The sequence below is a fragment of the Siphonobacter sp. BAB-5405 genome (genome assembly GCF_002872335.1).
Classification (GTDB): Bacteria; Bacteroidota; Bacteroidia; order Cytophagales; family Spirosomataceae; genus Siphonobacter.
The window spans coordinates 288,356-340,633 of sequence record NZ_NJAG01000011.1 but is presented as its reverse complement, the minus strand read 5'-3'; the positions used below and the strand labels follow the sequence as shown (position 1 = coordinate 340,633).

Below are 52,278 nucleotides of genomic sequence, written 5' to 3'. Positions count from 1 at the left end.
ATGAATGGTACGTGTAGAAGCCTGGGAGAACTTGGACAGGCTTGATGACAGCCATTTTTTTTGTAGAGAAGAGCCTTCGCTATTTTAATACTACTGTTTATCAAATCTTTAAAAAAATAAGCGAAGGCTATAGCGACGAACGAACGAATTTTTTTAGAAGTAGTAAAGAGAAAAGCTTCCCTTTTTACGTAAGTACCACAAGTGACTAATCATACACAAGGGAGAGTTGGATTATAAAAAGTAGTTTTTAGATCCTACGGATAATTCTACACATACGTTAAGAAAAAGCTTTTGTACTTGCTAAACGTATGGTAAGTTGTGTATGCTTAGTAGATCCAACCTACCCGCACCACTCAGACGTATGCATTCAGTACTGAAAACCCAAGACCTGGTCTTGAAGAATCGAGTACCGATTGAACGTGTCGCTGCCTCCAATGGCCTTAGGTAGCGATCATTCCACACCATTGATTGTATGATGAATGAGTCGTTCGCCACGACTTGGGCTGCCGCGTACGCTCAGCCATATCTATATCTGTTAGCGTCGATGCCAGCGGCGTCGAAAAGCCAGAAAATCAATGCGGATAAAAGAGCTTTACCTGGGGCTTTGGATTGGAATTACTTTAGGACTTTCAAAGGCAAACCTCGCTTTTGCCCAACAGAGGCCCTATACGCTCAGTGGTTTCGTAACGGATGGAGCCAGTGCTCGTCCCTTGGCGGGGGTTTTGGTATCGGTTCGGAATCAGCACATGCGTACCCGTCCGGACGGGTATTATCGACTGGAGGTACCCGCGGATACGGCTCTGCCAGTTGCGTATACTTTATCGGGTTATCAGAATCAGGAGATCGTGCTGCGATTATTGAGTGATTGCCAACACCATGTAATGCTGAACGTTCAGACCAAAGAACTGAAGGAAGTCGTGGTAAAATCAGCTTCGGTACGGGCTTCGGAGTCGGTGCAGATGTCGGGCCTGTCGGTGCCGATCGAGCAGGTTAAAGCAATGCCGACGCTTCTGGGAGAAAAGGACGTCATCAAGGCGTTGCAACTGCTACCGGGCGTACAGAAGGGCTCGGAAGGATCGACCGGATTATATGTACGCGGCGGTGGGCCGGATCAGAACCTGGTACTACTCGATGACATTCCCGTTTACCACACTTCGCATGTATTCGGCTTTTTCTCGCTCTTTAACGGGGACGCGATTGAATCCGTGGACTTGACCAAGGGTGGTTTCCCGGCCCGATTCGGGGGACGACTGTCTTCCGTAATCGAACTCAAAGCCCGCGATGGCGATCGGGAAAAGTTCCACGGTGAAGGCGGAATTGGCCTCATCTCCAGCCGAATGACGCTGGAGGGACCAATTGCCAAGGGGAAGTCTTCTTTTCTGATTTCAGCCCGTCGGACCTACGCCGATTTATTACTGAATCTAATTCAGTCGGGAGCTTCGGATCAGAATGGGTATTTCTACGATCTGAATCTAAAAACTACCTTCGACATCAGTCTGGTAATACCCTTTCTCTGACGGCTTATACGGGAGAAGATCGCTTTATCTACAACACCAAAGGTACCATCACGAGAGAAAACGGGAAGGCCAACTGGCGAAATGCGGCGGCGGCTCTACGGTGGAATCACCGCTTCAGTAATCGCTTGCAAGCCACAACGGCTCTACTCTACACCCACTATAATTCCACCGTTAATCTGGTGCGTCATGTGGTACGGGATACGGAACGGGCTTCGTATCGCCTGCAAAACAAATCGTACATCGAGGATTTCAGCCTGAAAACGGATTTCAATTGGGCATTGGGTGAAAAACATACGATCCGGACGGGGCTGATTCTAACCGCCCACCATTTCCGACCCAGTACCTACACCAGCGTAGATGAGGCCGTTCAGGGCCCTGAATCCGTACTGATGAACCGGGATACCTGGGAAGCGGCGGCTTATGCGGAAGATACGTACGCTCCCTTTCCAGCTTTGAAAATCAACGCGGGCATTCGGTACAGCGGCTTTCGGACCGGAACCAAAGACTACCTCCAACCGGAACCCAGGCTGGCGATTGCCTATTCGTTGCCCCGGAATTGGGCGATCAAGGCCTCGGCCGCTTCGATGAGTCAGTACGTGCATTTGCTGGCCAACTCCGGCTTCGGCTTACCAACGGATTTATGGATTCCATCCACGCAACGTACCAAACCGCAGCTCTCTAAACAGGCGGCATTCGGCGTAGCGAAGGACTTTCGTTCGGGCGTCACGTTTACGGCGGAAGGCTTTTACAAAACCATGGATCGGATGGTGTCTTACAAGGAAGGGTCTACTTCGCTGGCGTACACGATTTCGGGCGGCGGTAGCTGGGAAGACCAGATTACGCAGGGCAGGGGCTGGAGTTACGGAGCGGAATTTCTACTACAGAAGAAAACTGGCCGATTTACGGGCTGGGCGGGGTATACCCTTTCGTGGACGAAACAACAGTTTGATAAGCTCAATTTTGGTCGCTGGTTTTATGCCCGGTATGACCGCCGCCACGATCTTTCCCTGGTCGGCATTTATCACCTCAACGCCAACGTTACGCTTTCCAGTACCTGGGTGTACGGTACCAGTCCGGCCCTGACCATGCCGCAGGGGCAATACTGGATTTCGAATAATTCCGGACTGGATTTACTGGGGAGCGACAAAGCGTATTACACCGGACGGGTATTTGAAGAGTACGGTCGGCGGAATGGTTTCCGGGCAGCTCCGTATCAGCACCTGGATGTGGCGGTGCAGTTTCACAAGAAAAAGCGTCGCTTCGAGCGTACCTGGGAAATCAGCGTCTATAACCTCTATAATCAGCAAAATCCCTTTATCTATTACTTCGATACGGTAGATGTTTCCACCGATCCGAAAGTTAAGAAGTACGAGAATCGTCTCAAGCAGGTGACTCTGTTTCCCATCATGCCGAGTGTATCGTACGGGTTTAAATTTTAGTGGCGAATCAGTAGCCGCCGCTGGGATTAGTCGATGAAAGTCAATATTTCCTTTCGTAGGAATCAATGAACAGTGAAATCTTTTTTCCCATCAAACGTATCAACCCATGAAGACTAAACGATTACTGCTCGCTCTGCTGGGCATGTCGAGTTGTACGCAGGAGCTGAATGACCTCTCCATCGAAAGTGATCGAAAGCTGGTGATTGAATGTTATTTGAACCCGGCCAGTCCGGACATTCGGGTGCTGGTCAAACAAACCAAACCCATTCAGGGTGCAGGAAGTGGCGACCGTTCGCCGGGCCCATCGGTTACGAATGCAAATGTGTTACTATCGGACGGCAAGCAGCAGATACGAATTCCTTTTGATGATAATAGCGACCAGTATCGGCTTGAGGCAGTGAAGTATAAACTGGTGGCTGGGCGTAGCTACACGCTTCGGGTATCGGCGAAGGGTTTTCCGGAAACTTCGGCCTCCTGTACGATTCCGAAGCCGATGAGTACGCTGCAATCCAGGGACGGAAAACTGACCTACATTCCCGACGATAATAAGTTATTCAAAGTGTATAAAAAACGGACACTTTCCTGGAATATCACGCAGACCAATGCCACGCATTATTATCTGGTGGGCAGCGGCGAAGGAAAGCTTACGCCTGTACAATTAAATGGCCGGGATTCGGCCGTGGTAGCACTGGAAAAAACGCAGGTAGTGGCGTTTTTGACCAATACCGGCAAATCAATTTCAACGCCGCAACTCGATTTTTTACTGGGGCAGGCCAGGAAGGTGAATGATCCGCAAATCATCAGTGAGGCCCCGGTATATACCTTTGTGTATCATGTCGATCCCAATTACTATCAGTTTATGGAATCCGTGAAATTACAGCGGGAGGTAGGGGACAACCCCTTCGCCGAGCCCGTCCCGATTTATACGAATATAAAGAACGGGCTCGGCATTTTCGGGGCGGCGGTAGTGCACGTAAAAAAACTCGAAAAGTAACGCCGCTCACCCCGATTGGTAACCGTCATGGAATGATCGGGGTGAGCGAAATGCTATCTACAAACGGTCCGGCTGATAAACTTTTACCGTACCATCGCCTTCACTGCTAACAATCAACATACTACGACCATTTGGGCTTTTGTCGGGAGCTACGAACAGAATTCCTTCGGGAGCGTCGCCCGTACGTAACAATTGCAGAAACTGAGGAGCTTTGGGATTACTCACGTCGTAAATAGCCACGGCATCGGCCCGTTCCAGAGCGATGAAAGCAATCGGTTTGCCATTCACCATACCCACGGTAACGCCTTCGGGTTCGACCCCTTTATCATCCGAACGGCTATCGTCGTAGGCACCCGCTTTGACTACTTCTTCCTCCATACTCTTCCCGGAATTGTAAATCAGTTGACCCGTAGCGGCCTCCCGAATACTGAACCCACGGCCACCAAAGGCGTACAGTTCATCATAATCACCGTCCTTATCCGTATCACCCAGGGTCTTGGTTACGTACAGACGACCCAGCTGCTCTTTCTTTTGTAAAGTTGCCGCATTCGGAAATTTCACGGGGTCCAGCTTTAGCGTGCTAATGCGGGCCTGTTCCACAAAGGCATCGTACTCGCGGGCATCGCCTTCGTTGGCTGTGATGAGATAACCGGCGTTATTCACGTTGAAATAGGAAATGGCGTCGGGCAGATACAGTGATTTGATCGGCCAGGTGGCAAAGGCAATTTTACCGTCTTCGTTGGAAGGATCAATCGCGTTTTCAGCTAAGCTTACATCCACCGTACCCAGCGGATGCAGTTTTATAATCGCACCACCCAACAGATCTACTTCCGCAATACCATTGTTTTCCTGGAGTGTTACCCAGGCTTTTTTAGAATCCTGCGAAATGGCTACGTACTCCGGTTCAATATCCTGAGCAAAGCTGGCATTTGGCCCAAAAATCCGGAAACCACCGTTTTGCAGCTGAGCCTGTAGCGGAGCAAATGAATCGAAGGTAAGCGTACGAATGCTGTAATTGTTGGTGACATCAATGATGGAAATTGAGCCTGCCGGATCGTTCGTATAGCTGGCATTGGGTTCGCCTTCATTGGCCGTTACGATGTATTTGCCGTCGGGGCTGAAAGTCACCATGTCGGGCAGTGCACCCACGGTAATCTGCTTCAGCTGCGTCAGAGTTTTGGTATCCATCACGATGACGCTACCGTTAGCCTGCTTGTTGGTGGCTTCCAGAGCAATCGCTAGTTTGCCTTCCGAGACCGACACGCTATTGGCTACACCGCCCAGGGCCGAGATGTCGATGGACTGAATCTTCGTAACTGTGGGTAAGGCCGAAAGGTCCAGTACATCCACCAGAGCTTTGGCTTCGTTGTTAACGGTAAAGAGCCGTTTGGTTGCCGGATCGTAAGCGGAGATTTCAGCCGCCGCTTCACCACCAATTTTAGTGGAAGACACCTCGCGGAAAGCCGCCGGGTTTTCAGTAGGATCAGGTTGGGGATTGTGATCTTTTACGCAGGCCTGGAAAGCCACTGCCAGTACGCATAAGGCGATCCAATTCTTGTTCCGTAACATGCTTGTGTAGAGTGTAGTGAGAGGAACAAAAATAGAAGCCGGGTCCGGGCGATACAGGGCTGAAACCGAAGCGTAATGATTATTTAATACAAGGTCAGCAGGCTTAAAATAACGGTAATATTCGAACGGTTTTGGGCTAGAAATGGTACCCTGCGGTTAGCCCCAGCATGGAGCTGATAGCGGTATCTAAGTTGGCAAACGTAAAGCGGGCTCCCAGACTTACGTTGACTTTGGGAATGCGGTATTCATAGTCGGCGGCTAATTGATAACCCAGCGAGTGACCTTTGACGTGATTGACCTCAGCCAGGTAATAAAGAATGTGGCCAGTGTCCAGCACCCGATACTGAGCACGTCCCAGAAGTTCTTCATCGCGGTACCAGAAGGCGGGGCCTCCACCCAGCCGGAAGGCATGGTTTGGGTGTTTGAGTACATCAAAAAAGATACTCGCCTCCACCATTACTCGCTCCCGTCGCTTTCCTTCCAGAACCAGATCGGATGCGTGTAGGGTATGAGGAGTCGATAGATAGCCCATACCGCCTTCCAATGTCCAGCGTTGGGTGAAATGCCGATTGTACCGCACCATCACGCGGCGAGCCGTACCGTCCGGAGCATCCAGACTCAGATGATCTACACCCAGACGAATACTGTTTTTAGGAAAGGAATTTACGACAGGCGTTTGAGCTTGACTGGAAAAACAAATGCCCCATAAAAACAGGCTGCTCAGTACAATTAATTTCATGCGGTTAAAGGCGTTTTTAAGTACTTATACTTTGTTGTTGCCACTATAAATCAATGAAGAAAAACAAAGCTATTAAAAAGCAGAATAAAGGTTTGTTAAAAACCATTAAAAAAGCAACGCGTACAAAAAAAGGACCTTCTGGAATCCCTTTTTGTACGCGTTGCTTACTAGAAAATGATGAAAGTAGATTCGAATATTAAATCGTTTCAATCTAACGTTTCATCGTTTAATATCGTCCTTCCGCTAGTGCTGTTTTAATCTGTTTGATTCGTTCGTTAAACGTAATATTTACATAATCTACACCTTCAACGGCTACGGTTTGTAAGAAGCGATGAATATCTTCCTGATGCGGAATAACTTTTCCCGTAGCAACCGAGATGTATTTGGCCGTTGACCACATGACGTTTTTTAACTCCGTTTTATTTTCATTCGTCATGACGTATTCCGTCACCATCGTACTTTCATCGAAATAAATGATGCTGGTAATAATAGTCACCCATTCACTGACGCGGGCTGGCCGAATGTATCCAATCTGGTGATTATACACGACCCAGCTTGCGTTGTGTTTCTTGAAGGTATAATCCATCGTAAAACCGTACATGGAGAAGACATGATCTTCGCGAGCGTTGAAATAATAATCCAGATACTTGGCATTATTCAGGTGCTGTAAGGGGTCGCAATCCTGAAAACGAATCAATGAATGCGATTCCGTTTTTTTCTGATAAGGCCGTTCGGGGTCTAATTGAAACATAAATTTTTTAAGTATAGATTTTGCAGAAGAAGTGTTTAATGCGTCTACCGATCCACTTCGCCCATAACCAGATCCAGGGAACCAATGACGGCAACCAGATCGGCCAGTAAAGCTCCGCGACTGATTTCGGAAATGACGGAAAGGTTATGAAACGAAGGTCCCCGCGATTTCATCCGAACGGGTACGTCGGATTTCCCGTCGGTACGGATGTAGAAACCCAGTTCGCCTTTCGAGCCTTCGCCCCGTACGTAGCAGTCCATGGCTTTCGGACGGATTTTCTTCGGTACAAAGGCCTGCGGATCAAAGTCTGAGGTACGTTTGTGCGTACTGGTCAACTGAGCCAGGCACTGCTCCACAATTTTGAGCGATTCCCAGCATTCCAGCACCCGTACGTTGTTACGATCCCAGCAGTCGCCTACCGTACCCATTTTGCCTTCTCCCATGGGAATGTCAAAATCAAGTTCAGGGTAAACGGAATACGCATCCACTTTTCGCAAATCCCAGCGTAGACCCGAGCCGCGTAGTACCGGACCCGTGCAGCCGTAATCGATCGCCGTGGCCAGGGGGAGTACGCCGACATTCGCCGTCCGACGTACGAAGATTTCGTTCTCAATGACCAGTTGCTGTAGTTCTACCAGCTTGGGTCTGAGGTACTTGACCAGATCGCGGCAACGCTCCTCAAAACCCACGGGCAGATCGTAGAACAAACCACCAATCCAGATGTAATTGTAGAGCATACGGGCTCCGCAAATCCATTCCAGCATCCGCTGAATGTGTTCCCGATCCCGCATGAGCCACAGGAACGGGGTATAGGCACCAATATCCAGGGCGTACGAACCAATGGCGACAAAGTGCGAAGCCAGTCGGTTCAGTTCGGCCACCAGTACCCGGATGTATTCCACGCGTTTCGGAATTTCCTTGTCGATACCCAGCATCTTTTCCACGCCCATTACGTAGACGTGTTCCGAATTCATGGCCGCCAGGTAGTCCATCCGATCGACGAAAGGAATGGTCTGGTTGAAGGGCAGGTTTTCGGCGTGTTTTTCAAAACAGCGGTGCAGGTAACCCAAATGCGGGACTACATCCACAATCAACTCGCCGTCGCTGATGATCTCCAGCCGGAGCACCCCGTGCGTCGAAGGGTGCTGCGGCCCCATGTTCAGGATCATCTCTTCCGACTTCAGATCTTCCAGTTTATACTTGTTCGGATCCGAGCGGAAGTGGTTTTCAGGTTTGTATTCGTATTGAATAGCGGGCATAGTGTGAAGTGAAGAAACGTGGTGTCAAAAGTAGGCGTCAAAGGCCGGATCGAATGAAAAAAAAGCAGAAAACTAGGTGCCGGAAGACGCCGTCTTTTCCGCCTGTTTTTTCACGTACCATTGTTTGCCCTCTGGATAGTCCTGTTCCAGAAAGGCTTCCACGTGCGTAATGATTTCCTCCACGGAAAGGGAGGGATCAAACCGCATGGGTTCTTTAAAGGTGACCGAAAGAGTAGTGCCCCGTTTTTTCAGTAAGAGCCCTTTTTTGTCAAAAGCCCGACGAAAGCCATTGATGACGACGGGTACCACAATCGGCTGGTGCTCCTTGATCAAATGCCCGGTACCTTTTCGTACGGGGGCGTACGGGCTGGTGGTACCCTGCGGAAAACTCACCACCCAGCCATCCGAAAGGCCTTTACCAATTTTATCACCGGCGGATTTGTCTACTTCCCGTTTCACGTCATGCCCCTTCGCCCGCCAGGAGCGGTTGATGGTAATCCCGCCGGCCTGAGCAAAAATTCGCGGGACCAGGCCACTGTCTTTCATGGTTTCGGAGGCGGCTACGTAATACATCCGGGCCCGGGGAGCCAGCAGGTAAATGGGCAGTCCAATCCAGTTTCGGAATCCCCATTTGACACTACAGAAGATGTGGTAGAAGCAGATCACATCGGCAAAGTAGGTCTGGTGGTTGGACAGAAACAGTACGCCGCTTTCCGGGAGTTTTTCCAGGTGTTCGGTGCCCTTGATAACCGTTTTGTTGGTCCACATGTACCGGGCCCAGGTCAAAGAGCCCAGCGTACCAATGAGAACGCGTTTGGTAAATACGAGATTTCCGAAAGGATCACGCTCAAAAAAGCCGAAGACATCGACCATTTCCAGAAACTTCCGTAGAATGGATTTCATGGGTTGAGGTTAATTATAATTTATCGACGTTAGTTGCAACATTCAGTCGGGGTTTCGTCCTGCAAGCACGGCTGTTCGGTAGCCCATGAGCCTCTCCACGCCTAACGACAGCCTGCACGATGCCACCGCATTGCGGCTGTCGTAGGTCGTTCCGCTGCTCATGGGCGGGAGGGGTTTTCATCTTCAAATACTAGCTGTTGGCTGGTTGGTTGATGTTTCATAGGTATTAAAATACAGTCGAAAACCTTCATGGGCGGCATAAAGCCGAACCCCGCATGGAATGCATACGGACTAAAAAATCAGCCATGTTTGCGGGACGAAGTACGTACGAATGAAACTATCATTTTACATCTCTAACCAGAATAAGTCTATGCCAAAGACCCTAAAACCTTTGGCGAAGCCTTATCCGGTGCGGGGCAAATTTCAGATTCTTTCCAGAATTAAACGCGTACTTTGGTACTTTTCCGAAGCCTCATGAAAATTCTATTGATTGAAGACGAACCCGGATTATACGAGACCATTTCCCGCTTTTTGGGCGAAGAGGGTCACGTATGCGAGCTGGCGACTACCTACGACGAAGCCGAAGAAAAGCTGGCCTTGTACGCGTACGATTGCGTACTGATCGACATTATGTTGCCCGGTGGGAGTGGACTGGACTTGCTGCGACAACTCAAGGAAAGCCATAAATCCACCGGAGCCATTGTGATCTCGGCCAAAGATTCGCTGGAGGATAAACTGACCGGACTGGACCTCGGAGCCGACGACTACCTGCCCAAACCCTTTCATTTATCGGAACTGAATGCCCGGCTGAAGTCGGTACTGCGGCGGTTGAAATTCGAAGGCTCAGATACCATGCAGGTCGGTTCATTAACGATTGATACGGAGGCCCGAACGGTTTTTTTCAACGGGGAAGAAGTATTGCTCAACCGCAAGGAATATGACCTACTGATGGTTTTTGTAACCAATCAAAACCGCGTAATCAAGAAATCAGCCCTGGCCGAGCACGTCTGGGGGGATAACTCCGATCAGTCGGATTCCTACGATTTTATTTATTCCCAGATTAAAAATCTCCGCAAACGGTTCAGTCAGGTTGGCTACGAACTAACCATTCAAACGGTATACGGCATCGGCTACAAGTTTTCTCCCCACTGAGTATGAGACTTCTCAATCGCAGTACGCTGATTAGTACCCTGCTGCTGTTACTGGCTCTGGTCATCAGCGGGCTGTACATCTATGATCAGGTGAGTGAGGAAGTACACGACGAAATTGATGAGGAACTGCTGAACCGGAAACTTGAAATTCTCGCCGGAGTGCAGTCGCAGACCGTCGTGGAAAACCCACCCCTGTACGCGGGCTTTACCATCGAACCCATTTCCAAAAGAGAGTACAAACACCTCAAGGAACATTTTGAGGACATTGAATTATACGAACTGATCGAGAAAGAGCACGAGCCGCACCGCCAGCTCGTAACCAAGTTCAAACACCGCGATCAGTACTACCGCCTCCGCATCGAAGCGTCCCTGCTCGATCTGGAAGATATGGGCGAAGTCATTGCTTACAGTACGGCCTGGGTATGTGCCGCCCTGGTTTTATTAGGCTTTCTGGTGAATTTTCTCCTGCAAAAACGCTTATGGCGACCTTTCTACCAGACCCTTGATCAGTTGAAACACTTTCGGGTCGATCAGCCCGATGCCCTGCACTTACCGACGAGTACAATCCTTGAATTTCAGGAACTGACGCAGGTGGTCAGTACACTGGCGGAAGTCAACCGTCGGTCGTACCAGCAGCAGAAGCAGTTTGTGGAGAATGCCTCGCACGAAATCCAGACGCCGCTTGCCATCGCTTTGCACCAGGCCGAAGAACTGATCCAAAACCCGGATTTGCAGGAAAAAGACGCCCGGGCTCTGGGCCTGCTGACCGAACAACTCGAACGTTTGTCAGCCCTAAATAAAGCCCTGTTGCTAATGACCAAAATCAGTAATCAGCAGTATGCTGATGTTGAAAATGTGGCAGTAGCTCCCATCGTACGACGACTGGTAGGGGAGTACGAATACCTCAGCGAGGAAAAGGAATTACAGCTTGATCTGCAACTGGATGAAACAATGCAGGTACGGGCGAATGTGCATCTGATTGAAATTCTGGTTCGGAATCTGGTCCGAAATGCGATGTTGCATGCGACGGAAAACGGATCCGTACAAATTCATGTAAGCGATCAAAAGCTCAGTATTGCCAATACGGCCCGACCCATTACGGGTAAAACCGAAGCCCTGTTCGAACGCTTTGTTAAGGAAAGTCCTCAGCGGCAATCCCTGGGGCTGGGTTTGGCAATTGTCAAGTCCATTTGTGAGGCGTATCACTACACGCCCGTGATCGAAACTACTGACCATCAGTTTCAGATTACGATTCAGTTTATTCCAGATTCCTTCCAGAAAGACTCCGGAGCTTTGTGACGTAATCGTTCACAAAGCCATGAAATATCTACTGCTTATTGTTCTTTGCGGGAAAGTCTGCACCGCCGTTGCTCAGGATACGACGCAGGTTGCACCGCCCGTAAAGCCCGTCAAAATTTCCCACGCCGAACCCCTGTATCTGGACTTGGTACGCGACCTCGGAGCCCGTAAAGGCGAGCGGGAGTGGAACGTAGGAACCAGTTTTCAGCGAAAGGCGGGCGTTTCGCAGTGGCACCCGTTCATTGAATACGAATTTGCACCCATCAATCGGCTAGGGCTGGAAGTGGAAATTCCCTTTCAGGTACAAAAACCGCAATTTGAAGACGGACGGCGTTCAACCGTTTCCGTACAAAGCCTGAAAACCTCCGTACAATGGACCTACGCCGTGATCGAACGCTGGCAAACTTCATTGGCGGTAGGCTATACCAACGAGCTGGAACTGCAACGGGGCATCTCCGCCGAATGCGGATTTCCCTTCGCCGTAGCCGCGAAACGCTGGGGCTCGCACGTACATACGCTTTTGTACACGGCCTGGGGTGGCGAGAAGCAGGCAGGACAGTCGCTGCGATCTACGGGGTATCAGGTAAACCTGGCCGTGCATTACGTCGTGGGTAAGGCCTTTGTCGGGGCGGAATGGTACAATGACCCCGCCGAGCATATCCTGCGGCCGCAGGTACGGTTTGCTTTGAAGAAGAATCTATTGGTTGGGTTGGTGAGCAGTATCTCCCTGACGCACAAAGCTCCGGTTAGTTCGTTCATTCGGATCATCTACGAACCCAAACGTAGAAAGTAAGCTTAGCGAATCGCCGAAACCGGCAGGCTGGGGGCTAGTTCCCAGGGAATCATGGCATTGAACCAGCGAATTTCCTTAAAGTACCGCAGATCATCGACGGATAAGCGTTCGGGAATTAACTGACCACTCGCTAGTAAAGCCGCCCGCCGCGTGCCTTCCAGCAGGGGTTGATGAGGCGTATACCACTCCTGACCGTCGGAAAGGGCAATATTGGCGTAACTGGTATCGGTAAGCAGACCGTTTCGCACGATCAGAATTTCATCCGCCGAAGCCGCTTTCGTCAAGGACTCCAAAGCCGTACGATCGGCAAACTTGTAAGCATAGTTCAAATCTGAGGCTTCCATTAACTGGAAAGACTGAATCGCACGAATCGTATACGGAATAAATTCTACCTGCTCAATTCCTTCCGCTCCGTACAAAACCCGACAGCGGTAGATGGTCTTCGCATCCAGGGTATCGGGTACAGAAATTAGCTCTTCCAAATCCCAGCGATCCGTCACTCCAAACAAATCTTTTCGGCTTTTGTAGACCCGTTGCTGATGGTAAAACAGGTTTTCCAGTTCGCCCTCGGCTACGCGGATGGTTTCGAGTAATTGCATAGGTTTGGAGTTTGAGGGTTTGAAAGTTTAATGTTTGAGCGTTTGAAAATTAGTAGGTAGATTAATGAAATGGAAGAATTGATCGTTGCACCATGTCTAAAATTAATGACTTGTTTTAGACAGTAACAGGTCCGTCCCTGTAGATATTCGATTGTTTTCTGATAACTATTGCCAGAAGAAGAAAACCTCTCCCGCCCATGAGCAACGGAGCGACCTACGACAGTCGCAATGCGGTGGCCTAGTGCAGGCTGTCGTTAGGCGTGGAGAGGCTCATGGGCTACCGAACAGCTAGGCTTGCAAGACGAAATGCTATCTGGTGAAGACGACATAAATGAACGACCTCTTACGAAAAAGGCAGATACACCTTATCAATCAGTTCCTGGTACTCTTTTTCGGCTTCACTCAGAAAAGTAATACCGCCGCCGGAACGGAAGAACGTACCGTCATTAGTCTGTTCCAGAAAACGAATCAATACGCCGGAATCCAGATTTTCGCCGTCAAAAAGGCCTACAATTCCGGTATAGTAGCCGCGGGGTTCCTGTTCGGCCTGCTGGATAATTTCTACGGTTTTGGGCTTGGGAGCTCCCGTGATGGAACCGGCGGGCAATACTTTCAAAAGCAGCGTACCGAGCTGGCTCTGCCAGTCTTCGGGTAAACGACCCTTGATTTCAGAACTTACCTGCAAGAGCGTTTTCTCGTGCGTGGGTACTTCCTCCACGTATCGAAATCGTTCGACCCAGCGTTCGGTGGTAATCTGGGCCAGATCGTTGCGAATCAAATCGACAATGGTGGCGTGCTCAAAGCGTTCCTTCGCGTCGGCCAGTAGCTGTTCACGGGCGTTGGGGAGGGAAGCATCCAGCGTACCCTTCATGGGGTGACTGGAAATCAACCCGTCCTGAATACGAACGAAGATTTCGGGAGAAAAACAGAGTACTTCCTTCTGAAAAGGCGGCCCGGCTTTTTCTAAGAGCGATTTCGAAAGCCAGAGCTTGTAGCGAGCCTTACTTCGCTGAAAAATGTCCTGAAAACCCAGTGAAGTATGAACGCGGGTACGGGCGGTCAGGTTGGTTAAAAAGGAATTTCCATTTTTCAACTCCTGATGAACGTACCTGAATTTTTCTTCGAATGCCGCGAAAGGCAGGGGCTCTTTTGTAAACGAAAAACCAGTTGAAACAGTAGGTTCGGCAGAAACGTTAGTCCGACCGTTTAGATCGTACCAGACGTCTGCCTCCGGTACGTCGTCCAGCGGCCAGATCAGCGGGTACTGATTTTCAAAGTCAAGAATGAAGAGGCAGGGACGCCGTTCGCGTCCGTACGTATTGAGTTGCTCTTCCAGGGATTTCATGGCATACAAAAAAAGAACGCGGACGAATGGTTCCGTCCGCGTTCCAAACTCTAAAAGGCCTTATACGCGTTCAGCCACCTGTTCCGCCAGAATGGCGATTCCTTCCGTGAAGCTATGCGGTTCGTAACCTAGTACGTTGCGAGCTTTGTCGAGAATGAAACCCGTCCGCGGCGGACGCTTGGCGGGTTGCGTAAAGGTGCTCGAATCGGCTTCAGTAATGAGTGATTTATCGAGATTGAAATACTCCGCGGTGGCTATGGCCATCTCGTAGGGCGTCATCACTTCCTTACCGGAAATGTTGAAAATGCCCAGGGCTTCCTGTTTGGCAATCAGCCAGCAACCCATCGCCAGGTCTTCGGCCAGCGTCGGTGAACGGAACTGATCCGTAACCACCTTGATGGTTTTGCCTTCTTGGAGTGATTTTTTCACCCAGAGGATAATATTGCTCCGGCTCATGTCCGCCGCGATGCCGTACACCAGCACCGTACGGGCAATCGCCCAGCGAATGTTGGAACGTTTTACGACTTCTTCGGCGGCGTACTTGCTCCAGCCATAGAAGCTTAGCGGACTGGGTTGAGCCTCTTCAGGATAAGGCCCGTTGACGCCGTCAAAAATGAAGTCCGTGGAAACGTGGCAGAGGAACGTATCGTAGTTCTGACAGGCTTCGACGAGGTATTCTACCGCCAGTACATTCATTTTCCAGCACAGCTCTTTTTCGAATTCGCACTGGTCCACGTTGGTCATCGCTGCGGCATGAATGACGGCATCGGGGCGTACCGTTTCCATGACGATAGCTACCTGAGCTGGATCGGTAATGTCCATTTCGTGGTACTCGTAGCCATCCGTAAAGGGCAGACGATTGGCTCCACGAGCCGTAGCAATCAGTTGAATGTCGGGATTTTGATGTAAGAGAGTAATGAGTTTCTGACCAAGCAGACCGTTCGTGCCGGTAATCAATATTTTTTTAGGCGTCATGACGAAGAAAGAATAGATAGGAGTGGCGGTGTACAAAAGTAGAAGACTTACTTGGGAAAAGTGTAACCGTATAGTCGAGTTATTTTTTTCTTACGCATTTTTTTACTAGTCACCTTTAGCATCGCCACATTCGTATCGGGGCGATTAGCTTCGTTTCGGGGTTGAGCAGCAATACTATCTACGGCCGCCATACCCTCGATGACCTGCCCGAAAACGGTGTAATTTCCATCCAGCCAGGGAGTACCACCTTTAGTTTTGTACACCTGTTTCTGAGCGTCGGTCAGAACTCGTCCGGCCCGGCGGGCCTGGGTTTCGAGCGAAGTATCGTCGTAGGTTTTTCCCTGAACAATGTAAAACTGACAACCCGACGACGCTTTCTGCGGGTTATTGTCGCGGGCGGCGGCAACGGCTCCGCGTTGATGAAAAAGCTCGGGTACAAACTCCGCTGGAATGGTATAGCCGACATCGCCGTCGCCTAGCATTTCATCCGCCGTTGCCTGTTTCGATTTTGGGTCGCCGCCCTGAATCATAAAGGCTGGAATGACCCGATGAAAGAGTACACCGTCGTAGAAGTGCTCTTTTGTAAGCTTGAGAAAATTAGCCTTGTGCTTGGGCGTCTGATCGTGAAGAATCAGCCGGATGGGGCCGTACTTCGTGTCAATCGTAATCAGGTTCTCGCGTTTTTGAGCGAAGGAACAAAAGGAACAAAGCAGTAACACGCCGATCCATTTGCTCTTCAAAACAGCGTTCGATAAGGTCATAACGTATGCTTCCAAAAGTTCGTTGTGATGGATTATTGAGCCAGGCCCGCCCGGATTTCTCGCAGAATATTGCCACCGCCCTGAGCCACCAGCTGATCGGCCAGGCGTTGAGCCATCAGGTTTGCCTGAGCTGTATCGGCAATTTCCGTACGGCGTAATTCCTGCGTACCATCGAGGGAAACCAGACCCGCCGTCAGACTAACCCGGCCATTGAAATGAGAAGCCAGACCAAAAACCGGAATGCTACAACCACCCTGTAAGGTTGCCAGGAAGATCCGTTCGGCCCGAATGCAGCTTTCCGTTACCGGGTCGTTTAGCAATTCCCGAATCCGGGCTTTTTTAGTGGCGTCGAGACCCACGGCACATTCGATGGCTACGCTACCCTGACCCACTGCTGGGGTGAAGACGTCCGTCGGCAAATGTTCGGCAATGTACTCTTCGTAGCCCATCCGGTGGACACCGGCGTAAGCCAGCAGCAAGGCATCGCAGGCACCATTTTTCAGTTTTTCGAGACGGGTTTGCAGATTCCCCCGCATATCTACCACTTTGATGTGCGGATAATACCGCTTCAATGTAGCTACCCGACGCGTACTAGAGGTTCCCACCACAAAAGGCTCGCCTGACTCCAGCGAAAGTTCGGTATTGAAGCTGACCAGTACATCGTTGACGGCTTCGCGGGGGGTAAAAGCCAGAATTTCCAGATCATCTGGCAGGGAAGACTGTAAATCTTTCGCAGAGTGCTGGGCAATATCAATGGCACCGGTTCGGAGTTGTTCTTCCAGTTCTTCGGTGAAAACGCCTTTCGATCCAATTTTTGAAAGAGAGCGATCCAGTATTTTATCGCCTTTGGTATCAATAATTACAATTTCAGGGTCCATGCCGCCCTGCCGTAGCTGTTCGGCTACGTATTCGGCCTGCCATAAGGCCAGTTTCGATCCGCGTGATCCTATTCTAACTTTCATTGTGAATCTTGTATAAGAATATAGGTTTGAATGGGTTTGATATAGGTTTGATAAGGTTTGAGACAGGTTTAATGGTTAAGTCGTCTTGTTCATACCCTCAAACGGGTTGGAGCTACGTTTGAAGTTTGAATGAATGTTTAACAATTAATCATCTTGGCCTGAATCATCAGAGATTATCCTGAATCATCAGATATTATCCTGAAACTTCAGACGCCCGCAAACGTCAAACCTCGTGAAACATTCAAACCCACTCAAACTTTATCAAACCTTAAACCAAACACTTCCCTGACTTACTTTCGCATCAACCGGGCGAGCGTCAGGGACAAATCCATAAAAATCATTTTGGCCCGAACGTTCCGTTCCAGGTGAAAAAATGCCGCATTTAATTCCTCCGTAATCAGCGGGATACGTTCCGGAGGAATGACTTTCGAGAAATTCTGCACAAAGGTCAGTTCTTCCCCGTCGAGCCGGACTAGTTCCTGAGCCCCGTTCTGCCAGAGCATCAAATCCCGAAACAGGTTCAGGCTGTACTCCATCAGGCTTTTTTGTTGTTCCTTCGGTTGCGTATCAAACTCGTCCGCCAGCTTGATGAGGTCACCAAAGGCTGGTACGCCCCGGTAACAATGCCGCATCCACTGAGCAAACCAGGGTTGGTCATCGTTGCCCTCGCCCTGAGCGAGTTGCAAGGCGTATCCCAGATTTCCTTCGGCCAGATAGGACAGATGGCGGGCTCGTTTTTCCTCCGTTCCCGCTTTTTCCTGTAAATACCGGCTTACTTCTTCTTCCGTAAAAGCGGGAACCCCGACGCGTTGGGTCCGTGAAATAATGGTCGTTAGAAGCCGGTTGGCATCCGTACAGACCAGCAGGAAAATCGTTTTAGCGGGTGGTTCTTCCAGAATTTTCAGCAGAGCATTGGCCGAGTATACGTTCAGCAATTCAGGCTGCCAGAGCATCAGAATTTTGTATTCGCCTTCGTAGGCTTTCAGCGAAATTTTCCGAATGACGTTACGGGCTTCCTCCGCCGAAATGTTTCCCTGTCGATTGCCTTCCACGCCAATGAACGTAAGCCAGTCGGAGAGCGTACCGAAGGGCTGAGCGGCCACAAATTCCCGCCATAAGGGCATGTATGCATCGGATTCGTTATCCTTGATTTTTTTGGTAATGGCAACCGGAAAGATATGATGTACGTCGGGGTGAGCCAGCTTCTGCATTTTTACGCAGGAAGCACAACGACCGCAGGCATCCGTAGCCTGCCGATCTTCACAATTCAGGTACGTGGCATAGGCCAGAGCCAGTGCCAGGTTTCCACTGCCACTCGGGCCGTGAAACAACTGGGCATGAGCCACATGCTGATTCGTGACCGACTGAATCAGCGTTTCTTTTAAAGCTTCTAAACCGGGAACTTCTCGAAATAACAAGGACGATCAACAGTAAGTGAGTACCGCAAAGATACACCCCAGCCCCGTCAAAGTCGATAGGAGCTAGCGACATCGGTATAAGGCTTTTTCAAAATTAGCTGTTTCGTTAACAAACGATTCTTCTCCAAAATAGAGAAGGAAAACCCGTTTTGAAAAAAATAATACTACATATAGTACATTAAGGCTAAAGAATTCCCGACATTTGCACCCCATTTGAGGAAAATGGCCCTAAAAGTATGAAAATGAAAGACCTATAGAAAATAATCTTTGTTTAGCGGATTAAGGTTTTATTAAGATATTACACTAAAATTTAGACATTAAAAAAAATTATATTTTACCATCGTGCTTAATTGCCGTATATTTGTGAAATTTGTGAGCGAAAGTTAAGCTATCCACCAAATAATATTTTCGCCCTCTGCGTATAGCATATGAACACACTTCAGAAACTCGATCACATCGACCGCAAAGTTCTTGAAATACTTCAGTCGAATGCCAAGATTACGAACGCTCAACTTTCTAAAGAAATTGGCTTGTCACCCGCACCAACCTTGGAACGGGTTAAAAAATTAGAAACTTCCGGAATCATACAGAGCTACCACGCTCAACTGGATCGGGAGAAAGTAGGTTTAGGCGTAACGACCTTCGTACAGATCACGCTGGTAGGTCACAAAAAACAGGTAACGGATTCTTTCGTAGAGAAAATCAATGAGATTCCTGAAGTGGTAGAATGTCACCACATTACGGGTTCCGGCGATTTCCTGCTGAAAGTAATTTCAAAAGACATCGCTTCATACCAACGCCTGATGCTGGAAAAAATCAATGAAATTGAAGAAGTAGCCAGCACCCAAACGATGGTTATCCTGTCTACGTTCAAGGAAAGCAAAGTGCTGCCTATTCCTTGATTTAGAAAAAATTTAGAAAGTCGTTACCCTGGAGTCCAATCATTCGGGGTAACGACTTTTTTTGTACCTCTAACTTCTACTTTATATGCGTACCTTACTAATCCTATTCAGTCTTACAGTCATGAGTCTGGCCGCTTCAGCTCAGGAAAAACTGGGCGTTATCAAACACAATCACCTGGCTTTGCAGGTGAAGGATTTACCGGTTTCGACGAAATTTTATTCGGAAATTCTGGGCCTCGAACGCATTGAGGTACCCGATAATCTGAAAGCGATTCGCTCGTGGTTTAAAATCGGACCGGATCAACAGATTCACCTGATGGCCGGACGAACAACGCCCGTATACAATGACAGAAACGGAAGCCACTTTGCCATTTTTGTGGAATCGATCGATAAAGCAGAGGCTTTTTTGAAGAGCAAAAACCTGTCCTACCATTCGCAGGTGCGTTTTGATGGCGTGAAGCAGATTTACGTACCCGACCCTGATGGCTATCAGATTGAACTAAACGAGTGGAAAGAGTGAACGAAATAAAGCCAGTAACAGGGATAAAATTGCCAGTCTAAAGGCTGGCAATTTTTGTTGATGGAAGCTGAAACAGAGCAGGGTTTTAGCTATTTGCCTGGCTTTCTGCGAAGAGTTGCAGTACTACCTTGCTGATACGGGTTAAATGGCTTCCATGACCATAAAAAAAGTAATCAATGCACGAAGTCCACTAATTCCTGCCGAATGCCTCTCCAATGTTGATTCAGATTGAGTGTGTGTACCCGAATCTGGTGTGACTCATCCGTAAACGTTGCCGATACGGATTCTGTAACGGTGGGATATAGTAAGATACCCGTAGCAGAAGCGGGCTGGTTTTTCAAATACGCAAACAGTTGATATAAGTGCGGCGAATGAATTTTGCGGCTCTCAAAACGCCGCTGAAAGGTATCCGCGTAGTATTTCGTATCGATGATGATTTTTCGATCGTCTCGTTCCAGCGTTAAGTCCGTTTGCATGAGCGGTAATAACGTCTGATCCGTTTCATTGGCTTTTAGTTGCCAGTGAATGGTTTCCCGGCGTACCCGCCACTGTGGGAGTTCATAGCGATAAAAGTTGCGAACGAAGGCTTCGAACAAACCCGCCATCTGTTTTTCATCCCGCCAGAAATCCTGAAACTGATACTGACCCGTTGCTTCGTCCACCAGTAAGTTCTTATGAATCAGCTCGCATACGTTTAGTAGAAAACGGTAGGGTAATTGCGTACGGGGTAAAGATGTGTGGCGAAAGACCCGATCGGTTAGTCTGATCTCATCGATGCCTTGCATACGCGTGTACAGATGCCGTACGGAAGACTGGAACGGGGAGGTTTTAAGTTTGAGTAGGCGACGAAAGGTACTTTTCAGAATTTGATGGACTGTGTGGTTAGGCGTATACTGATCAATCTCACATGAGGCCCGTCCGTACCTGAATTCATTTTTCTGAAGGCTTTCCGTAAACAATAATTTTCCGCGTATAGTTGGCATCGTAACTTGCTCAGGTTCATAGGTATGAACCATGCCTTGCTTAAAAAGTCGCGAGCTTCCTTTCACGAGTACCTGTGTCAGTAGTTCAAGCAAGGATGTCTGATCGGTAGCCGATACTGCCACTAAATCCCGCTCTTCCAGTTTATCCCAGGCGTAGCATAATAGATAGTACAGGTTTTGAATGGGAATTTTCACGGCTTAAACCATCAGGTGAACACAAAGTACATAAAAAAAGCTACCACAACGGGTAGCTTTTTACGGTAATCAAAGGGAGTTTTATTTTTTGAACAGGCTTTCTACAAAAGTCTGTTTGCTGAACACCTGCAAATCTTCAATCCGCTCACCAACGCCGATGTACTTCACCGGAATCCTGAACTGATCGGAAATACCAATTACGACGCCACCTTTGGCCGTTCCGTCGAGTTTGGTAATGGCCAGAGCCGTCACTTCCGTCGCTTTCGTAAATTCCTGAGCCTGGATAAACGCATTCTGGCCCGTAGAGCCATCGAGTACCAGCAGTACTTCGTGCGGAGCTTCCGCCGAAAACTTCTGCATCACCCGCTTGATTTTCGCCAGCTCATTCATCAGGTTTACTTTGGTATGCAGACGACCCGCGGTATCGACAATCACTACGTCGGCTCCGGTTTCCGTACCTTGCTTCACCGCGTCGTACGCTACGGAAGCGGGGTCCGTATTCATTCCGTGATCGATCACGGGTACACCCACGCGTTCCCCCCAAAGTTTAAGTTGATCTACGGCGGCGGCCCGGAAGGTATCACCCGCACCGAGTACTACTTTCTTACCGGCTTTATGGTACTGAGCGGCCAGTTTTCCGATCGTAGTGGTTTTGCCCACGCCGTTCACACCGACTACCATGATGACATAGGGTTTGACGCCTAGTGGCGTTTCGAAATCACCCGATACGTCAGCGGATTTATTTTCAGACAAGAGAACCGCGATTTCTTCCCGCAGGATGCTATCCAGCTCACTTGTACTCATAAACTTATCCCGGGCTACGCGATCTTCAATGCGACGAATGATCTTTACCGTAGTCTCAACGCCTACATCCGAAGAAATGAGAATTTCTTCCAGTTCATCGAGTACTTCTTCGTCCACTTTCGATTTACCGACAATGGCCCGGCTCAGTTTGGAAAAGAATCCATCTTTGGTTTTTTCCAATCCTTTGTCGAGCGATTCGGCCTGCTCCTGTTGGATTTGTTCCTTTTTCTTACTGAAAAAATCGAATAAGCCCATTTTTGAGATTACGTTATCGGGGTAGCTAGTTATCGGTTTTATGAACGTACTGGGTCACAAAGCAACAGGAATATAACGAGAGCCTGGAGTCCCAGCCGATAACGACGTTCAAATCTACAACAAAAAATCCCCCGAAGAATGTTCGGAGGATCAGAACAAGACTTTTAAAGTCAAGCAACTAGTTTTTCAGAGCTGCCTGAGCTTCGTCCTGAAGAACGATTTCTTCTTTGAAGGTATAGGCACCCGTCGTCGGGTTTTTCACCGCTTTGATGACTTTAGCGTATTTAACGCCACCTTCTTTTTTCAGGGTTGCTACTACTTTCTTTGCCATTTCAGTAAAATGTTATACAGTGGATCACTAACCAGTTGTCAGTTATCGCCGGTTAGGAGCCACCTAACGAATAACTGGGGCCTGAAATTACTTGATTTCCTTGTGAAGCGTATGCTTCTTGAGGAAAGGGTTGTACTTCTTGAGTTCGATACGAGCCGTGGTGTTCTTCCGGTTTTTTACCGTTACGTACCGTGACATGCCCGGAACGCCTGAAGTCTTTTGCTCGGTGCACTCGAGGATTACCTGAATGCGGTTGCCTTTCTTAGCCATGAGCTTATTGCGTTAAATAATCAGTGCTTTTCAAAATTGGAACGCAAAAGTAGCGATATTTTACGAAGCTCACAAACCTAGCTCCTAAAATTGTTTAGATTTTGGTTAAAGCAAGGCAATAAATTTTTGATAAGCTGGTTTCATGGCTGTAATCGCTATCCATTGAATGAGCATTTTTACGAAAAGATGGTCCGTAATACTTCTAACGATCGTACTTCGCCCATGCCATCTACGTGCAGCTCATAGAATTTTAACAAAATTTCCAGTAAATAATTCCGTATCGGGCGACTTACTCTAGCATCAGGATCGGTTCGTAGGTCATCAAGACGACTGAGGGCTTCTTCATCGTATACCCGATACCCGGCGTCGGTCAGCTCCTGACTTAATTGCTGGGCGGATTGGGGTTCAAAACCCAGATAAAAACTCAGCCGCAGCAGAAACCAGACGTGAAAGTTTTCGTAGCCCGTTGCCGCCTGATCGAGCCAGAGTAAACTTTCCCGTAAAAAGCCAAACAAGGGTGGATTACTACTTTCTTCCTTGAGGGTCTTGCTCAGAATTTCGGTAATGAATAACGCAATAGTCGACTTGGTCACATCGAACGGAATACTCTGGTAGGGATGATTGACCCTGAGTTCGGAAATGCGTTGAATGCCCGCACTTTCTTTAAAGTACACGACCAGATCGAGCAGGGTAAGGGGTTGAAAAAGGGCAATTTTGTTTTTGCCTTTACTACTCCGAACGCCATTTTCGATGTACGTCTGCAGACCAAATTCTTCCGTATAAATTTTAACGATGATGGACGTTTCGCGGTAACGCAGGTAATTGAGTACTAAACCCCGGGTTTTCTGAAGCATTGAATCGAATGAGTTACTAGCATCCTGAATATACGCTTTTTTTTTGAGAAAACCTGAAGGAAACGATAAGGTTTAGCAGTTATACGTGGGTGTTTGATGCCATAAACGGATTATTCGCTGCTAGGCAAGCTTCAGGCCCGGGAATGGTTTGCCCAGCACAGCGGCGGAATCAATTCCCAGCCAATGGTCGAGTAGGGTAGCATAGAGATCACGAAAATCGACTTTGTATTTCAGGTCACCCTGATCGAGATCGCTTAAATCGGGAACGGCCTGATACTGGCGATCCAGGGCCAGGTTACCCCCCGCCAGAAAGACACAATTAGCCGTACCGTGGTCGGTACCATTAGAGGCATTCTGTTTGACCCGACGGCCAAATTCACTGAACGTCAGTACCAGCACCTTGTCCAGTTTATGCTGGGCTTTCAGATCTTGCATAAAAACATCGAGTGCTTCGGCGTATTGTCTGAGCAACTGTTCCTGTTTGGGCTGCTGGTTCACGTGCGTATCGAAACTGCCGTGGGAAACGTAGTAGACGTTAGAATCAACGCCGGATCGAATAAAGTCCGCCACGGTTTTCAGGCGGCGGCCTAGTTCGTGCGTTGGATAAGAACCTGTTGTGCCGGTGACATCGGTTTTCGCGTGGATGTACGCCGATGAAGACAACGTTTCCGCCAACGTTTTATAGAGGTAATCAACGTTCGCGTATGCTTCGTGATTAGCTCGGGCCAGCTCCTGATAAAAGGGGTTTTTCGTTTGCTGATACAGACGTTTAGGGTCCGATACGGCTAACCCTTTAACGCGTTCACCCTTCATGGACAAACTGAGCTGATCGTCAATTTCCAGGGCCTGATACGGTTGGCAGGTTCCCGAACACTGAGCATCCAGGTAACGTCCGATCCAGCCCGTTTGCCGGTATTCGCTGGCATCGCTGGCGGTATGCCAGATGTCCATCGAACGAAAATGCGAACGATCCGGGTTGGGGTATCCTACGTTGTTTAGAAAGCGGAAATATCCCTGATCGTACCAGGAGCGAAGTTTCTCAAGGGCCGGGTGCAGGGCCAGTTCATCCGTAAGTTTCAGGACTTTGGTTTCGGGGATGGCCAGTTTGGGACGTTCGCGGTAATAGATGTCGTTTCGGAACGGGATAAGGGTATTCAAACCATCGTTACCACCCGAGAACTGGATAATGACGAGCACCTTATCGTTCGTACGAAACGTGTTGAGTTGATCGCGTTCGTAGGCTTTCACAAAGTCCGGAATCAGCCAGGTTCCGACCGCAGCCAAAGCCGAGCGGCGAATAAATTCGTTTCGATTCATACGCGTAGGCATTTTTGAGGGGCGTTAACAAAGCTGATACTCGGGCAGGGTCAATAGTCCTAAAGTGAAGTCCTGTAAGTCGTTATTTTTACGATGCTTCAGTAACAAATCTCGCTGCGAGGGCAGGAGCGGGCGGGCCAGTAAATAGGTACTCAACGCATCCAGCAAAGCTTCCGTCGACAAGCTGGCAAAGGGTTGGGCAAAGGCTTCCCAGTCGAACTGCGTTTGGAGGAAAGGTTTATTAGATCGCTTCGCCAGATAGTCCGTGTTGACGTCGCCATCAGCTTTGGCTTTAAAATTCAACTGAGCGGCCTGAAGAATGATTTCGGGCAGCTTCATCCGTAAGAGTAAACTGGAAGAATCAATCCAGGTAGCACCGCCCGGCCAGCCCGCCACGTTGGGCGGATAAAACAGGACCTGATCCAGGGCTTTCTGAACGTAGAGGACCGCCTGTTTCTGTCCAAAATTCAAGCCCAGTTGACGCTGGAAACCTACCAGTAGTTCGACCGGGGATTTGATATTCACCCCGATGTTTTCGGGACGATAAAACCAGTCGGACGTGAGAATCTCATGCATTAGCCAACTGATGTCGTAGTCCTTTTTACGGAAACCAGCGGCCAGTGGCTGAATGATCTCCGGGTCGGGCCGGTCGTTGACAAAATACCGATAGATTTTAGTGACCAGAAAAGGAGCGGTCTCGGGACGTTCCAGAATCAGCGATAAGGTATCCGTACCATCGAAGGGGCCCGTTTTCCCGAAAATGGTTTTTGTACCGGCGTCGTGCTGATTTTTCCGGATTTCGAAGGTTCCTTCCCGGTTGAAGCCCCAACCCGTAAACGTACGAGCGGCTTCCTTAATGTCCTGTTCGCTGTAATGACCCCGGCCCAGCGTAAATAATTCCATGACTTCACGGGCAAAATTCTCATTCGGACTTTGCTTCCGGTTCTGCTGGTTATTCAGAAACTGAAGCATGGCAGGGTCCTGAGCGATGGCCTGAAGTAAGTCGCCAAACTTGCCCAGGGCATGTTGACGAATGGTGTTATTCTGTCGTTGTACGAACGCAGGATTCAGACTTCGGCAGGCGAAGTGCCCATGCCAGAACAAAGTCATTTTTTCGCGAAAGACGCTGGTTCCGGATGCCATTTGCGTAACCCAGGCATAATTCAGATCCCCGATCAGTTCCCGGTTTCCCTGATCAATTTGCCGGATATACTGCTTCTTCTGTTCCTCTGAAAGGGGGTCTTTCTGCAGGACCATTTCCAGTAATGCTTTCCGAGAATAGCCTACTCGCTGTGGATCGACTACGTGCAGGGGAAGCGGGGTCTGAGCGTCCTTAAAAAGATCCTGTACCGCACGCCGAACGGAATGGCGACTGGCTTGCTGTAACGTAGCAGGACTTGCTCCAAAGCCCGCCCGCTGATACAAATGCTTCAACTGAATAAGCGTGTTTTTCATCGGATGAAAAGACGGATGGAGTAAAGAGTTCACGCATACACCGTAGAAAGATCAGTAATGGGATGGGGTTGAGGGGGGACAGGTTTAATGAGAAAAGAGATTTTAATTTCGGATAGACTACTTAGTACGAACGCTTTAACAAAAAAAGATTACCCTCCGGAGGAAGGTAATCTTTACAAGCGTAGGCAAAGCCTTATACCCGTGGACAGCGTTTGAACTCTTTGGTACGGTCGAACAGATAGCGATACGTAATAAAGGTTTTTTCAATTTTGGTCCCCAATTGCGAAACGAAGCGGTTCATTCGCGGATTAAAATCACCTACCCAGTTCATGTCGATGGTATGGTACTGATAGTCTGGATTGTCACGGCCTGCCTGACGGAAACGCAGGGCAATGGCCGACTCGACGCCCTTGCCTTGATAGTCTGGAATCACACCAAAGATCAATCCGCAGGTACGGGTGACTACCTTTTTCCATTTAAGCAAGTACAGTAACTTGAGTTTCTGTACCAGACCAAACTTTCCGTTGAGGTGCTTCACGATCTGGTTCAGGTCTGGAATGACAATAAAGAAGGCAATGGCTTCGCCGCCTGCGTAGGCAAACCAGATCAGTTGTTCATCCAGAATAGGTTTCATGGATTTCACCAGTGAAGCGGCCTGCTCGCTGCTCATCGGTTTGACACCTGGAAATTTGGCCCAGGCTTTGTTATAAATGCTGCGGAAGTCCTCCGTATACTGATCGAGTTTGGCTTTTTCGATGTGCTGAAAGGTGTATTCCGGATTGGCATAGATCCGCTGGGCTTTTTCTTCCACCGCCGGAGCAACCACCACTTCCCGAATCGGCGAGGTATAAACAAACTGCTTGAAGTAGTCCTGGAAGCCGTATGTTTCGAAAAAGCGAATGTAGTACGCTTTCGTCCAGGGCATTTTGTACGTGGGTTCGTGATCCCAGCCCTGTACCATCAGTCCCCACCACGACTCGCGTTCGCCGAAGTTAACGGGGCCGTCCATCGCTTCCATACCTTTGCTTTCCAGCCATTCCTTACACGCTTGGAAAAGAACAAAGGCGGCTTTTTCGTCCTCAATACACTCAAAAAAGCCCATTCCGCCCGTAGGCTGCTCTTCCAGGTGTGCCTTATCGTGATCAACGAAAGCGGCTACCCGACCAATGGTTTGTCCGGCGTCGTTCTGTAAAATCCAGCGAATGCATTCCCCGTGTTTGAACATTTTGTTTTTCTGCGGATCAAAGACTGACTCAATGTCCTGATCCAGCGGACGAATCCAATTCGCGTCGTTTTGATACAGACGCACGGGAAACATCAAAAATTCACGTTGGGCTTTCGGATTGGTACCGACTTCGAACAATAACATGGTGTATCTGGGAAAGAATCTTTAGTCAAAGATAGGGGAGTTTTCAGTTTTGGGTTTTGAGTTTTGAGTTTTGAGCGGCAGCCGCCGCGTTTTTTACGTTTCCGTTTTGGTAGGATAAAATCCGGTAAAGGTAGCGAGGCGGGTTGTCCGTAGTATGTACTACGGACGCAGAAGCTGGTAGGCTGTGCCTACCGAGCGGGACGATTCCCGCATTGCATACGGGGCAAATGACATTGAATCCCTTTGGGGTTGGTGAGTCAGGAGGCAAACCTAGATTAAATAGGGGAAGTATGACCGTTTAACCCTAGAGGGGTTTTATGTGAATAGCCATGGTCATTGCCTTCGGGGCTGGGGCGTTCGACTGAGGAGAGACTCAAGTAGTGTAGGTTTTTAATTCTGCATTCGTCACGCTCATACCGATCGTAATGGGTAATCTTGAACAGCCTAAATTGCAGGTCAGAAATTAGGAAAGAAGAATCATACCGCTCTTGTCGGATTTACAATCCGAAAGCTACCTGTGACGGATTTGCAATCCGACGAATCGCAACCCATCACTGAAAACTCTAAACTGAAAACTGCAAACTCGAAACTCTTTTCCTTACTTTTGCGGCGAAACCCTGTATCACGTGGCAACTGTTTCTTTTTCTTCCCGCGTATTTCGATGTTGGAACGGTCAGTAATCTTCGACTGTTTCACTTTTTTGCGTACTGAGCTTTCGGTACCAATCTCATTCAATTCCCTTCGTTCATGCAATCCCTGAAGATTTATAATACCCTGACTCGGGAAAAAGAAGTTTTTCAACCCCTGCATCCGACCCACGTGGGCCTGTACGTCTGCGGGCCTACCGTCTATAATTACGTGCACCTGGGCAACGTTCGGACGTTCCTCACCTTTGATGTACTCGTACGGTATCTACGGCACATTGGTTATCAGGTTCGGTACGTTCGTAACCTGACGGATGTGGGGCACCTGACCGGCGACAGCGACGAGGGCGAAGACAAGATTGGTCGTATGGCCCGCCTCGAAAAGCTGGAGCCCATGGAAATTGTGCACCGCTATACGGACGATTTCCATCAGGTTTTATCGAAATTCAACTTCCTGCCACCGAGTATCGAACCAACGGCTACGGGTCATATTGTCGAGCAGATTGAAGCGGTGAAAGCTTTGATTGAGAAAGGCTTAGCCTACGAATCCAATGGATCGGTGTACTTTGATATTGAAAAGTACAACCAGAATGGACAGGATTACGGAAAACTTTCTGGTCGTATTCTGGAAGATCTACTCAGCGAAACCCGCGATTTGGATGGCGTCGGTGAGAAGCGAAACCCGCTGGATTTTGCCCTCTGGAAAAAAGCCGCTCCCGATCACCTCATGCGATGGCCAAGCCCCTGGGGACTGGGCTTTCCAGGCTGGCACCTGGAATGTACCTGCATGAGTACGAAATACCTGGGGACACAGTTTGACATTCACGGGGGCGGGATGGACCTGAAATTCCCGCACCACGAATGTGAGATTGCTCAGGGTACGGGCCTGAATGGCGTTTCGCCGGTGAAGTACTGGATGCACTCGAACATGCTGACGGTAAATGGTCAGAAAATGTCGAAATCGCTGGGCAATTCCTTCCTGCCCAATGAGTTGTTTGCCGGTAGTCACCATTTGCTCGAACAGCCGTATTCGCCCATGACGACCCGGTTCTTCATGCTCCAAAGCCAGTACCGTTCCACCCTCGACTTTTCCAACGAAGCACTCAAAGCGGCTCAAAAGGGATACAAGCGTTTGTTGAATGGACTGCGTTTACTCCGCGAAATGGAGTACGTGGCCGATGAAAGCGTAAGCATTGATCCGAAACAGGTGGAGGAAATCGAGAAAGCCATTGCGGGAGCCTACGATGGTATGAACGACGACCTGAATACGGCCGTCACCATCGCAAACCTGTTTACCCTGTTGAAGAAAATCAACCAGTTGTACATGGGGCAGAGTCAGTTTGCCCAGCTGGGAGCGGAGGTTTTCGAAAAACTCAAGGCCACCTATCTTACGTTTTTCCTGGATATTCTGGGTCTGAAAGAAGAGCGTAACGAAGCGTTTGAGCCACTGGTCAATGGTTTGCTGGACCTGTACCGTGATTTCAAAACACAGAAGCAATACGACAAAGTCGATCAGATTCGTTCCGTATTTAAACAAAATGGCCTGGTCATTAAAGATCTGAAACAACGGATCGACTGGGCGTATGAAGAATAGATTTAGTTGTCAGTTGATGGTTTTCAGTTTTCAGTAAAAAGAGCAAGACAAGGGCTAAACAAACTGAAAACTGAAAACCGCAAACTGAAAACTGCACAAACTACCTATGAAACGTACCCTCACCCTGATTGGGCTGCTGTTGATGGGCGGCCTATTACTTGAATCCTGTAAAGAAAAATCGAAAAGTGCGGAGAGTACGGCTACGGAGGAGACGAAGCTGGCTCCAGCTCCGGTGTTCAACGCGGATTCGGCCTATGCTTTTGTCCAGAAGCAGGTTGATTTTGGCCCTCGTATTCCCAATTCAAAAGCCCATCGGGCCTGCGGCGACTGGATGGTAGCCAAGCTGAAAAGTTATGGATTTGCGGTGACCGAGCAGACCTTTACCGAGACGGCTTTCGACGGTACCAAGCTCAATGCCCGTAACATCATCGGCAGTATTAATCCCGACGCTGCTAAACGCATTCTGTTAACGGCTCACTGGGATACGCGTCCCTTTGCGGATAAAGACACCGTCGCTCAGTACAAGAACAAACCTTTCGACGGAGCGAATGACGGCGGTAGCGGCGTTGGCGTACTGTTGGAGATTGCCCGCAATCTGAAGGCCCAGCCGCTACCGAATGTTGGTATCGATATTATTTTCTTTGATATTGAAGATTGGGGCGAGAAAGAAGGAATGACGCCTGCTCAGGGACGATCCAACTGGGCGTTAGGTTCTCAATATTGGGCGAAAAATCCGCATAAACCGGGTTATTCGGCCTATTACGGGATTTTACTGGATTTAGTAGGAGCCAAGGGGGCTCAGTTCCCGCAGGAGAGTTACTCCCTGCAATATGCTCCGAGCGTTGTACAAAATATCTGGAATACGGCGAGCCGACTGGGCTATAATCAGTACTTTCTGCCGGTAGCTGGTGGTGGTCTGACGGACGATCACGTAGCGGTTAACGAAGTGGCAAAAATCCCGATGGTGGACATTGTGGAAATGAAGGTGAACAACCCGAAAACCTTCGGCGATTATCACCACACCCACAAGGACAATATGGAGGTCATTGACAAAAACGTCATGAAAGCCGTAGGCCAAACCGTAACTCAGGTATTGTATCAGGAAAATTAAGACTCTGTTAAGCATTTAGCAGTTTTGGGTTTAGCGTTAATTGGAGACCAAGGACACGAGGGTATGGATGTGCTATTTCAATAACCCTAAACTCTAAACGCCAAACCTTCAAACTTTACTTATTCGAATGCGTTTTCGTACCCACTATTTGCTCTATCTGGTGTTAGCAGTAACGGATGCCTGGTTGCTTTCGCATCCCAATCTCATTGGTCGGGTGGGCATCTGGCTGTATCGCTACTCGTACATTAAAAACTTCCCGCGGGCTTTAGTTTTCGTATTGCTGGCGGTAGTCTTTTCGATTTTGATGAGCGAATTAATCAAGAAGTTTTTTCCGGTACGTACGGCGGTGTTGTTGCTGGCTTTGTTGCTGGTCATTGCTTCGATGGCCTTCATGAACGTATTCATTCAATTTTCGTCGGGTACGTATCAGTTTACGGGCAAAGCCTTCATCTGGGGGGCTCACTTGCTGCCTTTTATTCTGATTCTCATTTTTATTCAGAGTTTGTACGAGGTATTCCGAACGGGAAAACTTGATCAATAGTAAGTACCTGTAAAAGAAAAGGCTCGGGAAATTCTCCCGAGCCTTTTCTTTTATAAGGTGAGCTGTATCGCTTTTATTTTCCACCCGCCACTACTTCAATCATCGAATCCCATTGAAAGTAAGTCTGGGCGGCTTGTTGTACGTCCTCGGGAGTTACCGCCCGAATGCGTTCGATATGGCGTTCGTAGTAATCGTCAGGTAATTGATTTAAAATTCGGATTTTATGCCGATCGGCGATTTCAAAAGCCGTATTCAGGGAACCCACGAATTGCCCGATCATGAAATTCTGAGCCGTTTGCAACTCTTCAAGCGGCACGGGTTCGGTTTGCAGCCGTACCAGCTCTTTCTGAATTTCATCAAGGGTTTGCTGGGTAAATTCTTTGTTGACGTCCGTACCGATCACCAGCTGACTCGCCTGAGCAAAGTGATTGAGTTGGGAATAAATGCCGTAGGTAAAGCCTTTTTCCTCCCGGATGTTTTTCATCAGTCGCGAACCAAAATAGCCACCAAAAATCTCGTTCGTGACCAACACCTTGTAGTAATCAGGATGTACTCGATTCACGCTTCGTTTACCCACTCGCAGCGTCGACTGCATCTTATCTGGCATATCCAGGAGCAGAGGTTTTTCGGGCGGAGTCGCCGGAAATTCGTAGGCTGGTCGGGGCTTCGCACCCTGAACGCTCTGCTGACCAAATACCTGATTGAGTAGCTGCACTTCCGTTTCGTCTACCTGACCAGCCACGAATACCCGAAAGGCTTGCCCCGCCAGGTGCGATTGATGAAACGTCACTAAATCCTCCCGGGAAAAGGCTTTCAGGTTTTCCTGGGTCTGATTTTTTCCGTACGGATGCCTTTTCCCAAACAAGGTTTCGCGGAAACCCCGCGAAGCCAGGAAAGACGTTTTTTCTTCGTTGACCTGTAAGGTCTGTAAGGCAATGGTCCGTTGTACTTCCAGCTCTTCGGCGGGAAAAGTGGCTTCCTGGATCAATTCCTGAATTCGGGGCAGCAGTACGGGCAGATGTTTGCGTAAGGCGTACAGCGTTACCGTCGAGCGGTCCGAAGAAGCCTGTAATTCCAGAAAGGAACCATACTGATCGAAGAATTCGGCTAATTCGGCACCCGTGTGTTGCTGGGTACCTTCATTGAGCATCCGCAGCGTAAAGGTCGAAACATTGGGTAAAAGCTCATCCCAGCCACCGGCTTCAAAAATCCACTCGATGCGTACGACGGGTTGCTGCCCAGCCGTTACGACGTATACAGGTATGCCGTTATCGAGTGTGTGGATGACTACGGGAACAAACGAAACAATATCGGTAAGCTGAAAATCAGGAGCTTGGGTGCGGTTCAGTGTCATCATTCATCTACAATTGCATTCCCGGGAAGACATTACTGGCCGGGAAAACGGAGTTTTCATACGGGCAAACCGCCAAGGTACTAAAAACGGAACGGTACAAAACTACCGGAGTGGAAATAAAAAATGGCACTCCTTCGAATGCCATTTTCCTGCTGATACAAAGTTTGTATTAAAAATCGTCGCGGGGAGCTTCCTCGATGCGTTGTTTCTTATCAAAGAGGAAAGACAACGATACGCGGAGCGTGTTATTCAGCGGATTCTGCTGACCGCCGCCCTGGAACAGGTACGAAAAGTCGAGTCCTACTTTCTGATATCGTACCCCAAAACCAGCGGAAATGAAACTACGATTGCCTTTGTTCGGGTTTTCGTAGAAGTAACCCAGACGAGCCGACAGGATTTTATTCCAGTTGTATTCCAGACCCGTTGAAATCGTTACTTCCTGCAACTCTTCTTTTAAACCATCGGGAGCATCGGCGAATGAGCCAAAGACGCCTTCAAATAAACCTTTCTTATCAGGATCGGAACCACGGCCTGGAATAATGGCACCCGTCGCATCACGTTCGGGAGGCGTTGGAACCATGAGTTTATTCAGGTCGACCGTCAGCGTCAAAGAGTTTTTCTCGTCCAGACGATTGGTGATCGCTGTACCCACTTTCAGGTTGGTGGGAATGAAATAAGGCGTTTGGGCCGTACCACCGTAGTTGATTTTACCACCCAGGTTTTGAATCATGACCCCGTAGTTGGCGTACCATTTCTTCTCGGGGCTGTAGCCGTTGCTAAACAGGGAAATATCACCCGCTACGGTTTGTCCGGGACGCAAGGCAACGCCCGCTACTACCTGATCACCGGTCAGGTTAGAGTTAATATATTTCAGGTTCAGGCCCAGTGCCAGTTTATCCGACAGCTTAAGGGCGTATGAACCACCAATCGCGTATTCTTTGGAGTTGAAGTCGCCCGTAATGGTTCCTGATTCGTTAGTAAAGAGAATATCGCCGATGTTGAAATATTGAAGCGACAGACCAACGACCTGATTTTTGCCAATTTTCTTATAACCCGTCACATGCGTCAGCCACATATCGCCGATTACGTTACGTAGCCAGGGCGTATACGAAATACTGGCTCCGGCATCGTGTTCCGCATAGATGAGCTTTGAGGCATTCCAGTACGTACCGGCCGCTTCAGTGGGGCTGAGAGCCACGCCTGCATCTCCCAGAGCCGCCGAGCGGGCATCCGGAGCGATATTTACAAAAGGAACAGCCGGAAGAGGAACGCGGTCACCATTGACGCCTGTAATCCCACTACCATTTTGTGCCCATACGAACGAAGAGGAACCTACTAGAAAGGCAAGGGTAAAAAATCGGGTTTGAAGTCTTTTCATCCGAGATTGGGTTAAACGTTGAGGGTCTGTGTCCAGGCCATCCAAAACGGGGGATACGGGAGTAGTGCCTCTGCTGAGGCAGTTTAAAGTGAACATTCGTGGGATGTATTTAATCGCAAAACTAACAAAAGTCACTTGATGTGAGAAATCTTTCCGCTCCCACTTGCCGTGAGACCGGTAGTTAGGGACCGCACAAAAATACGATAAATGTACAAACCCGTATTTAATTCCGAATTTTCAAGCTGTAAATCTTCGTAAGGGGAAGGGGTACTATAGCTTTGGAAGGTCTGCTGGTGGAGCAAACGTCCGGTAAGATCATACAGATAGAAAGTAATTTCGGTGTCATCGTCCTGAAATTCATGTTCGAAGGTGAAACGTACGCGTTCCCGAAAAGGATTGGGCATTGCCCTAACGCTGCGAAGGTTTCTTTTCGTATAGGGCTGTACGGAAAATTGCAGGCTTTGTTGACTTTTCTTGCCAAAACCGTCAAAAGCCTGAACTTGAAGCTGATACAAACCTTGCGGTAAATTGCGGAACGGATAACGAATTTGGCCCGAACGGGCATCTGTAGCCGTAAAATAAGTATTTAAATTTAAGGTGAGTGTATCGTTAAGCGTAGCCAGCATCGGTTGGTTTTCGGTGTAGGAAAGGCCCGTATCATCCGATAAAAAGGCGAGTAGGGTAGGATTCGCATCGGTGGTACCACCACTTTGAAACTGCTCATCGTTCATGTACAAACGAAGAACAGGAGGCTCCAGATCGGTGACTGGCTGAAGGGCGATCCCGCCTACCCAGGGGTGGCCAATACCGAGGGCTGTGGCAGAGTTACTGTTGGCATATACGTGCACTACTCCGCGTCCGATGCCAGCGTTTAGGGAATGAGGAACTACAAAACGAGTGGAGAACGCTCCCGAGCGGATCGGAGCCGTGCCCCTGTATAATAAACTTTTGCGATCCTGATAGGTAAACTTGGGATTTTCATCGCCGAGCGTCTGGTACGAACGTGCCTGATCATACACTTCAATCCAGGCAGTTCCATCGAAGGGGACCGTACCACGAATGGTGACTTCCGCTCCGGCTCGCAACGTGTCCGGATACACGAGCTGAATGGAATCCTGCGGGTAAGCCAATCGCATGGATGGATCCCCGAGCAGAGAAAAATTCCGGTTGACCCGACCCGCCAGACTGTTGTTTTTGGTTTGTCGAAAGATGTCACCCAAGCGGGGCATCTGACCGTTAACGGGCTGAAAAGCGGCTTTCATGAACGCTTCACTGACCAGAGCGTTCGAGCTGGCAAACACGGGTCGGGTAGTAGTCAGCAAGGCAATGGCTCCGCCCTGGGCACTGAGTAGGGCTAGCTCGGCTCCTGAAACTACGCCGGGATTGTCGTATCGGCCAAACTCACAGGTCGCCGTTAACAGCAGGGGTAAGCGGTCATAATTACGCCAGCCCAGAATGTCCCGTAAACTCAGGATTTGTTCCTGCGTCCAGCCCGATACGCCGCCGTGACCGGCAAAGGCAATCATCAATCGGCCCTCGCGAACGGCATTGGCCAGGGCCGCCTGGGCCTGTGGACTTTTCTGATCCGTACCCGAACCCGTTTGCGGATAGGCATCGAGGTAAATTTTTTCGGAATGATAAGGGGTCGCCGCCGCCAGATTTACCAGCCGTTCGGCGTCTTGGGTATGAATATTGAAGTCACCATCATCCGCCACAAAAGACAGGCGGCTTTGCCAGGGGCCCCGGGTAGTAGCCCCTTCGTAATGAATCAGCTTGTCTACCATCTGACGGGCTTCGGTGAGGGTCTTGACGGGCAGGCGTCCAATGCCCACATCAAGCGTATGATCTCCGGCGTATGTTTCGGGCCATTCACCTTCGGTATTTTCCAGAAAAGCGAAGTAATCGTCCGAAGAGTAGCTGTAAATAGGATGCAGGGATTCACGACTTTCGTACGTAGGCACATAGGAACCCTGATTTTCCTGAAGAATGTTTTTATAATCGAAAGTGGCATCTCCGAACAGCAGAACGTATTGTAATGTACCGGGTTGCTGTTCAGCGAGTTGTCTGATGAAATCCCGTAATGCCGTCGGATCCTGCCGACCGGAAGAAAACTCATTGTACACTTCAGTCGTACTAACGACTAAGGGTGTCAACTGATCGTGTGATTGCCGGAACGCCGCCAGCCGTTCCGCTTCCGAACGGAAAGCTGGAGGGGTGATAATGAGCAGTTGAGGCGTATTCTGTTGCTGAAGGTTCTGATTACCCGTGGGTAGAATCGATGCTGGGGTAAGGGCTTGTTCGGGTAAAAACGCCACAAATTCGTGGATACGTCCCGCTGGGGTATAGCCAAACGTTCCGTTACGCAGGGTCATTTGCTGAATGTTTGATCCTGATACCTCCCAGATTTGCAGCGAAGCCGGTGCATTAGCCAAAGTCATTTGTACCTGCGGCAGGGTACGGCTGGCCAATGAGCGGAACCTAAACCCCTGGTCCAACCAGCTCAACGATCGTTGTACCTGCAAGCCCAGGTAATTCAAAGCTCCCTGAGCGGCGTTGTCGCCGTTGCGGTTGTAGGTAAGCGTGACCGCAAACGTTCCATCCGCTGGAAGAGCGGGTATAGTTCCCGGAAAAGTGGTCGCTACCTCCATGCCTTTGAAATCATAGCGATCATATGAGGTAGCCGGTATGGTTTGACTACCCAGAGGCTGTCCATTTACCTTCAAACTGAATTGCGTCGCTACGGAGCTATAGCCCATCGTGGCCGAAGTCAGCTGATAAGGAGTATTGGGAAGGGCACCCGGTATTTTGAAAGGAATGGTACGTTCGGAAGTGACGTAAAAAACTTCGCCGTACCAGTTCCGTCCCGAGGTAACCCGGTTGATTTCTTCGTTTTCGTGGAAAAGATAGTCGTCGTAGCTGGTCAGACTCGTACCCTGCGTAAGCAAGGGGGCCGTCGTCAGGCGTTTCGGCGAACCCTGGGTACTCCGCGTCAGAAAATAATAGGTAGTATCCGTATAAGGATTCAATGCATGGGAAAACCGCCCCGTCAGGGTATCCAGCCGAATTTCGTGGGGGCTTGTTCCGTAGAAGTAAATGCCATCTTCGACATCTAGCCGACCGTCAGTGTCTCCCGTGATCCAGAGTGCATTTTCCCGTAAATCCCGTTGGCGAGGTATTGCGTTGGGTTGCGGAAGGGCCGCTCCGCCATTTCCGTACAGGCGAAGCTGAAGCGGATCGACGGTAGACCAGCCCGCTTTTCGCAGTTGGGCCGCGTCGAGTTTGTATACGCCATCCTTCGTAACCCCGATTTTTAACCAGGAGCCTTCCGCCAATACCGAAGCCTGCCCCTGGCTTTGCAGCGGAATCCAGAGCAGCAATAGAAGCCCAATAAACGTTTGTTTCATGTAATAACCGAACCTGCACTAATAACGTGAATTTGGCTCAATCCGTACCTCAAGTAAGCGAACCATTGCTTCCGCAGGAACCGTATACTGCCGACCATTTTGCTGATCAGTACACAAAAAGCGGGTACGGCGTTTCTGGTGTTTAATAAACGTACGGCCTCCCAGTTCGAAAGACTGGTTTTCGGGGACTTCGACGAGTCGCAGCGTGCCTTCCGGATGCTGATCATAGCGGCGAAGAGCCTGGTATAAAGGCTGGTGCGAAGCCGTGGCCGCTTTAGGGTCACGGGCGTAGTCAAGCAGGGGAAGGAGAATATCAGCCGGAAATACGCCTTCGGTCAGGACGGGTTGTAGTAATTCCCGAAACATTTTTTTCCAGGAACGTCCGTGCGGATCAACGCCAGTACCAAACCGGATGCAAACCCGCTGATGGGCTACTTCGTGCAAATACGTAATGAGGAAGGCGTAACGGTTCATATTTCCATTGATGGAAATCCGGTGGCCTTTGAGGGAGCAGTAGGCGTAGTCGCCAAATTTACTGCGACGGGGGCGGGTAATCTGAAAATGGAAGGGATGTTGTTGCCAAAGACTCAGACAGTAGGCAACCGTATCCGAAGGCAAGTGTTGGTGTAAGAGCGACTCCATCCTACAAAAAACGACAAAGCCTTGCCGTAAGGCAAGGCTTTGGCTTGGTTCCTACCAACGAATTAACGCATCGTGTCAGCAGCAGCCGTATCAGCCGTCATAGCCGTGTCAACTGCAGTCGTCGTGTCAACCGTTACAGCAGCAGAATCAGCAGTTTCAGTAGATTCAGCTTTCTTTTCTTGGCAAGCTGCCAAAGAAACCATTGTGCCTAGGAGGAACAGGGCGAACAATTTTTTCATTTTTGTGATGATTTTAGGGTTTATTGCCGTGGCAAAGTTGGGCTTAGATTTTCAATAAAACAAGTGTTGCTTTAAGGTTTTTTTAAGTTTTTTACTCGATTTCTTACTTTTATCCTAATTAGTCCTATATTTTTTGGATAAAATTATATTTATAGATAAAAAAAACCTTAAAATCCTCTGTAAAGAATTTTAAGGTTTGTCAATAAGATTGGAATTAGCCCTATTCGGGAATGCCTTTGAGATAATCTTTGATTCGGTCGTAAAAACCGGTTGATTTGAAAGTAAAGGTCTTGTGTAGAATATAGTTACTCGTAAAGCTCAGACCCATACCGACGAGCAAACCGCCAAATTCCTTCACGTTGATATTCCGGGCTTTTTCGGGTAGAAAGGACAGCGGAAATTCATAAAAGTAAGGCTCTGGATGCATCACATTAAAAATGTACAAAGCCAGACTCGAACCTCCCAACGTAATAAAGAAGGAAAGAACGGCCACCATGCCAAACTTAACCATCTCACGACGGGTTTGACCGGAACTCTTGGCATCAAAAGCAAAAAGTTTGGTTAGCACGAAGCCGACGATGAACGAAACAATGTAACCCAGCGATACAGAAGCGTAGTAGCTCATGTATTCCCGAAAAAAGCCGCCGGCAATGATTTGAACGGCGGCTCCTGTACCGGCTACAAGAAAGTAGGCAATTAAATCACGGGTGTTGAGTAGCTTGGATTTCTTCGTCTCCAAAGGTTGCTGAAGGGTCTGCTTCAAGGGTTGAATGTGTTGTAAAACCTAGAATATGTTCTTCACCAGGTCAGGAAAAACACCCAAAAGAAGTGTTAATGCTGTAGTGAGGAGCAAAGTTAGTTTAAATCCGTTGCTAACGATAACCGGATTCTCGTCACTAGGTTTTAAATACATCGAAATAATCACCCGGAAGTAATAGTAAATACCCACGCAGGACATCAGTACGGCAATGACTAACAGGGAAGTAAGATTCGCCTGTACAGCCGCTGAGAAGATGAAAAATTTTCCCCAAAAACCTGCGGTCAGCGGAATTCCGGCGAGCGAAAGCATTGAAATCGTCATGACAAAAGCCAGCAGAGGATTGCTTTTAGCCAAGCCATTGAAGGCCTCGTAACGTTCGTCGGCACCCCCTTCATAGAGTTTTTTCTCTGAAACGACCATCAGTACCCCAAAGGCGGAAACGGTAGCCAGGGAGTACGCCAGTGAATAAAACAGAATAGCCGATGGGGAAGCCGAAACATTCGCTACCACACCCAGGAGCAAATAGCCCGCGTGTGAAATGCTCGAATACCCCATCATGCGTTTGAAACTGGTCTGATACGCCGCAGTAATGTTTCCCACGAGCAGAGTCAGTACCGTAACAATGGCCATTGTCTGAGCCCAGAAGCCGTAAGCTCCCCCAAAAGCTACCGAGGCCAGTTTGTACAGAGCCGCGAAGCCAGCCGTCTTTACAACGGTAGACATGAAGGCCGTGAAGATCGTAGGAGCTCCTTCGTATACGTCGGGCGTCCAGAAGTGGAAGGGAGCCGCCGAAACTTTAAAAAGCATGCCGATAAAGAGTAACAACAAGCCTACATACAGCAGGGGCGAAACCGAACCGTAGCGGATAGCAACTTCCACATAGGTGGCAATACCGCCCAGTTTGAAGGAACCCGTAGCTCCGTAAATCATGGCTACGCCAAAAAGTAAGATACCCGTGGCGAACGAACCCATCAGAAAATATTTCAAAGCAGCTTCGTTCGAACGCAGGTTGCGTTTATCCGTACCGGTGAGTACGTACATGGCTACCGACAGTACTTCCACGCCCACAAAAAGCATGATCAGGTTTTCAAAACCAATCATCATCAGGGCTCCAGCTATCGAAAAAAGTAAAATGGCGTAGTACTCAGCTGGGTGCGTATGTTCATCATCGCCCCCGAAAGTGCGGGAGAGACCCACCACAAAAAGCGAGGTAACCAGAACAATTGCTGAGAAGTTAACAAAGAGGTTATTCACCCGTAGCATGTCGCTGAAATACAGAGCCTGATCGTTCCAGTCGAGCGAGTTCAATACGAGGGCTACCAGTAAAAAAAGCAACGTAGCGGGCAGGAGTACCTGCCGGGATTTCAGGAACCCTAAGAAGAGGTTCAGAATGCCAAAAATAGAAAGAGAAATAATGGAGAGCATAACGCTGGAAAGGTCACGGGTGGAAAGATCATTTCATGGCTCGCAGCAACTCAGCTACGGCAGGTTCGGTAAGTTTCAGGAATCCGTTCGGGAACAGGCCGATCCAGAAGACAAACACCGCCAGCGGGGCCAGCACCAGAATTTCGTTGAGATTCAAATCGGTAAACTGTTCAGTAACGGTAGTTTGGAGACCGAACATGGATTTTTGTACCATTCGAAGCATATACACCGCTCCCAGAATAATTGTCGTACCGGCAATAATGCCTAGCCAGGTATTGTAGGTAAAGACGCCTTTCAGTAATAAAAACTCGCCGATGAAACCGTTCGTCAGGGGCAGGGCCACGCTACCCAGTACCATGATGATGAAAAACACACTGAGTACGGGTGAATTCTGCGTAATACCGCCAAGTTGAGTCAAATCGCGGGATTGCGTGCGGCTGAAAATGATTTCAACGATGAAAAACAGACCAACGACGTTGATCCCGTGGGCCAGCATCTGAATAAGCGAGCCCTGTAAGCCGTCGAGCGTCAGGGAAAAAATACCCGCCGCCATCAGTCCGACGTGAGCAAACGACGAGTACGCCACCAGCCGCTTCATATCCTGTTGCTGGATCGCAATAATTGAACCGTACACAATGCCAATTACGGCCAGAACAATGGCAACGAGTCCCCATTGTTGTACACCTTCGGGTACGATCGGCAGTACGATACGGATGAGTCCGTAGGTTCCCATCTTCAGCATAATCCCCGCCAGTAACATCGTGGCGGGCGTAGGCGACTCGACGTACGTATCCGGTTGCCAGGTGTGGAAGGGGAAAATGGGCATTTTAATGGCAAATCCAATGAATAAGGCCCAGAAGAGAAAACCTTGTTGCGAAGCTGACAGATTCAGGCCGTAAAAAGCGGTTAGCAGAGAACTATGCGTACCGGGCGTTTGCAGGTACAGATACACCAGTCCCAACAGCATGAACAGTGAACCGAAAATGGTGTACAGAAAGAACTTGAACGTCACCTTAATCCGATTTTCACCGCCCCACAGAGCCGCAATGAAGTAAATCGGAATCAGGGCTGCTTCGAAAAAGAAGTAGAACAAAAACGCATCTTTCGCCACAAACACCCCAACCAACGCCGATTGCATGAACAGAATCAGGGCGTAGAAGGAAGAGGGATTACGGTAACTATGGTTGAATGTCGATAGAATAATCAGCGGAACCAGCAACGTACTCAGCAAAACCAGTAAGACACTAATGCCGTCGATACCGATGGCAAACTGTACGCCCGCGGATTTAATCCAGTGATAACTTAAGGAAAATTGACTCGTTGTATCGGGTTGAAAGGACGCCAGCACATAAACGGCCAGAGCCAGTTCAGCCAGGGAGGCAATCAGAGCTACCCGTTTGACCGCCCCGCCCCGCAGGGCCAGCAACACCAGAGCAACGAGTAGTGGAATGAGTATGAGAACAAGGGTGAGCATAGATCCGTTAAGTCTTAGTTACCAAAAATGAGCGTACGCAGGCTGTACATGAGGATGGCTGCAATGCCCATAACCATGATGAACACGTAGAACGAAGTAGTACCGGTTTGCAGCAACCGGAATTCATTCGACAGGCCGCGAACGAAATTACCCAGCCCTTCTACGCCGAAACGATCAATCAGGATTCGGTCCGTAACATTGTAGAACACGCGGGAAAGAGCCTGAATCGGTTTAACAAACAGCGAATCGTACAGCTCGTCGATGTAGTATTTGTGATACACCAGCTTGGGTAAACCCGTTATTTCAGCATCTGGAGCAGGTACTGATTTCCGACTAACGTAGAGCACAAAAGCAATGACGATCGCCAGAACGGCTCCGGCTACGGATACACCCATGAGCATGAATTCCGTCGAGTGGTCGAGGTGCGTCTCGGCGAAGGCTTCGGGGTTTACCTGTTTTGAATAAGCGAAGATCGGGTCCAGATACGCCGAGAGTTTCGCCGAACCACCCAGTACGGCGGGTACGTTCAGAAAACCGCCCAGTACGGATAATATCGCCAATACGATCAACGGCAACGTCATCGAAAAAGGCGACTCGTGCAGGTGATGTTCCTGCTCGTGCGTACCCCGGAATTCGCCGAAAAAGGTCAGGAAAAGCAGACGAAACATGTAGAATGCCGTCATCATCGAACCGATTACGGCCAGTCCCCACATCAGTGGACTGTGCTCGAAAACGTGAGCCAGAATTTCATCTTTGGAGAAGAAGCCCGCGAACGGCGGAATCCCGGAAATCGCAATGGTACCGAGCAGAAACGTCAGGAACGTAATCGGTAGCTTCTTGCGTAAGCCACCCATGTACCGGATATCCTGTTCATTGCTCATGGCGTGAATAACCGAACCCGCTCCCAGGAAAAGAAGTGCCTTGAAAAACGCGTGCGTCATAACGTGGAAGAAGCCGGAAGTATACGCTCCAACGCCCAAGCCCAGGAACATATAGCCTAACTGCGATACCGTAGAGTAAGCGAGTACTTTCTTAATATCGTTCTGGAACAGACCAATCGAAGCCGCCAGCAGAGCCGTAATCAGGGCAATCCAGGCGACGAGGTGCAGCGTATCCGGTGCCAGTGTGTACAAGACATTCGAGCGAACAATCATGTAAATACCCGCCGTTACCATCGTCGCCGCGTGGATCAGAGCCGATACGGGTGTTGGACCGGCCATAGCGTCGGGGAGCCAGGTATACAGGGGAATCTGAGCGGATTTCCCCATCGCTCCGATGAACAGACAGAGCGTAATCCAGAAAATACCCTGATCGCCTACACTCAGCTGAGCCGCCGCCGGAAACACGCTTGCAAACTCCAGACTTTCGAATTGATTCAAAATCAGAAAAATACCGATCAAAAAGCCCAAATCACCAATTCGGTTCATGACAAACGCCTTGCGGGCCGCGTAGCCGTACGAAGGATTCTGATTCCAGAACCCAATGAGCAGATACGAACAAAGGCCAACGCCTTCCCAGCCAATAAACATGACCAGATAATTCGAGCCCATGACCAGCAGCAGCATGAAGAACACGAACAGGTTAAGAAAGGCAAAGAACTTGCCAAACCCTTCGTCGTGGTGCATATAGCCGATGCTGTACAGGTGAATGAGCGAACCAATTCCCGTAATAATCAGCATCATAATCAAGGAAAGCTGATCGATCTGAAAGCTGAAGGAAATATTCAGCGAACCAACCGTAATCCAGTCGTACACGGGTATGTGCTGAGCTTCACCCGAAAAATTCAGGAAAAGACTAAGCACCAGGGCAAAGGAAGCGACTACAGCTCCGGTGCCGATGATGCCAACCAGAGATTTAGGAATTCGCCGGAATCCTAATCCGTTAATTAGAAAACCGATAAAGGGCAGTAGAGGAATAAGCAGGGCTAGATTCATAGGGACTGTTAGCCGTTGGCCGGGAATAGAGAATAGACCATCGATTGGAGGCGATGATTAGAAAATTACCACTTCAGTTTATTAAGCAAGCCAATGTCAAGGGACCGAACGTTTCGGTAAATCACGACGATGAGGGCAAGGCCAATGGCTACTTCAGCAGCCGCAACGGCCATAATGAAGAAAACGAATACCTGTCCATTGGGGTCCGAGCGATACACCGAAAAAGCGATTAACAACAGGTTGACAGCATTCAGCATCAATTCAACAGACATAAAAATGATGATGGCATTTCGGCGGGTCAGTACCCCCACAATTCCAATCACAAACAGGGCTGTAGCAAGATAAATGTAGTACTGAAGCGGTATGGTCTGAACAACTTCGGGGATCATGCTTTCGCTAATTGGGTGAGTACGATCGTTTGTTGCAGCAAGGTGACCTGCAACGCATCGTAGGGTTAGGGTATCAAATAGGCTTATGATCCAAAGGAAGACGTTAAAAAAAGAAATTTTTATAAACACCCTTTGAATAGTACTGAGGCAAAAATAGTGGTTTTCGGCAAACCGTTGCAATGATTCAGCCGGTTAAAACGCATTAATTTTGTAGGAGAGCAAGATTTGAGTGGATATTAGAAAGATTCTAGAAAAGAAATTTACCAGCTCGTTTGCAAAAAAAAGAAGGGGTTTGCAGACCTCTGCAAACCCCTTCTTGATATAAAAATCTAGTTAACTGATTGATTATTCAGCCAGTACCAGTTGGGAAAGAGCGTCGTTAATCTGCTTCATTTCCTCGCTCGAAAGTTGAATCTGAGCGGACCGAGCGTTCTGAATGGCTTGTTCCGCGTTCCGGGCTCCGACCAATGCTACGGTGATACCGGGCTGCTCAATGGTCCAGCGAATGACTAATTGCGACAATGTCGCCTGTTTTTCATCGGCTATCGGGCGAATTGTATCCAGAAAAGCGTTGATTCGTTCAATATTTTCTGGCTTATAGAACTTCGTAGTGGGGCGGTGATCCCCTTCGGCAAAGGCATGGCCGGGCTTGATTTTACCTGTCAGAATGCCCCGTTGCAAGGGACTATACGCGATAATGGCCGTCTGCGTTTCGATGGCATAGGGAACAACGTCTTTTTCAATCGTCCGCTCTACCATGCTGTACGGTACCTGATTGGAAGCCAGCTTAAGCGTCTGATTCGCTTCTTTCATCTGATCCAGGGAGTAGTTACAAACCCCCGCCGCCCGGATTTTTCCTTGCTGGAGCAGCGTTTGCAAGGCTTCCATAGTCTCATCAATCGGCGTAGTGATGTCGGGCCAATGGATTTGGTACAGATCGATATAGTCCGTACGCAGGCGACGCAAACTGTTTTCGCATTCTTCGATGATACTATCGCGGGAGGCGTATTTGTAGATGTCCAGTTCCTGTCCGTCGTTGTCTTTGGTATGGAAGGCAAAATCGCCTTTCTGTACGTCCCAACGCATCCCAAACTTGGTCAGGATTTGTACTTGATCACGGGAAATGCCCGCCAGAGCTTCACCCACAATATCTTCACTAACGCCCTGCCCGTAAATGGGGGCCGTATCAATCGAAGAAACGCCCTCGCCGATGGAGGCCCGAATGGCTTCAACGGCTTCTTTGCGGTCGGCTCCGCCCCACATCCAGCCCCCAATCGCCCAGGCTCCAAACGTAATGGCGGAAGCTTTTACTCCTGATTCACCTAATGCTCTATATTCCATGATTCGTACAAGTGTTAAAAAAGGAATTGATCAAAGAATAATGCCTGGAATTACTTCCTGGCGATTCGAGTACTAGAACTAAGCAAGCCCGGCATCGGTTTAGCTGCGTTTACTGTATTTCCCGCAGATCCAATTGTTGAATCAGGGCGGGTTTCTCCGGCGAAAGTGTGAAATAGACCTGTACTTTTCCTTTTTCACCTTCCATGATAAAAGCTCCCCGCAGCTGGTTTTCTGGAACCAGTTCGCCCACTTTTACAATCTTGCCGATTCGGGCAAAGAGTTCATCCGAGGCTTTCTTGCGGATGGCCTGTGAATGATCGGGGAAGAAATTCTCCGCAAAAATGGGGTATTGATTGGCCCGATTCCAGTCCCGCAAAACCTTGATGATTTCCTCTTTACGTTGAGCCAGTACTTTCGATACGGGCAATTGTCGCTTGTGAAAATCGGCCTGTACCCGAAGCAGGTCAATGATCTTCGTGTTGAGGGCGTTGGCGTTGGCATACGTGAGGTTCATGTAACTCACCACACCAATGCCATACTCGGGCAAAATCCGCCAGTTACTGCCGAAGCCGGGTAGGCCTCCGCTGTGTCCGACCGTCATAATATCGTCCGAATCTTTGGTCCAACGTAAGCCATATGCGTAAGCCGTAGCGATGCTGTAGGGCTTACCGTCGGCCTTCGTATTGGTAACAAGACTGGCAAAATTAGCGGGCTGGTGCATTTCGCGTACTGAACTCCGGCTAATTGGGCCAGAGCCTGCTTCACTACGAGGCGGCCAGGCAGCCTGATGAAAGGCCATGTACTTACTGAAATCTTCAATGGATGTAATCAAACCGCCCATCGCTCCGTAAGCTCCATCGTGTAGCAATTTTTCTTCGGACCATTTTTCGTTTTCCCAGCGGTACCCGTGAGCCAGCAAATCAGCCGGAGCTTTCGCGTATTCCCAGAAGGTCTGCGTCATGCCCAGCGGTTTGAAAATGTTCTGGTCGATGTAGGTTTGATAGGGCATTTTTGTCACCACCGTAATGATGCGGCCCAGCATGGCGAAACCCATGTTGCTATATTCGTAAGCAATGCCCGGCGGATTGGAAAGACTGACCCCCTTGTTGAGCATTTTCAGAAAATTCATATCCGAAATAGCCAGTTGGCGATCCCCCCAGGGATTGTCTTCCGGAAATCCCGCCGCGTGCGTTAGCAGATGCCGGATCGTAATGAGCGGGGCATCGACCGTTAGGGCCGGGGTTTTCCTGAGTTCCGGAATGTACTGCTGCACGGGATCGTCCAGGCGAAGTTTGCCCTCATCCCGTAGCTTCAGTATAGCCATCGCGGTTACACTCTTGCTCATGGACGCAATCCGGAAGAGCGATTTTTCGCTGGCGGGCGTCTTGCGGGCAAGGTTGGTGTACCCCAAACTTTTGGTGTGAATCAGTTGACCATCCACGACAATGCCGTAGGTAAGGCCCGGAAATGTATTCTTTTTGAATTCTTCTTCCACCAGTTTTTCAACGGCGGGGAGGGTCTGCCGGATTTTTTCCAGCCGCTGGGCATCGGTAAATACGGCGGGTTCGTAAAGGCTTTGGGCGTTCGACGAGAAAAGCGAAGTCGCCAGTAAGAGGGTCAGGTAGTATTTTTTCATGCGAAGAAGACCAAAAATGAATGGATCGGCTAATCTACGAACTTGCTTTTTCGGATTTGCAATCTGAGAGATGGCTGTTAGGGATTTATAATCCTAGTGAATTAGAAATTCACAACTGGTAGGTTCCAGATTGCAAATCTGGAACAGCAAGAGATTTCAGTTTAGGGTTTTGAGTTTACCGTTTTCAATGGCCGCCGTTGCGGTTTTCAGTCAAGTAAACGCGGTAAAGTTAGCGGGACGGGTTGTCCGTAGCATTTGCTACGGACGCAAAAGTTGGTAGACTGTGCCTACCGGGCAGGACGCACTCCGCATTTCACCCGCAGCGAGCCGTGTATAATAAGCGTAAATACGGATTTGTGAAATCAAGTTTTGTTTAACAATACAGGCTAAGAATTCATAAATACATAATTCACAATCTTCGGTGATTGTCTTCGGATGAACTCTCTTTGCGGCTGATTTAAAAATGCGGATGAACACAAGCGTAAATCAGAACGGTCATCTGACCGAAGTAAGCGTTTCGTAACGTATACGCCGTTGATTTCAAGTTATAGTCCCGCCAAGCTCCCAATTTCCTCTTTTCCTGATGAATACTTCGCCCTACTCAGTACCTTCGGAAACTGAGGTCAGGTGTGTTGCCTGTTAAATCCCACGGATTATCTGAATCCTATTGAAAAATCTACTCGTTCAAATTTCCTATGGAAAAAATCTATTCAAAAACCCCCTGGATTACGCTGATGGGCTGTTTTCTGGGATTGGGTAGTTTGGCCGCCGAGCCACAATCTGATCTGGTACATCTGCGGATGGTTCGCGATCGACTGGAGGCAAGCGTATTTCAGGCCGGGCGTATTACGGGCCGCGTGACCGATCAGGAAACGGGCGAGGTTCTGGCTGGAGCAACGGTAGCGATCAAAGGCACGCAAATCGGTGTAACGACGGGTGCCGATGGCCGGTATAGCCTGCAACTACCCGACGGTGACATAACACTGGTGATTTCGTACGTGGGGTACACTAACGTAGAAGTGGCCGTAAAGTCACAAACCAGTCTGGATATTGCCCTGACGCCTTCTTCGAAACAACTGACGGAAATGGTCGTCGTTGGATACGGTGCTCAGCAGAAAAAAGAAGTACTCGGAGCCGTAGCCACCATTCCAACCAAGGAAATCAGCAGCCGGAATTATAACAATGCGTCGGAAGTACTCCAGGGAACCGTAGCGGGTGTGACGGTGGTCAACGAAGGGGGGGATCCTACCGCTTCGCCTACCATTAAGGTACGCGGGATTGGTTCGCTGAACGATGAAAGTCCTCTGCTGGTTGTGGATGGCGTTATTTATCCGGGAACGTTTAGCTCGATTAATCCGAATGATATTCAGTCGGTGAGTGTACTAAAAGATGCGTCGGCTGCCATCTACGGAGCAAGGGCTTCGGCGGGGGTTATTCTGGTAACGACCAAACGTGGTACCAGCGGTCAGATGAAGGTGAATCTGAACTACCAGCAGGGTTTTCAGCAGGTAGCTAAAAAACTTAAACCCCTGAACGCCGCCGATTTTGCCGACGCCATGAATACGGCAACCGATAACGCCGGTTTGCCCCGAATCCCGGCCTTTGATGCGACCATCAATCCGGATTCCCGCGTGACGAAAACCAACTGGATGGACGAGCTGTTCCAGACGGGAAAAATCTACAACATTGATGCCTCAGTGAGCGGCGGTACGGAGAAATCGAACTTCTTTTTCTCGGGCGGCTACCGTAAAAACGAAGGGATTCTGCTGAATACGTTCTCAGATCGGTACACGCTGCGACTCAACTCCGTGCATCAGATTGCCAAGGGCGTGAAAATTGGTGAAAACCTTTCGTATACCGTCAATAATGGTCAAACCGGAAACACGACCAGTGCCTATACCGGAGCCATCGTAACGGCCATTTTCTATCCGCCCAATGCCACGATTTACCGCAACGACGGCTCCGGTCGCTTCGGGGGCGTACCCGAACAGTACGCGGGTTCCTACGGGGATCTGGTCAACCCGGTGGCGTATCTGAAGCGTCTGGACAACCGCAATCCCGTCACGAACGTATTCATCAACCCGTATCTGGAATGGGAAATCATTAAAGGCTTGAACTTCCGGAGTAACTGGGGGATTACACAAATCAAAAACGATTACAAGCAATTTACGGTACGCGTAACCGAGCCGGGTAAAATTTTCGATTTCAACGAACTGTACCAAAGCAGCTACAGCTCCACGGATGTACTGAACGAACAGACCCTGAATTTCAACCGGACCTTCGCCGGAAAACATAACCTCGATCTGCTCGTCGGTCATACGTATCAGCATACCAAAGCCGAAGATTTTGGGGTGAAAGGAACGGGTTTCGACAATGAAGATCCTTCCCTACGGTACCTGAAAAATGCCAAACTGATTCAGTACGACCGCTCGAACGTTTTCGAGCGTGGCCTGGAGTCGTATGTCGGACGGGCCAACTATAATTTTGGTGAGAAATATCTGTTTTCAGCCATTATTCGTCGCGATGGTACGTCTAAGCTGCTGAACGCCAGTCGCTGGGAGTGGTATCCATCGTTGTCGGCGGGCTGGAACATTTCGGACGAAGCCTTCCTGAGTCGTACCAACTGGATCAGTAATCTGAAACTACGGGCCAGCTGGGGTAAGATTGGTAACCTGGCGGGTCTGTCGGACTATGCGTATAGTTTGCCGCTGGCTCAGTCGATGGCCATGCTGGGATCGACGCCCGTCATCAATTACGGATACGCCGAGCGGGCCTTGTCTAACCCCAATCTGCGGTGGGAAACCTCCCAGCAAACGAACGTAGGTCTGGATTTTGGCTTCCTGCAAAACCGCCTGTTTGGCTCGATTGACGTGTTCTCGAAACGTAACCAGAACATGTTGTTTCAAGAGCAACTCCCAGGCGTAGCCGGTACGCCCGATGGCCGTACCATCAATGCTGGCGAAACCGAAAACCGGGGAATCGAAATTGGATTGACGTATCAGCAAAGCTTAGGCGACTTCAAGTACGATCTGAGTGCTAACGTTTCGTTCCTGAAAAATGAAGTAAAATCATTGCCGTCGGGTCAGGAATTGCTGCCCATTGGATCGCGGGTGCGAAACCTGCCTAACTCCAACTTTCACATGGTCGGACAGCCTTTCGGAGCCTTCTATGGGTACCAGACGGCGGGTATCTTTCAAACAGATGTGGAAGCTGCGGAGTACGTAAACAGCGAAGGCAAACGGTATCAGGCTAACGCCAAGGCCGGAGATTTCAAATTTCTGGATACCAACGGCGACGGCGTAATCAACGATAAGGACCGCGTGGTACTCGGCAATGTATTACCGACGAAAACCTTTAGTCTGAACGGAAATGCCTCCTTCCGGGGCTTCGATCTGAACGTATTCTTCCAGGGATCCGCGGGTAACAAAATCTTCAATTCCCTGCGGAATCTGGCCCTGAACCCTGGTACGTATCCGGGTTATAACATGCTGGAAGAAGTGAAAGACGCCTGGAGCCCGAGCAACCCCGGTGGCACGATTCCCCGGCTGCGGGCGGGTTCGGACCCCAACAGTAACTTCAGCCGTATTTCCGACTTCTACCTTGAAGACGGAAGTTACCTCCGACTGAAAAGCCTGACGCTGGGCTATACCGTACCTGCTACGGTTACCAAAGCCGTAAAAGCACGCGTATACCTGACCGGACAGAACCTGTTTACCCTCACCAAATACAGCGGCATGGACCCCGAAGTAGGGATCAGCAGCTTTGGTCAGGATGTGGCCAAGTATCCCTTGTCCCGCGTATTCATGTTTGGCGTAAACCTTTCTTTCTAATCATCCGTCATGAAAAAATATATTCTTCTGCTGGCTCTGGGATTAACGGCCTGCGACAAAAATCTCGACATGACCCCGCAGGGAGCCCCCACCACGGGTAACTTCTGGAAAACCTCCAGCGACGCTCTGGCGGGTGTGAACAGCATCTACGAACTGTACAGCGACGACGACATGTACGGTCGGGGCTTCTTTTGGCTCAACAACGCCAGCGACGACATCGGTACCAAACCCCGGGATAATGCTGAACGGATCAAGAATTTTCAGGTAACGGGCGACGAATCGGACACGCGGAACATCTGGGCTAAACATTACATGGTCATGAAACGGGCCAATGATGTACTGCGTAATGTGCCGAAAATTACGATGGATGAAACGCTGAAAAACCGCTATCTGGGCGAAGCGTACTTCAACCATGCGGTCATGCACCTGGAACTGGCCTATCGGTACGGCGACAACCGGGCGGGGATTCCTATTCAGGATCGTGACAATCCGGAAAATATTTACGTATCCCGGACAAAGAGCGTAGCGGAGAACTACGCCTATATCGCCGAAGATTTGAAAAAAGCGGCGGATCTGTTACCGCTCTTTTCCACGTATAAAACCGCGGATTACGGGCGGGCTCATAAAACGGCAGCCTGGGCGTATTTGGCCCGGACGTATCTGTACGCCAAAGATTGGGCGAACGCCGAGAAATACGCGGATCTGGTTGTGGCCAGTGGTCAGCACGCCCTGTTGGATAATTTCGAGGACGTTTTCAAAACGGCTAATAACTGGTCGAAAGAGTACATCTGGTCGGTAACGTCGAGTGCGTCCGATACGCGGTTTGGCTGTATTTTCCCCGGTGTATGCCTGG

At 49.2% G+C, this 52,278-nt stretch carries 44 protein-coding genes (1 of these 44 running past the window's edge); 13 read left to right on the top strand and 31 right to left on the bottom strand.

Annotation, left to right across the window (positions count from 1 at the left end):
• Window positions 1-575 precede the first annotated feature (575 nt).
• The 3 genes from BWI97_RS11495 to BWI97_RS11485 all read left to right on the top strand — a co-directional run bounded on the left by BWI97_RS11495 (window position 576) and on the right by BWI97_RS11485 (window position 3,950).
• Window positions 576-1,517: a TonB-dependent receptor plug domain-containing protein gene (locus tag BWI97_RS11495; protein WP_102201102.1), complete on the top strand. Its 942-nt coding sequence runs from the start codon at window positions 576-578 to the stop codon at window positions 1,515-1,517.
• Window positions 1,412-2,956 (top strand): TonB-dependent receptor plug domain-containing protein, encoded by a 1,545-nt coding sequence (locus tag BWI97_RS11490; protein ID WP_369826558.1) that lies wholly within the window; start codon window positions 1,412-1,414, stop codon window positions 2,954-2,956. The genes BWI97_RS11495 and BWI97_RS11490 overlap by 106 nt, the downstream gene beginning before the upstream one ends.
• A gap of 106 nt (window positions 2,957-3,062) precedes the next feature.
• The gene (locus BWI97_RS11485; RefSeq protein WP_094811279.1) at window positions 3,063-3,950 is read left to right on the top strand and encodes a DUF4249 domain-containing protein; all 888 of its coding nucleotides are present in this window, start codon (window positions 3,063-3,065) and stop codon (window positions 3,948-3,950) included.
• A gap of 57 nt (window positions 3,951-4,007) precedes the next feature.
• On the opposite strand, the gene BWI97_RS11480 is transcribed toward BWI97_RS11485, so the two are convergent.
• From BWI97_RS11480 to BWI97_RS11460, 5 genes are all read right to left on the bottom strand, one after another.
• Entirely contained in the window at window positions 4,008-5,519 is a 1,512-nt protein-coding gene (locus BWI97_RS11480) for a choice-of-anchor I family protein (RefSeq protein ID WP_102201100.1), read from the bottom strand.
• Between the two features lie 136 nt (window positions 5,520-5,655).
• Window positions 5,656-6,258 (bottom strand): hypothetical protein, encoded by a 603-nt coding sequence (locus BWI97_RS11475; protein WP_102201099.1) that lies wholly within the window; start codon window positions 6,256-6,258, stop codon window positions 5,656-5,658.
• A 226-nt stretch (window positions 6,259-6,484) separates the two neighbouring features.
• The gene (locus tag BWI97_RS11470) at window positions 6,485-7,009 is read right to left on the bottom strand and encodes a thioesterase family protein (RefSeq protein WP_102201098.1); all 525 of its coding nucleotides are present in this window, start codon (window positions 7,007-7,009) and stop codon (window positions 6,485-6,487) included.
• A 44-nt stretch (window positions 7,010-7,053) separates the two neighbouring features.
• Window positions 7,054-8,268 (bottom strand): NADH-quinone oxidoreductase subunit D, encoded by a 1,215-nt coding sequence (locus tag BWI97_RS11465; protein ID WP_102201097.1) that lies wholly within the window; start codon window positions 8,266-8,268, stop codon window positions 7,054-7,056.
• 72 nt (window positions 8,269-8,340) lie between these two features.
• On the bottom strand, window positions 8,341-9,171 hold the full coding sequence (locus tag BWI97_RS11460) for a 1-acyl-sn-glycerol-3-phosphate acyltransferase (protein ID WP_102201096.1): 831 nt from the start codon (window positions 9,169-9,171) through the stop codon (window positions 8,341-8,343).
• A gap of 474 nt (window positions 9,172-9,645) precedes the next feature.
• On the opposite strand from BWI97_RS11460, the gene BWI97_RS11455 reads away from it, so the two are divergent.
• The 3 genes from BWI97_RS11455 to BWI97_RS11445 are packed head-to-tail and all read left to right on the top strand — an operon-like array spanning window position 9,646 to window position 12,414.
• Window positions 9,646-10,323: a response regulator transcription factor gene (locus tag BWI97_RS11455; protein ID WP_102201095.1), complete on the top strand. Its 678-nt coding sequence runs from the start codon at window positions 9,646-9,648 to the stop codon at window positions 10,321-10,323.
• 2 nt (window positions 10,324-10,325) lie between these two features.
• Window positions 10,326-11,621, top strand: coding sequence for a HAMP domain-containing sensor histidine kinase (locus tag BWI97_RS11450; RefSeq protein WP_102201094.1), 1,296 nt, complete (start codon window positions 10,326-10,328; stop codon window positions 11,619-11,621).
• Window positions 11,622-11,640: 19 nt separating this feature from the next.
• On the top strand, window positions 11,641-12,414 hold the full coding sequence (locus BWI97_RS11445; protein ID WP_102201093.1) for an HAEPLYID family protein: 774 nt from the start codon (window positions 11,641-11,643) through the stop codon (window positions 12,412-12,414).
• Between the two features lie 2 nt (window positions 12,415-12,416).
• On the opposite strand, the gene BWI97_RS11440 is transcribed toward BWI97_RS11445, so the two are convergent.
• The 6 genes from BWI97_RS11440 to holB all read right to left on the bottom strand — a co-directional run bounded on the left by BWI97_RS11440 (window position 12,417) and on the right by holB (window position 18,474).
• Complete coding sequence (locus BWI97_RS11440) at window positions 12,417-13,013, bottom strand: aminotransferase class IV (protein WP_102201092.1); 597 nt, start codon at window positions 13,011-13,013, stop codon at window positions 12,417-12,419.
• Window positions 13,014-13,356: 343 nt separating this feature from the next.
• Window positions 13,357-14,358: an aminodeoxychorismate synthase component I gene (locus BWI97_RS11435; RefSeq protein WP_102201091.1), complete on the bottom strand. Its 1,002-nt coding sequence runs from the start codon at window positions 14,356-14,358 to the stop codon at window positions 13,357-13,359.
• A 60-nt stretch (window positions 14,359-14,418) separates the two neighbouring features.
• Window positions 14,419-15,333, bottom strand: coding sequence for an SDR family oxidoreductase (locus BWI97_RS11430; protein ID WP_102201090.1), 915 nt, complete (start codon window positions 15,331-15,333; stop codon window positions 14,419-14,421).
• A 47-nt stretch (window positions 15,334-15,380) separates the two neighbouring features.
• Window positions 15,381-16,094, bottom strand: coding sequence for a peptidylprolyl isomerase (locus BWI97_RS11425; protein WP_102201089.1), 714 nt, complete (start codon window positions 16,092-16,094; stop codon window positions 15,381-15,383).
• Window positions 16,095-16,126: 32 nt separating this feature from the next.
• A complete protein-coding gene (gene hemC, locus BWI97_RS11420) occupies window positions 16,127-17,056 on the bottom strand; it encodes a hydroxymethylbilane synthase (RefSeq protein ID WP_102201088.1) in 930 nt (309 codons plus the stop codon).
• Window positions 17,057-17,346: 290 nt separating this feature from the next.
• Window positions 17,347-18,474, bottom strand: coding sequence for a DNA polymerase III subunit delta' (gene holB / locus BWI97_RS11415; protein ID WP_094808288.1), 1,128 nt, complete (start codon window positions 18,472-18,474; stop codon window positions 17,347-17,349).
• A 428-nt stretch (window positions 18,475-18,902) separates the two neighbouring features.
• Here holB and BWI97_RS11410 point away from each other — a divergent pair, with 428 nt between their 5' ends.
• Window positions 18,903-19,376 carry an Lrp/AsnC family transcriptional regulator gene (locus BWI97_RS11410; RefSeq protein ID WP_094808287.1) on the top strand — a complete coding sequence of 158 codons (474 nt, stop codon included), beginning with the start codon at window positions 18,903-18,905 and terminating at the stop codon, window positions 19,374-19,376.
• An 85-nt stretch (window positions 19,377-19,461) separates the two neighbouring features.
• Window positions 19,462-19,896 carry a VOC family protein gene (locus tag BWI97_RS11405; protein ID WP_102201087.1) on the top strand — a complete coding sequence of 145 codons (435 nt, stop codon included), beginning with the start codon at window positions 19,462-19,464 and terminating at the stop codon, window positions 19,894-19,896.
• Window positions 19,897-20,069: 173 nt separating this feature from the next.
• On the opposite strand, the gene BWI97_RS11400 is transcribed toward BWI97_RS11405, so the two are convergent.
• From BWI97_RS11400 to BWI97_RS11365, 8 genes are all read right to left on the bottom strand, one after another.
• Entirely contained in the window at window positions 20,070-21,074 is a 1,005-nt protein-coding gene (locus tag BWI97_RS11400; protein ID WP_102201086.1) for a hypothetical protein, read from the bottom strand.
• An 81-nt stretch (window positions 21,075-21,155) separates the two neighbouring features.
• On the bottom strand, window positions 21,156-22,133 hold the full coding sequence (ftsY, locus tag BWI97_RS11395) for a signal recognition particle-docking protein FtsY (protein ID WP_102201085.1): 978 nt from the start codon (window positions 22,131-22,133) through the stop codon (window positions 21,156-21,158).
• 178 nt (window positions 22,134-22,311) lie between these two features.
• Window positions 22,312-22,464, bottom strand: coding sequence for a DUF4295 domain-containing protein (locus BWI97_RS11390; protein ID WP_094808283.1), 153 nt, complete (start codon window positions 22,462-22,464; stop codon window positions 22,312-22,314).
• An 87-nt stretch (window positions 22,465-22,551) separates the two neighbouring features.
• On the bottom strand, window positions 22,552-22,734 hold the full coding sequence (rpmG, locus tag BWI97_RS11385) for a 50S ribosomal protein L33 (RefSeq protein ID WP_094808282.1): 183 nt from the start codon (window positions 22,732-22,734) through the stop codon (window positions 22,552-22,554).
• 176 nt (window positions 22,735-22,910) lie between these two features.
• Window positions 22,911-23,588: a DNA repair protein RecO gene (gene recO, locus BWI97_RS11380; RefSeq protein WP_102201084.1), complete on the bottom strand. Its 678-nt coding sequence runs from the start codon at window positions 23,586-23,588 to the stop codon at window positions 22,911-22,913.
• 120 nt (window positions 23,589-23,708) lie between these two features.
• The gene (locus BWI97_RS11375) at window positions 23,709-24,905 is read right to left on the bottom strand and encodes a DUF1501 domain-containing protein (RefSeq protein ID WP_102201083.1); all 1,197 of its coding nucleotides are present in this window, start codon (window positions 24,903-24,905) and stop codon (window positions 23,709-23,711) included.
• A gap of 24 nt (window positions 24,906-24,929) precedes the next feature.
• Entirely contained in the window at window positions 24,930-26,360 is a 1,431-nt protein-coding gene (locus BWI97_RS11370; RefSeq protein WP_102201082.1) for a DUF1800 family protein, read from the bottom strand.
• A 193-nt stretch (window positions 26,361-26,553) separates the two neighbouring features.
• Window positions 26,554-27,729 (bottom strand): hypothetical protein, encoded by a 1,176-nt coding sequence (locus BWI97_RS11365; RefSeq protein ID WP_094808278.1) that lies wholly within the window; start codon window positions 27,727-27,729, stop codon window positions 26,554-26,556.
• Window positions 27,730-28,476: 747 nt separating this feature from the next.
• Here BWI97_RS11365 and cysS point away from each other — a divergent pair.
• From cysS to BWI97_RS11350, 3 genes are all read left to right on the top strand, one after another.
• On the top strand, window positions 28,477-29,967 hold the full coding sequence (cysS, locus tag BWI97_RS11360; protein ID WP_102201081.1) for a cysteine--tRNA ligase: 1,491 nt from the start codon (window positions 28,477-28,479) through the stop codon (window positions 29,965-29,967).
• Window positions 29,968-30,073: 106 nt separating this feature from the next.
• Window positions 30,074-31,078, top strand: a complete 1,005-nt coding sequence (locus BWI97_RS11355; RefSeq protein WP_233207814.1) for a M28 family peptidase — start codon at window positions 30,074-30,076, stop codon at window positions 31,076-31,078.
• 127 nt (window positions 31,079-31,205) lie between these two features.
• The gene (locus tag BWI97_RS11350; RefSeq protein WP_094808275.1) at window positions 31,206-31,619 is read left to right on the top strand and encodes a hypothetical protein; all 414 of its coding nucleotides are present in this window, start codon (window positions 31,206-31,208) and stop codon (window positions 31,617-31,619) included.
• A gap of 73 nt (window positions 31,620-31,692) precedes the next feature.
• On the opposite strand, the gene BWI97_RS11345 is transcribed toward BWI97_RS11350, so the two are convergent.
• From BWI97_RS11345 to BWI97_RS11290, 12 genes are all read right to left on the bottom strand, one after another.
• Window positions 31,693-32,976 carry a pitrilysin family protein gene (locus BWI97_RS11345; protein ID WP_233207813.1) on the bottom strand — a complete coding sequence of 428 codons (1,284 nt, stop codon included), beginning with the start codon at window positions 32,974-32,976 and terminating at the stop codon, window positions 31,693-31,695.
• A 166-nt stretch (window positions 32,977-33,142) separates the two neighbouring features.
• The gene (gene porV / locus BWI97_RS11335) at window positions 33,143-34,351 is read right to left on the bottom strand and encodes a type IX secretion system outer membrane channel protein PorV (RefSeq protein WP_102201078.1); all 1,209 of its coding nucleotides are present in this window, start codon (window positions 34,349-34,351) and stop codon (window positions 33,143-33,145) included.
• A 131-nt stretch (window positions 34,352-34,482) separates the two neighbouring features.
• Window positions 34,483-37,755, bottom strand: a complete 3,273-nt coding sequence (gene porU / locus BWI97_RS11330) for a type IX secretion system sortase PorU (RefSeq protein WP_102201077.1) — start codon at window positions 37,753-37,755, stop codon at window positions 34,483-34,485.
• Window positions 37,756-37,773: 18 nt separating this feature from the next.
• A complete protein-coding gene (locus tag BWI97_RS11325) occupies window positions 37,774-38,397 on the bottom strand; it encodes a hypothetical protein (RefSeq protein ID WP_146010917.1) in 624 nt (207 codons plus the stop codon).
• 62 nt (window positions 38,398-38,459) lie between these two features.
• On the bottom strand, window positions 38,460-38,636 hold the full coding sequence (locus BWI97_RS28045; protein ID WP_176454267.1) for a hypothetical protein: 177 nt from the start codon (window positions 38,634-38,636) through the stop codon (window positions 38,460-38,462).
• A gap of 220 nt (window positions 38,637-38,856) precedes the next feature.
• Window positions 38,857-39,399, bottom strand: coding sequence for a GtrA family protein (locus BWI97_RS11320; RefSeq protein ID WP_233207812.1), 543 nt, complete (start codon window positions 39,397-39,399; stop codon window positions 38,857-38,859).
• Between the two features lie 21 nt (window positions 39,400-39,420).
• Window positions 39,421-40,821 (bottom strand): NADH-quinone oxidoreductase subunit N, encoded by a 1,401-nt coding sequence (locus BWI97_RS11315; RefSeq protein ID WP_102201075.1) that lies wholly within the window; start codon window positions 40,819-40,821, stop codon window positions 39,421-39,423.
• 28 nt (window positions 40,822-40,849) lie between these two features.
• Window positions 40,850-42,295: a NuoM family protein gene (locus BWI97_RS11310; RefSeq protein ID WP_094813881.1), complete on the bottom strand. Its 1,446-nt coding sequence runs from the start codon at window positions 42,293-42,295 to the stop codon at window positions 40,850-40,852.
• A gap of 14 nt (window positions 42,296-42,309) precedes the next feature.
• A complete protein-coding gene (nuoL, locus tag BWI97_RS11305) occupies window positions 42,310-44,229 on the bottom strand; it encodes an NADH-quinone oxidoreductase subunit L (RefSeq protein WP_102201074.1) in 1,920 nt (639 codons plus the stop codon).
• A 65-nt stretch (window positions 44,230-44,294) separates the two neighbouring features.
• Entirely contained in the window at window positions 44,295-44,618 is a 324-nt protein-coding gene (gene nuoK, locus BWI97_RS11300) for an NADH-quinone oxidoreductase subunit NuoK (RefSeq protein WP_094813885.1), read from the bottom strand.
• Between the two features lie 345 nt (window positions 44,619-44,963).
• Complete coding sequence (locus BWI97_RS11295; RefSeq protein WP_102201073.1) at window positions 44,964-45,959, bottom strand: aldo/keto reductase; 996 nt, start codon at window positions 45,957-45,959, stop codon at window positions 44,964-44,966.
• 109 nt (window positions 45,960-46,068) lie between these two features.
• On the bottom strand, window positions 46,069-47,595 hold the full coding sequence (locus BWI97_RS11290) for a serine hydrolase (protein WP_102201072.1): 1,527 nt from the start codon (window positions 47,593-47,595) through the stop codon (window positions 46,069-46,071).
• 695 nt (window positions 47,596-48,290) lie between these two features.
• On the opposite strand from BWI97_RS11290, the gene BWI97_RS11285 reads away from it, so the two are divergent.
• Both BWI97_RS11285 and BWI97_RS11280 read left to right on the top strand, forming a co-directional pair.
• Window positions 48,291-51,425 carry a TonB-dependent receptor gene (locus BWI97_RS11285; RefSeq protein ID WP_102201071.1) on the top strand — a complete coding sequence of 1,045 codons (3,135 nt, stop codon included), beginning with the start codon at window positions 48,291-48,293 and terminating at the stop codon, window positions 51,423-51,425.
• A 9-nt stretch (window positions 51,426-51,434) separates the two neighbouring features.
• A protein-coding gene (locus tag BWI97_RS11280; protein WP_094813297.1) for a RagB/SusD family nutrient uptake outer membrane protein crosses the window boundary here: on the top strand, window positions 51,435-52,278 show its 5' portion. The gene runs 662 nt beyond the window's last position; only the first 844 of its 1,506 coding nucleotides appear in the window; the start codon lies at window positions 51,435-51,437; its stop codon lies off the right edge, out of view.

Excerpts from the sequence above, each read along its gene's own strand:
- BWI97_RS11495 (WP_102201102.1), top strand. The coding sequence starts at position 576 with ATGCGGATAAAAGAGCTTTACCTGGGGCTTTGGATTGGAATTACTTTA.
- BWI97_RS11485 (WP_094811279.1), top strand. The coding sequence starts at position 3,063 with ATGAAGACTAAACGATTACTGCTCGCTCTGCTGGGCATGTCGAGTTGT.
- BWI97_RS11480 (WP_102201100.1), bottom strand. The coding sequence starts at position 5,519 with ATGTTACGGAACAAGAATTGGATCGCCTTATGCGTACTGGCAGTGGCT.
- BWI97_RS11475 (WP_102201099.1), bottom strand. The coding sequence starts at position 6,258 with ATGAAATTAATTGTACTGAGCAGCCTGTTTTTATGGGGCATTTGTTTT.
- BWI97_RS11470 (WP_102201098.1), bottom strand. The coding sequence starts at position 7,009 with ATGTTTCAATTAGACCCCGAACGGCCTTATCAGAAAAAAACGGAATCG.
- BWI97_RS11465 (WP_102201097.1), bottom strand. The coding sequence starts at position 8,268 with ATGCCCGCTATTCAATACGAATACAAACCTGAAAACCACTTCCGCTCG.
- BWI97_RS11460 (WP_102201096.1), bottom strand. The coding sequence starts at position 9,171 with ATGAAATCCATTCTACGGAAGTTTCTGGAAATGGTCGATGTCTTCGGC.
- BWI97_RS11455 (WP_102201095.1), top strand. The coding sequence starts at position 9,646 with ATGAAAATTCTATTGATTGAAGACGAACCCGGATTATACGAGACCATT.
- BWI97_RS11450 (WP_102201094.1), top strand. The coding sequence starts at position 10,326 with ATGAGACTTCTCAATCGCAGTACGCTGATTAGTACCCTGCTGCTGTTA.
- BWI97_RS11445 (WP_102201093.1), top strand. The coding sequence starts at position 11,641 with ATGAAATATCTACTGCTTATTGTTCTTTGCGGGAAAGTCTGCACCGCC.
- BWI97_RS11440 (WP_102201092.1), bottom strand. The coding sequence starts at position 13,013 with ATGCAATTACTCGAAACCATCCGCGTAGCCGAGGGCGAACTGGAAAAC.
- BWI97_RS11435 (WP_102201091.1), bottom strand. The coding sequence starts at position 14,358 with ATGAAATCCCTGGAAGAGCAACTCAATACGTACGGACGCGAACGGCGT.
- BWI97_RS11430 (WP_102201090.1), bottom strand. The coding sequence starts at position 15,333 with ATGACGCCTAAAAAAATATTGATTACCGGCACGAACGGTCTGCTTGGT.
- BWI97_RS11425 (WP_102201089.1), bottom strand. The coding sequence starts at position 16,094 with ATGACCTTATCGAACGCTGTTTTGAAGAGCAAATGGATCGGCGTGTTA.
- hemC (WP_102201088.1), bottom strand. The coding sequence starts at position 17,056 with ATGAAAGTTAGAATAGGATCACGCGGATCGAAACTGGCCTTATGGCAG.
- BWI97_RS11410 (WP_094808287.1), top strand. The coding sequence starts at position 18,903 with ATGAACACACTTCAGAAACTCGATCACATCGACCGCAAAGTTCTTGAA.
- BWI97_RS11405 (WP_102201087.1), top strand. The coding sequence starts at position 19,462 with ATGCGTACCTTACTAATCCTATTCAGTCTTACAGTCATGAGTCTGGCC.
- ftsY (WP_102201085.1), bottom strand. The coding sequence starts at position 22,133 with ATGGGCTTATTCGATTTTTTCAGTAAGAAAAAGGAACAAATCCAACAG.
- BWI97_RS11390 (WP_094808283.1), bottom strand. The coding sequence starts at position 22,464 with ATGGCAAAGAAAGTAGTAGCAACCCTGAAAAAAGAAGGTGGCGTTAAA.
- rpmG (WP_094808282.1), bottom strand. The coding sequence starts at position 22,734 with ATGGCTAAGAAAGGCAACCGCATTCAGGTAATCCTCGAGTGCACCGAG.
- recO (WP_102201084.1), bottom strand. The coding sequence starts at position 23,588 with ATGCTTCAGAAAACCCGGGGTTTAGTACTCAATTACCTGCGTTACCGC.
- BWI97_RS11375 (WP_102201083.1), bottom strand. The coding sequence starts at position 24,905 with ATGAATCGAAACGAATTTATTCGCCGCTCGGCTTTGGCTGCGGTCGGA.
- BWI97_RS11370 (WP_102201082.1), bottom strand. The coding sequence starts at position 26,360 with ATGAAAAACACGCTTATTCAGTTGAAGCATTTGTATCAGCGGGCGGGC.
- BWI97_RS11365 (WP_094808278.1), bottom strand. The coding sequence starts at position 27,729 with ATGTTATTGTTCGAAGTCGGTACCAATCCGAAAGCCCAACGTGAATTT.
- cysS (WP_102201081.1), top strand. The coding sequence starts at position 28,477 with ATGCAATCCCTGAAGATTTATAATACCCTGACTCGGGAAAAAGAAGTT.
- BWI97_RS11355 (WP_233207814.1), top strand. The coding sequence starts at position 30,074 with ATGAAACGTACCCTCACCCTGATTGGGCTGCTGTTGATGGGCGGCCTA.
- BWI97_RS11350 (WP_094808275.1), top strand. The coding sequence starts at position 31,206 with ATGCGTTTTCGTACCCACTATTTGCTCTATCTGGTGTTAGCAGTAACG.
- BWI97_RS11345 (WP_233207813.1), bottom strand. The coding sequence starts at position 32,976 with ATGATGACACTGAACCGCACCCAAGCTCCTGATTTTCAGCTTACCGAT.
- porV (WP_102201078.1), bottom strand. The coding sequence starts at position 34,351 with ATGAAAAGACTTCAAACCCGATTTTTTACCCTTGCCTTTCTAGTAGGT.
- porU (WP_102201077.1), bottom strand. The coding sequence starts at position 37,755 with ATGAAACAAACGTTTATTGGGCTTCTATTGCTGCTCTGGATTCCGCTG.
- BWI97_RS11325 (WP_146010917.1), bottom strand. The coding sequence starts at position 38,397 with ATGGAGTCGCTCTTACACCAACACTTGCCTTCGGATACGGTTGCCTAC.
- BWI97_RS28045 (WP_176454267.1), bottom strand. The coding sequence starts at position 38,636 with ATGAAAAAATTGTTCGCCCTGTTCCTCCTAGGCACAATGGTTTCTTTG.
- BWI97_RS11315 (WP_102201075.1), bottom strand. The coding sequence starts at position 40,821 with ATGCTCTCCATTATTTCTCTTTCTATTTTTGGCATTCTGAACCTCTTC.
- BWI97_RS11310 (WP_094813881.1), bottom strand. The coding sequence starts at position 42,295 with ATGCTCACCCTTGTTCTCATACTCATTCCACTACTCGTTGCTCTGGTG.
- nuoL (WP_102201074.1), bottom strand. The coding sequence starts at position 44,229 with ATGAATCTAGCCCTGCTTATTCCTCTACTGCCCTTTATCGGTTTTCTA.
- nuoK (WP_094813885.1), bottom strand. The coding sequence starts at position 44,618 with ATGATCCCCGAAGTTGTTCAGACCATACCGCTTCAGTACTACATTTAT.
- BWI97_RS11295 (WP_102201073.1), bottom strand. The coding sequence starts at position 45,959 with ATGGAATATAGAGCATTAGGTGAATCAGGAGTAAAAGCTTCCGCCATT.
- BWI97_RS11290 (WP_102201072.1), bottom strand. The coding sequence starts at position 47,595 with ATGAAAAAATACTACCTGACCCTCTTACTGGCGACTTCGCTTTTCTCG.
- BWI97_RS11285 (WP_102201071.1), top strand. The coding sequence starts at position 48,291 with ATGGAAAAAATCTATTCAAAAACCCCCTGGATTACGCTGATGGGCTGT.